Origin of the sequence: Algibacter pectinivorans, from assembly GCF_900112595.1 — a bacterium.
Lineage (GTDB): Bacteria > Bacteroidota > Bacteroidia > Flavobacteriales > Flavobacteriaceae > Algibacter_B > Algibacter_B pectinivorans.
The window spans coordinates 1-57,671 of sequence record NZ_FOMI01000009.1 but is presented as its reverse complement, the minus strand read 5'-3'; the positions used below and the strand labels follow the sequence as shown (position 1 = coordinate 57,671).

The window sequence follows — 57,671 nt, the reverse complement described above, 5'->3', positions numbered from 1 at the left end:
AAGATAATGAAGAGTTTAAATTGGGCGATGTTGTTATTAAAGTATTACACACACCTGGGCATACCTTAGAGTCTTCTACATTTTTACTGTTTGATGAAAACGGAAAAGAACACGCTATTTTTTCGGGAGACACCTTGTTTTTAGGTGATGTTGGCAGACCCGATTTAGCGATTAAGTCCGATTTAACAAAAGAAGACTTAGCTGCCATGTTATACGATTCGCTAAGAGAAAAAATAATGACACTTCCAAACGATGTTATTGTTTACCCTGCACATGGCGCGGGTTCTGCTTGTGGCAAAAATTTAAGCAAAGAAACCGTAGGTGTTTTAGGCGAGCAAAAGAAAACTAATTATGCTTTAAGAGCAAACATGACCAAAGCCGAATTTGTAAAAGAAGTGCTAGATGGTATTGCACCACCACCACAGTATTTTGCAAAAAACGCTATGATGAACAAATCTGGTTACGATTCTTTTGAAAACGTATTAAAAAAAGGCGATACACCTTTAGCCCCACAACAGTTTGAAAACATAGCAAACCATGAAAACGCTTTAGTTTTAGATGTTAGAACAGAAAAAGAATTTATTGAAGCCCATATTCCTAATTCCATTTTTATTGGTATTAATGGTGGGTTTGCACCATGGGTTGGCGCTTTAATTACCGATTTAAAACAACCAATACTACTAATAACTCCTAAGGGACGAGAAGAAGAAACCGTAACACGATTATCGCGTGTTGGTTACGATAATACTTTAGGCTATTTAGAAGGCGGTATTGAAGCTTGGAAAAAAACAGGAAAAGATGTAGAATCTATAAAATCTATTTCTGTCGATGAATTTTCTAAGGACTACGACAGCAAATCTAGTAATGTATTAGATGTTAGAAAAGATGGCGAATATAAATCTGAACATCTCGTAGGCGATAAGGTGCAGCATTTTGCTTTAGACTATATTAATGATAACATGAACGCTATAGATAAAGATAAAACGTATTACGTGCATTGTGCTGGTGGTTATCGCTCTGTTATTGCAGCGTCTATTTTAAAAGCTCGTGGATTTGATAACTTAATTGATATTGCTGGTGGTTTTGGTGCTATAAAAAATAGCGACTTACCTGTTACAAATTATGTTTGTCCTAGCACACTATAAACTAAAAAAGCGATAACACCATGGAAATAAGCTTAGAAGTACAAAATTTAAAATGTGGCGGTTGTGCCAACACCATTATAAAAAAAATATCTAGTATAGACGATGTAGTTAATGCACAAGTAAATACTAGTAGTAATACGGTATCGTTTAACTACAATCAGGAAAATACTATTGAAATAGTGAAAAACACTTTAAACGAAATAGGCTATCCAGTAGTTGGCGATAAAAATGATTTTACTACTAAAGCGAAGTCTTTAGTGAGTTGCGCTATTGGAAGAATACAATAAAACTATAAGGTTGCCAACTAAATATTAGCTGAATAACTCTCACAATTCAATTACATTTTTAGGCGGCCTTTTTATACAATCTCTGCACTTAAACCTGCTTCTAGAAGCATAGAGCAGCGGGGTTTTAAATCTTTTAAAGCTCCCGTTTTTACTGTGCACTTTCCTTTGTAATGCACAAGTATTGCGCATTGCTCTGCTTGTTCTGCAGTATGCTCGCAGGCGTAAATAAGGGTTTCAATTACATGATCGAAAGTGTTTACATCATCATTAAACAATACTATCTCATTTTGAGTTAATACGGCTTCTTCTAGTAATAATTCTTCTGATGCTTTTTCTTTAATACTCATAATTTAATAATCTTTGGGGATTAATAATCCTACTAATTTATAAATTTTAACGATACCCAATTGTTTCTTTCCAGTTTTTCTTCAAATTTTAACAGATGTTTTTCACATTCGTTTTGAATCATTGGGATATCATCTGCGTAAAATCCACTTAGAAACAGCAAACCATTTTTATTTAAACAAGACACATAAGTCTCCATGTCTTGCATTAAAATATTACGATTTATATTGGCTATTATTATGTCGTATTTATTTTTTAAAACTGACGCGTCGCCTTCAATTACTGTAATATTTTTACAAGTATTTCGCTCAACATTTTCCAAACTGTTTAGGTAACACCAATTATCGTAGTCGATAGCATCAATAGGTTTGGCACCTTTCATTTCTGCTAAAATTGCTAAAACACCGGTTCCACATCCCATATCTAAAACCGATTTATCTTTAAAATCATTCTTCAAGATATGCTGGATCATCATATGCGTAGTTTCATGATGCCCTGTACCAAAACTCATTTTGGGTTCGATAATAATGTCGTATTGCGTATCGAACTTCTCATGAAAAGGTGCACGAACTGCACAAACGTTGTCTACTACAATAGGGTTAAAGTTTTTCTCCCACTCTTCATTCCAGTTGGTTTGTTCTATTTCTTCAAAAGTGAACGTAATTTCAAACTCATCAGAATTTAATATTTGAATATCATCAAGATTATTTTCATTCCATTCTTCCTTTTGGATGTATGCTGTAACACCTTCCTCGGTTTCTACAAAACTTTCAAAACCTGCATAACCAAGTTCTGCAATTAGTATTTCGACCGCTGGTTGTATGGGTTTTACTTTAAAATAGTAACCTATGTAGATTGTATTGGACATTTGCAAATTAAATTAAGTTGCAAATTTAAGGTTTATTGCTTTATAAATTGCACTAGTCATCTCTATGAACCACCAAATATCTTTTTCCATTTAAAAGCGTGTGTTTTTTATCAATAATAGAAAAGTAAAATGCATTTACAACAACTGCTTCTGGATAGCTATTTTAATAATACCAACGCTATTTTTTGCCCCTAGCTTGCTCATAATATTCATGCGGTGGGCTTCTACAGTTTTTGGACTAATAAATAGTTTTTCTGATATTTCTTGCGTGGTTAATTCTTCAGAAATAGCCTTTAAAATTTCGGTTTCTCTTCTTGTAAGTTTAGGCTGAAACGCAGTATTTTCTGTTCTTCCTAAAGACTGATTTAAAATTTTTTTCTTTATGGATTCCTGAAGAAATTTTTCGCCTTTAGTAACGGTAGAAATGGCTTCTAGCAATTCGGCTTTATGTGCATTTTTAAGAAGATACCCAAATGCTCCATTATCTAAAATACGTTTTACAAACGATACGTCTTCATGATTAGTTAAGGCAATAATTCGAACCTTTGGAAAGGTTTTTGTTATGGTTTTTGTAAGTTCTATACCATTAATATCTGGTAGATTAATATCTAAAAACAAAATATCTGGCTCATTAACCTTAAAGGCTTTTAAGGTGTCTTTTGCATTTTCATGAATGGAGATAACATTAATATGCTTTTCATCCTTTAAAAGGGATTCAATGCCTTTAAGCACTACATAATGATCGTCTGTTATTGAAACCTTAATCATGATTGAATTTTGCGATATCTATTAGAATATTTACGGATGTTCCGCTTTCCGAAGATACAAAATCAATTTCTCCATTTAAAAACGCCACCCTACTTTTTATATTGGAAATACCAAGCCCATTAGATACTAGGTTTAACGTATTAAACCCCACACCATCATCGTCTACAGCTAGTTGAATAACATTATTTCTAAAACTTAACTGCACGTTAATCTCTTTTGCTTTAGCGTGTTTTATACTATTAGTAAGCAATTCTTGTGTAATTCTAAAAATATTGACTTCTGTTAATTTAGATAAACTCAAGTTATCCCCTAAATAATCAAATGTTATTTTTGGTTCGTGGATATAATTCATATTGGAACAATAATCTGCAATGGCCGTTTTTAAATCAAAATTTTCGAGTACTGGTGGTACTAGATTATGTGAAATAGCCCGCACCTGCTCACAAGATTTATCAATCATTACAACAGCCTCCTCAATGGTTTTATTATTAAGCTCTAACAAGGTATTTAATTTATGCTTAATAGCCGAAAGTTCACCGTTTACGCCATCATGCAACTCCTTAGCAATCCTTAGGCGCTCTTTTTCTTCGCCTTCTATTAAGGACTCTAATGAATTTATTTGCGCTTCGTTTTTAATGACTAATAACTCTTGATCTTTTCGTTTTTGCCGTTGTTTGTAAATAAGCCAACTTGCCAAAGAGAGAATTAAAAATAAGAGTGCTAAACCTATAGCTATTTTATTTTGCATTTGCTTTTTATTTATAATGCTTTCCTGTTCGGCTAACAACAATCGTTGTTCATAAATTTCGTTGTCTTTCTTTTTGGATTTAAATTGCGCTTCCAACACATTTATTTGTTTTATGAAGCGTTCATTTTTTAACGAATCTGAAAACTTAGAACTTAATTCTTTATAGTTGTAAGCATCTTTGTAATCACCTTGACTTTTACTTATATATGCCAACTCTAAATAAACACGTTCTTGAATTTCTCTAATATTATTTTTCTTAGCAAACTCTAAGGCTTTTTCCAAATAACTTTTAGACGCTTTATAGCGTTTTAAGTTAGAATAGGCTTCTCCTAATTTAAAGAGCACTTCTGTACGATAATACTCGTCGTTTATACCGTTATTAATGTGAAGTGCTTGTTCAAAAAACGGAATGGCTTTTTTATAATCTTGAGTTAATAGATGATATTCTCCGTAATTTCTTGACACAAAAAAACTTAAACGGTTGTTTGATACAATCTTAGAAATACTATCGGCCTTATTAAAAAACGCTAAAGCATTGGGTAACATCTTTAATTTAGTTTCCGCTAAACCCAAATCGCCATAAATCATTCCTTTTTGAACCTTATTATCTTTAGGGTTATTTTTTAACGCTAATTCTAAATACTCAATTTCTTTATCATGCCGATTAATGGCACTAAAAAGAGCAGCTAAGTTTTGATATGATTGCGAAACACTAGAACTATCTGCTATGGTTTTAAATATTTGAATGCCCTTAATGTAATTATCTACCACGTTATCATATCTACCAAAAAATTGATAGGTATTCCCTAAATTTATATAGGTTGCTGCAATACCTTTTTCATAGTTTATTTTTTTAGCAAAGGGCAATGCTATTTTATTATAATATATGGCAGAGTCATACAATGCCAAATCACTAAACACAATGGCAGTATAACTATAGGCCCTAAAACTCCCTAAATTAAAATGTATAGATTCACTTATTTTCGCCGCTTTTTTATACGTTGAAATAGCTTTATGCGGGCTTTTAGCCTCTAGCTTATACCCTAAATTTAGTAATGAAACCACTTCTAAACTATCTTTAGAATAAGCGTTCTCTTTATCTTGAGCGTTTAAAACGCTGGATAAAAGACATGCTAGCATTAAAAGAAATAATTGGAAGTTCATTTCAATTTTGTTAATTATCTAAAGATACAAAAACACATTACTGTTTTATAATACGCTTAATTAAACGTGTGTTAGCTGCTTCAATAACCACTATATATACAGAAGGTTGCAAACCTGAAATATCGATAGTTTTCATATTATCATGTAACCTAACCGATTTAATTACCCTGCCATTCAAATCTAAAACAGAAAGGTTTTGTAAATTCATTTGCCCTGAATGTTCTATATGAAACACATTGGTTGTTGGGTTTGGATACAGCTTTAAATTTTTAATACTTACTGTATTTACATCCAACGCTACTTGTTGCGCAGACATATTAAAACTTAAAATACCAGACTGAGAAGATAGATTACCAACTTTTAATAAATACTCATTTCCTTGAGTTAAATTAGTAAAAAAACCACTATTAGTAAAGCATTGTAACTCTGTGGTTCCACAAGCATCGAATAAAGCATAATACCCCAACACATTTTCAGATAAGTGACTAATCTCAATATCATTAGTACTTGGCATGGTAAAACTATACCAAACATCTTGTACGGTAAGCGATTCGCTTGGAGGTTCGCAAGCCGTAATTACGCTATTGGTAGCTGCCCCATTATTGGTTGAAGTTGTGATGTAACCCTCTGTAGGAACTACTATGTTTTGAGGAGAATAGCATTCGTCATTAAAAATATTTTCAAGGGCTTGTAGTCTAAAATTTCGCGAATTGGAATCGTTCAATTTTTGTGAAACCCGTAACTTATAAGTTGTATTAAATATTAAATTTGAAAAGGTTCCGTTACCTTGAAAGCACCCTATTTCATTACCAGAACAAGCATCGTATAAAGTCGACTTTAAATGAAATGTAGTGCCAGAAACTTGTAAATTGCCGGTTACTGGCATTACAAAATCGAACCATAAATCTAAATTAATGTCTGATTCTGTATCGCATGAGCTATTAAGACTTTCGGTTGCTGTTCTAGCATCTACCGTGTATTGCGTAAAATCGTTTGTGGTTATAGAAAGCGTTTCACTAGTACCACATTCATCATTTTCTGCCTTGGCAAACGCCTGAAATCTAGGTTGTATGTTTTTTGGAGAAATGGAAGCAATCCTTACTACATAATTAGTGTTTTCAACTAACCCAGAGATTATTTGCAAACCCGACTGACAAGAAATTTCGGTGCCATCACAACTATCATAAAGTGTTACTGTATCAAGTCCAGACAATTGTTCTATTTTTAAATTTCCTGTTACAGGCATTGTAAAATTATACCACAAATCGAAATTTGTATCACTTGCTATTTCACAGGTGGAGTCTAAACTTTCTTTAGCTGCTCTTAAATCTGTTTGGTAGGTATTAGAATTTAGTGTCTCGACGGTTATAGTTTCAGTATTTTCACAATCATTATTTAAAGCAAATGCATAAGCTTGCAACCTAAAATTCATAATTCCCACTTCAGTAGACCGCTCTGCAACTCTTAAAATATACGTTGAATTTTGACTTAAATTTTCAAATAATCCAATACCAGAAAAACATTGTAACTCATTGCCTGTACAACCATCATAAAGTGTAAAGGTTTGTTTATTATCGGAAAAAGTCACTTCAACATTACCATTAACAGGCATAATAAATTCGTACCACACATCTAAATATAGATTACTAGCAGAATCGCAACTAGCCTCGACACTTTTAGACGCATAACTAGAATCGGGATTAGGTTGTGTAAAATTAGATGTACTCATGGCAATTGTTTCTCGATTTGCACAATCATCATTAGCTGCAGCAGTTAAGGCTTGAAGCGAAAAAGCTCCACCATTATCAAATTGATAAGAAGCCCTTAAAAGATAAGTATTTCCGTTTGTTAAACTATTAAAAGAAGAATCGTCTTTACTACACTCAATTTCCGCGCCGCCACAGGTATCATAAATAGTAAAATAATTTACTGCCGAGGTATTACTAATACGTAAAATACCATCTATAGGCATGGTGAATGTATACCATAAGTCTTTATTATTTACAGACGCTGTGTTACATGAAGCATCAAGACTTTCGGTTGCTTCGGTAAAGTTTGGTGAAATTACTAGTGCTGAAGCAGTGGGTATCGTAATAGGTTCTGCATTAACACATTCGTTATTTGCAGGAACCTGGGCAAATAACGAAGAAGAACATATTAATAAAAGTAATTTTAAAGTTTTCATGAGGATTGGTTTTAATTAATAAATAGCTAACTGCAAGCTAACTATAACTAAAACCAAAAACTTAAGGGCATTCTCTAGTTTTTAAAAACTAGGGAATACCCTTAGATCATACTTTTATTATTTTAAATTTACTAGAATGCGTTTACAATAGCGAAAAAGTCGTCTGCATTAAGTGCAGCACCACCAATTAAACCACCATCTACATCTGGCTTAGAGAAAATCTCTTCGGCATTTGCTGGTTTTACACTACCTCCATAAAGGATTGAAACCTCATCGGCAACATCGCTTCCATATTTATCGGCTAATGTTTTTCTAATAAACGCATGCATATCTTGCGCTTGCTCTGGACTTGCAGTTTCGCCTGTTCCAATGGCCCAAACAGGCTCATAAGCTAATACAATGTTTTGAAAATCTGCTGCTCCTAAATGGAATAATGCATTTTTAATTTGAAGTCCTACTACAGTTTCTTCGTTTCCTGCTTTTCTATCGGCTAATTCTTCTCCAAAACAGAAAATTACACGCATACCTTTTGCTAAAGCTGCATCTACTTTTTTGGCAAGAAGCTCGTCGGTTTCGTTAAAGTACTCACGACGCTCGCTGTGGCCTAGTATAACGGTTTCTATACCGATACTTTTTAACATAGCTGCGCTAACTTCGCCAGTGTAAGCACCACTTTCTGCAAAGTGCATATTTTGTGCTATAACTTCTATATTTACACCTTTAAGTGAATTATATGCTTGCCATAAGTTAGTTGCTGTTGGTGCTACCATTACTTCGGCATCGGTTGTTTTTGTTTGCTTTTTTAATGCCGCTATTAACGCTTCGGTTTGCGCTAAATCATTATTCATTTTCCAGTTACCGGCTACAATTTGTTTTCTCATAATGTTTTAATATTCTAGGTTTTATACTAAACAAGCTAAAATTAATATTTGCTAATAGAACAAAAATAACTATTTTTTTAATGCATCTATCAACTTATTGTCGTTAGCTTCAATAACATTAAATACAACGATTTCGCTGGCTTTATTAATTAGCATATATCTAGGAATCCAGCTAATATTTACAAAATCTGCAAAATCGCAATCTTTAGCATTTGGTAAATAATAATGATTGCCTGTTACATTATATTTTTTTATGCCTCTTTTCCATGCATCTTGCCCTCTATCTAGTGATAAAAACACATAGGCTACATCTGGAAACTGTTTTTGTAATGCTTTTACTTTGGGCATACCTTTTATACAATCGCTACACCAAGATGCCCAAATATCTATCACAATATTTTTGCCTTTATGCATTTCTAAAATGCTTTTAAAGGTTGTTTCAGTACCTTCTAGATTTATAAAAGAATCGTTTAAAGCCTCCTCTGAGAATTGCGTTGGTTCTTGCGAGTTACAGCTTAATAGGCTTACTAATAAAGTAAGCGTGTATATTATTTTTTTCATGTTGTGCTTTTAAAGCGGTTTTAGCCTGAGTAGGACATTATTCTAATTTAACTTTTGGATCTAACCACACGTAAATTATGTCGACAAAAATATTAATAATTACAAACATAACGGCTATAATTAACACCGAGCCCATAATTACCGGTAAGTCCAGAGTATTTAATGCATTTACGATCTCTTTACCCAAACCGTTCCAACCAAAAATATACTCTACAAACACAGCTCCTGCCAACATAGAAGCAAACCATCCTGAAATTGCTGTAACTACAGGATTTAAAGCATTTTTAACGGCGTGTCTTTTTATAATTTGAAATTCGCTTAGCCCTTTTGCTCTAGCGGTTCTTATATAATCTTGATTAAAAACTTCTAACAACGAATTTCGCATAAGTTGAATAACCACTGCTAAAGGACGAACACCTAATACAATTGCTGGTAATATTAAATTTTTCCATTTTATATGCATGGCTTCGCCAAAATCGTCTAGTTCGTAAAGGCTGCCCGTCATTTCTAAATTAGTATAATCGTGCAGTAAATAGCCAAAGAACCACGCAAATAAAATCGCGCTAAAAAATGATGGAATACTCATACCAAACGTACTGAATATTTGAATGGTTTTATCGAGCCAACCGTCCTTATACAATGCAGAAACAATTCCTAATAAAACACCTAAAATAATGGCGATTATAATGGCTGATACTGCTAACACAAAGGTATTTGGTAGTGTTTCTGATAACACCTGACTAACGCGCTTTCCTTGTTTTGCAAAGGATTCTCTTAAGTATGGTGCCTTTAAAACCGTTGTAGTGTTTCCTAATGCAAATAATTGTGTTGCGCTATACTTGCCATCGCTTAAAAATGTGTAATCTTCGGAATTATTAGAATGAAACGATATAGGCGATAAATCGTTTAAATAATAAAAATACTGGGTGCTTATTGGCTTATCGAAACCATACTTTTTCTTGACGATAGTTAATTGCTCGCTGTCATCATTTTGTCCCATCATCATTTGAGCAGGATCTCCAGGAAGCACACTAAATAAAAAGAAAATAACAGTAACCACCCCAAGTAGTGTGAGGAGCGCGTAAAAGATTTTATTTAATAAGTAGTTTATCAGTTGTTGTTTTTTAAGTTGACACGAATTTCACTAATGTTCACGGAATAGCTTTGTTGTAAATTATTTTTCTTTTAATTTCAATTGCACTATTCCTGTATAAACACTATCCTTTCCTAGATTGAATGCTTTAACCTGTGTAGAGTCCTTAATAACATTTATGCTTTCAATTTTTTCTGAATCTATAGCCTCTACTTCTTCTTTTGTTGAAGGTACATCATTTATAAAATAAGCAATTACATCTTCTTGCTTTTTAGGTTCCACTGGCTTCTCTACTTTAGGCAACTTTAAATCTTCAATATCATTCCAATGTACTTTTTGCTTAACTAGACCTTTGTCTAACTCTAAAACTCCAGGGTTTGAACGCACTACTGTTTTTAAAGCTTTTTCATCGCATAAATACCAAGTAAAATCTATGTTGTAGGCTTCGTTTATACGTTGTTTAGCATCTTCACCAGAAGCTGTTAAACCTATAATTTGATAATTATTTCGTCTGGCTTCATCTTGTAATGCTTTTAATTTTAAAGCGCCTCCTTGCTCGATACTTTCTAAACTATAAGACACAACAATTATCAAGTGCTCTTGTTCCAAAAAGTGCGTTGTTAAATCGTCGGTATCGGTTTCAATAGAAAAATCGACTACGGGTGGCGTGTAACCCTCTTGTATAACTTTGGTTTCAACACCTACAAAATCGCCTTCTACCGATGGGTAAGAGCCATTGGTTTTAATAACTTTTTCTTCGCCGTTAACTTTAAATTTCCAACTGTATTCTTGAATGGGTTTTGGTGCATCTTCGGGTACAAGCATACCTTCTTGAATATTTTTACCTATAGCATAAGCTCTAAAATCTATTGCTGGTAAATGCATTAATACATGGTAACCAAACCACAAACTTAATATAAACCCTAACAATGCTATTACAGTGGTTACAAGGTTTCCGAAAATTGGTTTAATATGTTTAACACCTATAAAAAGGATTACAATTAGCACTAAAAGTGCAACATCCTTCCAGAAGGTTTCCCAAGGTTTTAATTTTATGAAGTCGCCAAAACAGCCGCAATCCTTTACTTTTTCGAAATAAGCCGCGTAAAATGTTAAGAAGGTGAAAAACACAATCATTAATAACAAACTCCAAACGGTAAATTTAGGTTTGTAACCAATAAGCAGAAATACACCCAATACCACTTCAAAAACCACAACAAACACCGAAATTATAAGCGCATAAGGTTCTAAAAATGGAATATTTAAAACATCTGGACTAAAATATTCTTGCAATTTATATGAGAATCCAAGAGGGTCGTTAAGTTTTATAAATCCTGAAAAAATGAATAATACACCTACTAGGATTCTTGATATGTTTACTAATGTTTTCATATAAAATTAAATTCCAAATTACAATTACTAAATTCCAAAATCTAAGCCTTTATAAATAACAAAAACTAAGTTCCAAAACAAACTCTTTTGTATAAATTATTATAACTTATTAATTATTGCCGAGAGGATTTTTCTTATTTCATTTGCCTCTATTATTAATACTTTAATTTTTTCTTCTTCTTTTTCGTTTAACTCTTTCAATAATTTTAACCAATACTCACTCTCCTTGGCTTCTTTTCTTGAAATTTTCATTCTAAATTTCAAATCTTTATCGCCTAGTTTTTCATTACCTTCAATATAATTAGCACCAACCGATCCAGAAGATCTAACCAATTGCTTACCATCTTCAACATTGGAGATTGTCTTTTTTAAATCTCGTACTAAAAAGCGGCAATCTCTAGCGAAATCATAAGTACGCTCTTCTAAACTGTAAGGCTTTTTGCTTGTTGAAACCATTGGAATTTGGAATTTTAGATTTGGAATTTATTTTCGCTTTAATTTTTATCTAATAAAATTAATGCGAAAATTGAGTAATTAATCATATCCTGATAATTAGCATCAATACCTTCACTCACTAAAGTTTTTCCTTTATTATCTTCAATTTGTTTAACACGCAATAATTTTTGTAAAATTAAATCGGTTAAACTGCTAACACGCATTTCTCGCCAAGCCTCGCCATAATCATGATTTTTATTTTCCATAAGCTGTTTTGTAATGGCTGCTTTTTCGGTGTAAAGTGCTGTAGCTTCTTCGGTAGACATATCAGGTTGCTCAACAACACCTTTATCCAATTGAATTAATGCCATAATACAATAATTGATTATGCCAATAAACTCACTTTCTTGTCCTTCATCAACTTTCTGAACTTCATTTTGCTGTAGGCCTCTAATACGTTGTGCCTTAATAAAAATTTGATCTGTTAACGATGGCAACCTTAATATTCTCCAAGCGCTTCCGTAATCACTCATTTTTTTAATAAATAAACTTTTACAGGTATCTATTACGGCATCATATTGTTTTGAAGTATCTTGCATATATGGTGAACTAATTTCAATTTTGCGTAAATTTCGCTTAAATTGTTTAAAGTTCAAAAGTTTAAGGTTTAAAGTTTTGAAGACTACCTTTGATGTTTCAAATTTAAAGTTTTAGGTTTGGAATTTGATACTCGAATTTTAAGATTATGACAATTAATTGCAAAGGCAAACTTATTGATTTATCGTCACCAAAAGTGATGGGCATTTTAAACGTTACACCAGATTCGTTTTACGATGGTGGCGCGCATAAAAACGAAGCTGAAATTTTAAAACACGTTGAGCAAATGCTTAACGAAGGTGCTACGTTTATTGATGTTGGCGCGTATAGTTCGCGCCCTAATGCCGACCATGTTAGTGAAGCCGATGAGTTAAAGCGTGTTATCCCAATTATAAATCTAATTTTAAAGGCGTTTCCAGAAACCTTACTATCCATAGATACTTTTAGAAGTCAAGTAGCAAAAGCCTGTATTGATGCTGGTGCTTGCATGATAAATGATATTTCGGCTGGAAAGTTAGACGACCATATGTTGCAAACTATTGCGAAACTGCGTGTACCGTATATTATGATGCACATGCGAGGCACTCCCCAAACCATGCAACAACAGACAAATTATACTAATTTGGTTAAAGATGTGCTCTTTTATTTTTCTGAAAGAATAGCTAAAGCAAAAGATCTTGGTATTGCAGATGTTATTATAGACCCTGGTTTTGGTTTTGCTAAAACTTTAGAGCAAAATTTTGAATTGCTGAATCAATTAGAGCTTTTTAAAATAACTGAAAAACCTTTACTTGTAGGTATTTCTAGAAAATCTATGATTTATAAAACCCTTGAAACCTCAGCCAATGAAGCTTTAAACGGCACCTCTGTTTTAAATACAGTTTCGTTGCAAAAAGGCGCTTCTATTTTGAGAGTGCATGATGTTAAAGAAGCTATGGAATGCATAAAATTAACTAGATTATTAGATTGTTAGATTGTTAGAATATGAAGAACCTAATATACGTATTGCTTTTAACTGTTTTCTTTTCCTGCGGAAATGATAAAGTTGTGTTACTACCAGAGATTAATCATTCTGAAATTACAGAAATCTTAGATGTTTCCCCTGGTTACTTATTTTACGATGAAACTAAAACGGATAGTGTAGAACTAAACCGAAAAAACCTAATAAGCACTACAAATTGGTTGATTAATGTTGATAAACGCTTAACGCTTAAACAAGTTTTTCCGCATATAAAATACCTTCAAGATAAAAAGGCCAATTCTAGTCATAAAAAGGAAGGCGTTAAAAACTATTTTACCTGCAATGATATTAGTAATAAAAATTTAGGATTTATTGATTTTACAAATGTCGCCTATGTTACCGACGCTAAAGGATATATTAAAGACTTAAAAACCGCCCACGCTAATATTGTTATCCTTAACCAAAAGAACATAAGAATAATAACCTCCAACAACAATGTTTTACAAACAACAAAAGCAACATTAGTGGAGACTATTAAGGACCTTTTTCAATTAGAAGAAACCCTTTTGTATTTAGAATTTTATGACAGTCTTAGTTTTCAAGATTATATCACAATAAAGGCTTTAATGACTAAATTGAATCTCGAAAATATTGAAATATCAAATCACGAAATTATTTTTAATTAACCCTTTTTTACTAAATTTACCAAAACCCCTTTCCATTGGATATTTTTAAAGACCTTTTAAAATTTACCCTTGTCGATATTATAGATGTTATTCTAGTAGCACTGCTACTTTACTATGTTTACCGACTCATTAAAGGCACCGTTGCCATTAATATTTTTATTGGAATTATTATAATTTACGGCGCTTGGATGCTAACCGATTTTCTAAACATGGAGCTTCTTACCGGCATATTTGGTGGCTTTATGAAAGTAGGTATTATTGCCTTAATTGTGGTTTTTCAGCCAGAAATACGGAAGTTTTTGCTTATGGTAGGATCTACAAATTTAGGAACTCGTGGTAAATTTTTTCAGCAAATAAATTTTTTAAAAACGGAAACCACTAACGAAACCGATATTGATGCTGTAGTTTCGGCATGTAACAAAATGTCTATGTCTAAAACAGGAGCGTTAATTGTTTTTGAGCGTAATAACAACTTAGATTTCTTATCGCAATCTGGCGACGAAATGAATATAAAAGTTACACAGCCCATTATTGAAAGTATCTTTTTTAAAAACAGCCCTTTACATGATGGAGCTATTGTGGTTAGCAATAATATTGTAAAAGCTACGCGTGTTATTCTTCCTGTAAATAACGAAAAAAACATTCCGCAGCGTTTTGGTTTACGCCATAGAGCAGCTATTGGTGTTACCGAAAAAACCGATGCCTTAGCCTTAGTTGTTAGTGAAGAAACAGGGCATATTTCTTATTTTAAAGATGGTGAATTTGTTGTTTTTGAGGACACTACAGAGTTAACCACTATAATTAAAACCGATTTAGCGTAGTTATAATGGTTTAGATAATAATATTAAAGAATAATTATTTACTAGTTAAAAGTATTCTATTTAAGCAACTTCCTCTTTTAAAAACTGAACCTCGTATAAATTTCTGTAATAGCCGTTATCTTTTTTAAGTAGCTCGTTATGGGTACCTTGTTCTACAATCTCACCAGCATCCATTACTATAATTTTATCTGCTTTTTTAATAGTTGCTAAACGGTGTGCAATTACAATAGATGTTCTGCCTTTTGTAATTTTATCGGTAGCATTTTGAATAAGTTGTTCTGAATACGAATCTACAGACGATGTAGCCTCATCCAACACCAAAATACTTGGGTTGGTAACATAAGCACGTAAAAAGGAAATTAATTGACGCTGCCCCGAAGATAACATAACACCACGTTCCTTAACGTTGTAATTATAACCATTTGGTAAACTCATAATAAAATCATGAATCCCAATATCTTTTGCAGCTTGGTACACTTGTGCTTCGGTAATTTCTGGATGGTCTAAAGTAATATTATTCATAATGGTATCTGCAAACAAAAACACATCTTGCAAAACCACAGCAATTTGATTTCTTAAAGCGGCTAAAGTCACACTTTTAATATCAATTCCATCAACGCTAATAACGCCATCGCCAATTTCATAAAAACGATTTAGTAAATTAATAATAGTGGATTTCCCTGCTCCCGTAGCACCAACTATGGCAACCGTTTGGCCTGCCTTCACATCAAAAGAAATACCTTTAAGCACTTCTTCCTCTTCAACATAGCTAAAATGCACACCTTCAAATTTTATATTCCCTTTAAACGATTCTGGAACTTGTGTACCATGATCATCAATTTGCGATGTTGTATCGATTACTTTAAACACACGAGTAGCAGCTACCATGCCCATTTGTAGCGTGTTAAACTTATCTGCTATTTGGCGCAACGGCCTAAACAGTAAAGGCATAAACATAACAAAGGCAACCAAATCTCCTTGGGTAATAGTACTATCGTCCACAATCATGCGTAAACCACCATACCAAGCAACCAAACCAATGGTAATGGATGCACATAAATCTGGTAACGGAAAAAATATAGAGTTATACCAAACCGTTTTAAGCCAACCTTTTTTATGCCGTTCATTAATTTCTTTAAAGTTTGTGTACTCAACATCTTCACGGGTAAACAATTGTAAAATTTTCATTCCTGTTAAGCGCTCTTGTACAAAACTATTTAAGTTAGACACTTCGGTTCGCACTTCCTCGAAGGCCTTTTTCATATACTTCTGAAAAATTCTTGTGGCATAAACCAACAATGGCATCATTATAAAAACAATTAAGCTAAGCTTAAAGTTTATATATATCATAACTCCAAAAACCACGACCATAGTCAATAAATCTTTAAAAATCATGAATAGACCTTGTCCAAAAATATCGGCAATACGTTCCATATCGGTTACCGCACGCGTAATGAGTAAACCTACCGAAGAGTTGTCGTAATATTTCATTTTAAAACGCAGTAAATGGTCAAAAAGTTTAACACGCACATCCTTTACCAAATTTTGCCCCAACCAAGCCGCATAGTAAATAAATAGCAACTGAAAAACCGTTTGCACAATCAATACCACAAGCATTAAAATAATATAAATCAAAAAGTCTTTTTCCACTCTGTTTCCAATACTATCATCTATGGCGTATTTAGTAATATATGGCGTTGCCGAACTAAAAATAGCCAATAAAACCACCAATACATTAAGTCCAAAAAATACCGCCTTGTAAGGCTTTATATATTCAAAAAGACGCTTAAAAAGCTTAAAATCAAATATATTTTCTTTCGTTTTACTCATTTATAATTTTATGTCTTTTGGGTACTCAATATCTGTTAAATACAAACCATGTGCTGGCACCGAAAACCCTGCTTCACTCCTATTTTTAGAAGCTATAATGGTATGTAAACTTTCAACCTCAACTTTACCAAGTCCAATATTAATCATGGTTCCTACAATGGCACGCACCATGTTTCTTAAAAACCTATTGGCTTTTATTACAAAATGCAATTCGCCATTTTTAACCAACCATTCAGCTTGCATAATGTCGCAATTATACGTTTTAACATCGGTATGCGTCTTAGAAAAACATTGAAAATCTTTATACTCAAATAAAATTTTCGCAGCGGCATTCATTTTATCCACATCCAAAGCATGTTTTACATAAAAACAATGGTCTACATTAAACACATTCTTCTCTATTGCCACGCGGTACACATACGCTCTACTCAAGGCATGAAAACGAGCATGAACATCGGCTTTTACCTTAAAAATATCGCGAATGGCAATATCGGTAGGTAAAAAAGAATTTAACTTATAAATTAACTTAGGCGTATCAAAAACAACATCGGTATCAAAATGTGCAAATAGCTGTGTTGCATGCACACCAGCATCCGTTCGTCCTGCACCCATAATGGAAATAGGCACGCCCAACAAGGTGCTTAAAGCCTTCTCAACAACCTCTTGTACTGTTATTGCATTAGGTTGAATTTGCCAACCATGGTACGCCTTACCATTATAAGAAAGTTCTACAAAATACCGCAACACTTTTGTTTTTATCAAGACACAAAGATAACTAGATTTACGCTTCCTATAAAGCGTGGCTTCTTAATTAAATATTAAAAGATTACTAGTGCTACTTCCCGTAATAGAACAAAGTTGTTTTGTATAGAGAAATTGGGCGCCTGCCTGCCGGCAGGCAGGTTACCACGAGGGTCGGGCTTTCACTACTCACTCCTTCCTTCGTCAGGGAGTTCAAACATGCCGTTCAATCCCTAACGCACATAACTGCTAAGGACATTATTTAAAAAGTTATTTAGGCTAATTTGAGAAACTAATAGAACTGAGCGCCTTAAAAAATTACAACCCAAGCATAATAAATCGCTAAACACGATAAGAAAAATATGCCAGCATAAGTTAAAAGTTGCAATCCTTTTTTAGGTTTGTCACCTTCCGGAATATCGCTACTCATTACATTTTTTAAATTCATATACCCCACAATAGGCGCCAACACAAAAGATGTTGCGGTGGCAATGGCTAGAATTAAGCCCATATTAGCACCCAAAGTATAAAGTACAACAATACTCATTAAAGCTATTGCAACAATGCCTATTACATAATACTTTTTACCTTTAAATTTATCGTGCTCGCCAACAAGCAAACCAATTATATCCACACTCACTCTCGAAATAGCATCATGCTGTGTTAAACATGTACTATACATTGTTGCAAAAGCAGAAACAGCTATAAAAACATAAGCCCAATTACCAATATGCGTTGTAAACAAATTAATTACCTGATCTGCAAAGGTTACAGCATTACTACTTAATTCTGTTCCAGAACCATAAAGCGTCATACAACCAATAACTAAAAAGAAAATAGCCAATATGGTGGTTAAAATATATCCAAAATTGAATTCGCGTAAGGCATCTTTAAGTAATGGTTTACTTCCATCTATATTATATTTCTCTGCACTCCAAAGGCTTAACCAACTACTAGCCTCCACTGCAGTAGGCATCCAACCAATAAGCGTAATTAAAAACAATATACCTAACTCGTTAAAGATGGCTGGTGGATTAAAATCTACTATAGGAGTTACTGGACCTACTTTTATAACAAGCACTGTTGTGGCCAACAATGCGAAAAATAAAATGGGTATTAAAAATTTTAAAGTAGTCTCTAAAAGCTTATATTTTCCTATAATTAATATTATACTATTTACAATAAATAAGCCCACAGCAATTGTAGTAAACGAGATATTTTGAATACCAAAAAGGTTTATAAAAAGACCCGCAGTAATAGAACATAATGCCGCAGGCCCCGCAATACTTGTTACAATTGTTATAATAGCATACAACCATAAATACCCTCTGCCTCTATTATTATAGCCTTCAATAATACTTTTCCCAGTAATATTGGTATACCGAATACCAAACTCAAAAAACGGATATTTTAATATGTTGGCTAATACTATTGGGATAATCATAATCCAACCATATTGAGCTCCAGCTTTTGTAGATAACACGAGATGCGAAGTACCAATAGCCATACTTGCAAATAGTAGTCCGGGACCAAGATTTTTAATTAGCATTTTAAATTTTGACATGGTGGTGGTTAGTTTAGTTATTTTTTAACTAATAGTTAGATTTTAATTTTTGAGTATCTTCCATTTTACAAAAATAAATTGAGCATAAACGAACTTTGGACATAATAAATAACATTAAAAATTTAGTAAACAGCAAGAAAAAAACAAATTAACAGATAATATCCTACACTTATATTATAAATAACATTAACTAGTAGTTTGCAACAATTAATTATAACTTTACCATTATAAACTACAGTTACGAATTAATGACCAAAATACTCCTCCTATCGGACACGCATAGTTATATTGACAACGATATTTTAAAGTATGTTAAGCAGGCTGATGAAGTTTGGCACGCCGGAGATATTGGCGACTTAAAAGTTACCGACGCCATAAAGGCTTTAAAACCATTACGCGGTGTTTATGGTAATATTGATGGTGCTGAAGTACGCGTAGAATTCCCAGAACACAACCGTTTTATGTGCGAGGGTGTCGATGTTTGGATCACGCACATTGGTGGCTATCCACCTAAGTACAACCTTAGAGTTAGTGACGCTATAAAACAAAACCCACCAAGACTTTTTATTTGCGGACATTCGCATATTTTAAAAGTAATGCCCGATAAAAAACTAAACCTAATCCATATGAATCCTGGTGCCGTAGGCAAACACGGTTTTCATAAAGTTAGAACCATGCTTCGTTTTACAATTGACGGCAAAAAAATTGAGAACCTAGAGGTTATCGAATTTCCTGTGAGACACCCAAAAGAGGTTTAATACTTTTATGTGATGCTTTGATGAATTTTATCTAAGCCACAGTTTTGCATAAACTTGTTACTAAAAACTTGCATTGCTGGTATGGACATGAGTTGGTTTCTAGCATTAATCCAGGAATCGACTGCTGTGTTACCGTACATATTTCTAATAAGGTTTTCGTTTAAATTAAAGTTGATTTTCCCCCAGTGCAACGTGTACGAAATATTTTGTTGCTCCATTTTGTTCCAAACGGCTGTATAAAAATTTCTGGCTACTTGTCCGTCTATACCATCCATTTCTAAAACACAGGTATTATCAAATTTTGTAAATCCTAAGGTGGCTTTAGTGCCTTTTACATAACGCAAAGACAAACCACCAGGAAAAGGCGTATGTTTATTAACCTCCATGATTAGCTCCACTACTTTGGCCGAATCTTTAATATCTATTCCCATAGCAGCACTAGCCACTTTACCTAAAAACTTGGTATAATTAAAAATTTCCTTAATGGTACCGGTTACCACATCTTGTGGTGCAAATGCTCTTTTGTACATAACATTTACCAAAGGCGGAACTGCTAAATCTGATACGGGCGATAAATCGTCTAACAGCTTTGAAATAATACCCAATAAATCTTCGCCAAAAGAAAACTCGTTTGGTCGTTTTAAAAATTGATGCCCATCGTGATAAGGCCGTTTAAACATGTATTTTAAAAAGGCCCCTTTTTCGGTATTGTTAGGTGCAAACTTGTGTAAATTAAACAACACCTCGAAATGATAAAGATCTGTACTACCATCGGTAGCAGCAATGTTAAGATCGGTTACATCTAGCACTTCCATAGCTTTTTTTAATGGATTGCTATAAGCGATATTACCTATTCTGTGCTCTTCTAACAAAAACTGCGGTTCGGTTTCTATCATGACCCCATGTATAAAACCAAAGCTTCCAAAACTTACTAATGCAGCGTTAAATTGGTTGTCGTTTGCAATAAAATCTGCCCCTAACCAATCGACCATATCCTGCGAAGCTACAGGATACGATTTACGCTCCAACCAAATATGTTTGTCTTCGCTAGTTATAATATGCAACCCTACAACGGCATCTTGAATGGCTCCAACACGAATTCCTGCGCCATGAGTTCCGGTGGACAAAGCTCCAGCAATGGTTTGCCCATTACTGGCACCCGATGCTTTTATGGAGCGTTGCGGCCGCTTTTGCGACAGCCTATTGTTTAACTCGTAAATAGCTACACCACATTGCACAAAATAAAGATCGTCTGGTGTTTGTGCGTACTGCGGACTGACTTGCTTTTGTTTGGGTTGAAATGAAAAGTTTAAAGAAACCGTATCGACCAAACCACCTCTTGTAACCCCGACCTTAGAAAACGACCAACCTTTGCCCAAAGCCCGAAGTTTAAGGTTATTGTTTATGGCATGATTAATTAGCCATTGAAAATTTTTGGTAGTTGCAGAGTATCGCGCTCTAGCCGAAGCTCCTGGTGGGTTATAAAGTGAAAAGGACGCATTATCTTCTAGCTGATGCGTAAAGTTTTCATGTTTGTTAGTCCACGAGCCAATAGGCAGTCTGTCTATTCCTTCTGGTATCATTTTTTGAGGTTTTAAAGGTTAAAAGTCCTGTTCTCCATCACTTGGTTTTGCACAACCATATTTTACTTTACGATGATTAACAATACCAAGGGTAACAAGGCTTAATGCAAAATCGGTTAGTGAGGTTTTTACTTCTACCCATGCTATGGCTTCGGAGCGACAAGGGCATTCTACACCTTCGGTATCTGGGTGTAAATCGACACGTTTAACGCTGCCTAAACCCCACAAATAACTCCAATTGGATTTTTCGTGACATTCTAGATTTACAACATTGGCATCATGAGGAGTGGCTTCAACACGGGTGCTTACACAGGATTGAGCGCTAAACCAGATGCTTAGTACTAAAATAATAAGTTGTTTTGATTTCATAATAACACTATTTTAATGGTATTGATTTTATTTTACTTTGCCGTAAAATGTATCGTAATCATTAGTTTATTGCCTTTAGAACTAAAATTCTGAAAGCAACATAAATACTGCTATGTAATTAAATAAGGAAGACACAAATTTGTTATAAATCTGTTTTATAAAGTAACAACTAATTTTCTTAAAATCAAAACATTATAACAGTAAAACCAGTATTTTAAGACCTAAATATTTGCAAATACAGGTTAAATTAGGCTAAAACTTACTTTGGCTGCTGTTTGCACTAGGGATTGAAAAGGAAAGCCCACAGCCCGACGAAGGAGGTGCGAGGACTTGTATTGGAAAGCCCGACCCTTGGGGAGTGCCCAAATTTTAAAAAAACCATGCGTATTCGTTTGATTAGTTGTAATTTTGCCTTTTTAAAAAACAGAAAAGATTATTATTTATGAGTCAAGTAAAAGAAAATGATACGGTAAAAGTACATTACACAGGAAAATTGAGCAACGGACAGGTTTTTGATAGCTCGTTGGAGCGCGAGCCGTTAGAGGTTACTTTAGGTCAAGGCATGTTAATTCCTGGTTTTGAAAAAGGTATTATTTCGATGGAATTAAACGAAAAGAAAACTATTAATATTCCTGTTGCTGAGGCTTATGGCGAGGTGCGTAAAGAGTTATTTTACGATGTAAAAAAGGAACAATTACCACAGGATATGGCTCCTGAGGTTGGAATGGGATTAGCATCGAAAGATGAAAATGGTAGAGAGGTACAGTTTCGTGTTGCCGAAGTAAAAGAAGACTATATTATTGTTGATGCTAACCACCCGTTGGCTGGACATGATTTAACTTTTGATCTAGAACTTATTGAGATAAAGTAAAACAAAGGGCAGCCCCACCTAAATCATCCCCAATTGGGGAGGACTTGCTTACTCTTACGGCATATTATTACTACAAAGCGCATTATGTATTTAAACCAATTTTGTGTGGTAAGTAGATAGATAAATAAAGAAAAGGGTATATAAACTATTATAAAAGTCTGGATGTTATCCAGACTTTTTTGTTGCCTATAGCCACTACCAATAAGGTATTAAAAAACATTTAGAAAAAATTGAAAATTGAGTGTTTCCCTTTTTATGTTGGGATTAAGGGAGGCTTTAAAAACAAAAAAACCCAAAGCTTTCGCTTTGGGTTTTCGCACTAATACTACTAAGATGTTAGGTTTATCGTAATCGATCTACAGATTTTACAAGTTCTTCATCCTTCTTGATGGCCTTATTGGCTAATGCCAATAACACGATAGAAACAATAGGGAGAAGCATCCCAATACCTTTCTCAGAAACCGCCGTCTCTCCAGATACATTTAGTGATTGATACACGAAAAATCCTAGTAAAATAAAGTTTAATATGATGTTAAGTCGACCCAATACAAATTGAGACTTCCTATTTTTAAACATAAAAATGGTTACTAACGATAGTATTGCCGAAGCTAAAAATAGCCCTAAATACAGTAATTCGTCTTTTGCAAACACACTTACACCACTATCTGTAATCCATAAATGGAATACAAATATAAGACCTCCAGATACTGCCGAAGCCAATAATAGGTATATAGTTTGAATGCGTTGTAACATACTTTTTTTAATAACTAGACCGCAAAAATAATAGAATTAATGATAAAAAATAAAATAAAGTTGTATTATTGCAGTAATAATTCACAACAACCGCACTTACAAGCGGTTAATTCTTCAAGATTATAAAAATCATATTTCAGAATTACTCACGTTAGTATTCAATAAAATATCCAATTAAACATAAATGTTTGAAATTTCACAACTAAAAGAGAAAAAACTCACTGATTTACAGGAGATTGCAAAAAAATTGAACGTTCCGAAATACCGTTCATTAAAAAAACTAGATTTAGTTTACCAAATTCTCGATCAACAAGCTGCCGATCCTAAAGCAGTTAAAGCTGTAGTTCCAGAAATAACACCAGAAACTAAAGCTGAACCAGTTGCAGAAAAGCCTGCAAGAAAACCAAGACAGCGTGTACAAAAACCTGTTAAAGCTGCCGAAAAAGCACCAACAACAGATAACGCTGCAGATAGTAAACCTGAAGCTGTTGCTGCTCCTAAAGCCGAAGTTAAAAAGGCAGAAGCACCACAAGCTAAAGAAGAAAAAAAGCCAGTACATAAGCCTAACCCAAGGCCAAAAAACGATACTAAAAAACCTAATCCTAGGCCACAAAATAACCAAAACAAAAATCAGCATAAGAACCAAAAAAATGGTAATGTTGATAAAGGCAATAAAGATAGCAGAAACCGCTACCGTGAGCCAGATTACGAGTTTGATGCCATTATAGAAAGCGAAGGTGTTTTAGACATTATGCAGGATGGATACGGGTTTTTACGCTCGTCTGATTATAACTATTTATCATCGCCAGATGATATTTATGTATCGCAATCGCAAATCCGTTTATTTGGTTTAAAAGTTGGAGATACTGTTTTTGGAAATGTAAGACCTCCTAAAGAAGGTGAAAAGTATTTTCCATTAATTAAAGTAAGTAAAATTAACGGCCAAAACCCAAATGTGGTTAGAGACCGTGTCTCTTTCGAGCATTTAACGCCGTTATTTCCTCAAGAAAAATTTAACATAGCAGAGCGCCAAAGTACCATTTCTACGCGTATTATGGATTTATTTGCCCCTATTGGAAAAGGGCAACGTGGTATGATTGTATCGCAACCAAAAACGGGTAAAACCATGTTACTTAAGGATGTTGCTAACGCCATTGCAGCAAACCACCCAGAGGTTTATCAAATGATTTTGCTTATTGATGAGCGTCCGGAAGAGGTAACAGATATGCAACGTAATGTACGTGGTGAAGTTATTGCTTCTACCTTCGATAAGGAAGCACACGAGCACGTAAAAATTGCCAACATAGTACTTGAAAAAGCAAAACGTTTGGTAGAATGTGGACACGATGTAGTTATCCTACTAGATTCCATTACACGTTTAGCAAGAGCATATAACTCGGTGCAACCGGCATCTGGTAAAATATTAAGTGGTGGTGTAGATGCCAATGCATTACACAAACCAAAACGTTTCTTTGGTGCTGCACGTAATATAGAAAACGGAGGTTCTCTAACAATTATAGCAACGGCACTTACCGAAACAGGTTCTAAAATGGATGAAGTAATTTTCGAAGAATTTAAAGGAACCGGTAACATGGAGCTTCAATTAGATAGAAAAATATCTAACCGTCGTATTTTCCCTGCTATCGATCTTACCTCGTCCAGTACACGTCGTGATGATATTTTATTAGACGATGTTACCGTACAACGTATGTGGGTAATGCGCAAATACCTTGCCGATATGAATCCTGTAGAGGCTATGGAATTTATTAACGAGCGTTTCAAACAAACTAAAAATAACGAAGAGTTTTTAATTTCTATGAACGGATAAAAAACCGCTTATTTTCAAAATAACTAAAAGCTTTGATATTTATATTAAGGCTTTTTTTGTGTATTAATTCGAGTGTATAAATAATTGTATCGATATTAGGGCGTTACCACGCTCATACCTACAAGGTTTTCAAAACCTTGCAGGATCACTTAGGTCGGGCTTTCCACTATACCTGCCTGCCGGCAGGCAGCTCTTTTTTTGCCATTTATTGCAGCAAAAAAAGGATGCCGTTTCAATCCCTAACGCGGGCAAATCTGCTAAATACGGTTTTAAATAACTAATATCAGGCTTGTTTTTAAATGGTAACGTCTAGATTTTTTTTGATTCTCTTGGTTACCCTCCCTCAATCCCTCCTTTTTAGGAGAGAAACTGTTGCGTGTTACTTGCGCTCTTAAAAATCGAGTTACGGACTAAAAGTCTACCCTTGGTTATAAAGCAAAAAAAATCCCGCCAATATAGGCAGGATTCATTTTTATGTATATAGCTTACTAATTATCTAGTAGCTATTTAAAAGATCTCTATATTCTTTTAAATCGGCAATATTACCTTTATTGTTAAGGTTTTTCATAAGTGCAATTACATACTTAAGGCTTTCAACAGGTGCAAGTTCATCGTTAGCTACTACCTCAGCTCCTTCCTCAATAGGCTCATCATCTGGCATAGGTATCATAAAAGACTCTGTAGCTTCAATATGCTCGTAAGTCAACCTTAGCACCTTAACTACCAAAGGAATTTGCTCCTCTAAAGCATAGGTTCTCAATTCCTTAATATCGTCAATTAGTGTATCTGTATTAATTCCTGTCTTATCTAAATTTTTAAGAATCTTGTCGATTAATTTTATTGCTTTTTTATTTTCCAAAAGAGGGTGTATTTTTTTAAACTTATTATAAATGCAAATTTAAATTTTTATTGAATCATAAGTCGTTAATTGCAAATATTTTTTTTCATTTTATTTTACTTTTAACAGCTCTTCTTCTGTAAAACCTAAACCATCAATAGGTTTTTGTTCTCTTAAAGACCTTATTTTATCAATAGATATGTTTTTTGTCTTGCCAGGAAAAGCATTGCGTAAATATTCAATAATACTTTGTATATCTTCATCGGTAAACTCAGGGTTATTTGCTAAACCTGGCATAGCAATATTTAAATCGTATAAATCGCCATTTACATGTATTGGTCCAGATAAACCATGTAAAATAACAAGTGCTAAACGTTCAGACGATTCTGTAACGTACTCAGAGTTTTGCAATGGTGGCGCCAAACTTTCAATACCTTCACCCTCTACCCCATGACAGGTAGCACATAAATTTCTAAATATATTATAGCCAGCAATTCTATTATCTGCTTGTGGCTTTTTTGCAGTAAAAATTATATTTCTTTTGTTTTTGGCCTTATTACTAATGGTGTTGTTTAATACTTGTGCTATTGTACTTTGTTCTGGAGTTTCTAAAGTTTCACCTAAAAAGACTTTATAACTTTCCTCATGGCCTCGTAAACTCGATATTAAAGCTTCTTGATAGGTTAACTGGTCTTTATACTTTAAAGATAACTCTTGCACTAAAGGAAATAATTGATCCTTTGAAAATGCCATCCAATCTCCCAAAGCACTTAAAACATACAAATCTATAGTAGGATTATTTTTTAAAGCTAAATGGTTTACAATTTTAGCTATCGACATAGCTCGATCTTGACTCGCAAACTGCTCCATTAAAAGAATGGCATGACTTATAACATTGGCACTTTGCTCTATATATAAAACCTGTTCTAAAACCTCATAACTAAGCGCATTAATACCATCTAGTGTGTATAACGCGTGTAATTTACTCTCAGCACTACTAGTCTCATTGTTCAATATCTTTTTAAGTAAGGATATTGACTTTGGCTCCTTTTTTTGTATCAACACTTGCTGTGCTCTATCGCGTATCCAGCCATTTTTATGTTTTAGTAAGGCAACCAATTTAGATACACTTTGTTCCTCTACATTAATAAATGCCTCTTGTTTACTGCTGGTATGAGTTACCTTTAAAATTCGGCCCATACCAATAATGGTATCTAACTGTTTTTTGGCATATAACTTTTGCAAATACGGCGTTAAAAACGCTTTATCTTGTATAATACCACGATGCATATCTACAACATACATATTGCCGTCTGGTCCATTAAACAAATTAACGGGTCTGAATCCTTCATCGGTTGATGCAATAAACTCTTTATTAGGAATAGCCTGTTCTGCCGATACCTTGTCTGCCTCAACATTTAAAACATTACGCTTAACTATATTAGCTTCTGGCGCACATATAAAAGCATTTTCTAAATAGTCCGCTGGAAATTTATCGCCACGATATATTAAAGGCCCGCATGCCGAGGTAACATTTATTAATAAACTATCGGCATCTAAAACTCCCTTTTGATAGCCTCTATTTACAGCTGTTGGGTGCAATGGATAAACCCTTTGATTAGGAGTTAGTATTTTATTTAAAAGACTTTTAGGCTTATAAAATTGGTTTTTAACAACGGTATTCGGCAATACATAATCGCCTAATAACTGTCTAGAATTGGTGTTATAATACAGTCTACCAAAATTATCTTTAGTAATACCCCATTGCCCTCTAAATGTCGTTGGGGCTTTAATCCATTGATTATTTTTTAGTCGATACCGGAAATTAGATTTTGCATTATAAATCCAATTATCCAAATGCATCATAAGTCCGTTTGGTTGATGCTCCACATTACCGCCATCCGAATACAACGAATCTACTAGCACTTTATTAACGGGTTTATCATTTTCAATATCTACAAACCAAAGATTTGGTGGTTCGGCATATAAAAGTCCGCCATAAACATGCGCAATAGCTCTAGGCAGCACCAAACTATCCATAAATATTTTAGAATGATCTGCAACACCATCTTGATCTAAATCCTCTAAAATGGTTATCGTTCCATTTGGCATATGGTCGCCAGAACCTGCAAGATTTTGCATATACCCTTTCATTTCAACAACCCACATACGACCTGTATTATCAAAATCCATGGTAACAGGCGCTTCAATGAAAGGTTCGGAAGCCGCTACTTGTAACGTAAATCCTTTTTCAATATGGTATGTATCAAGAGCTATTTTAGGTTCTTCGTAATTTTTGGAAGTACAGGCCGTAATAGACAATAGTAAAGTAAATAAAAAAAGATATTCTAAATTAAAGGCTTTACTTGTTTTATTAAAATAGGTTAAAAAGTTGGAGTTGTTTTCCATGAACTAATACACGTCTTAGTTTGTAAAGTTTATACTTGCGTTTTCACAAAGATTGCATTATAAAATTCAATGCACAAAAAAAAGCCTCTCATTTCTGAGAAGCTTTAAGTATTTTTTAACTTTAAATCTAATTAAAGTGCAGCAACGTGTTTTGCTAAACCAGACTTAAGGTTAGCCGCTTTGTTAGCGTGAATAACGTTTTTCTTAGCTAATCTATCTAACATAGAAACAACTGAAGGAAACATAGTTTCTGCTTCTTTCTTATCAGTTAACTCACGTAATTTCTTGATAGCATTACGAGTTGTTTTGTGCTGATACTTGTTAGTTAAACGCTTAGCTTCGTTACTTCTAATTCTTTTTAATGCTGACTTGTGATTTGCCATTTTGTTTTTTTCTTAATTTTTTAGTTGTAGCCCGTAGGGGAATCGAACCCCTCTTACATGGATGAAAACCATGCGTCCTAGCCGATAGACGAACGGGCCATTTTATTTTGAGTGCGCAAATATAAAACTATATTTTAAACTTGCAAAAAATATTTTCAAATAACTTGCAACGTTTCCATTGCGGATGCAAAAATACAACTATTTTTAAATGTTGCAAGAACTAAATAAAATATTTTTAAAAAATTTTATTTAGTTCCTTTTTTCAACATCAATTAATAGGCTTTTGCGAACAATACTCTACGTTTCGAAGGATTACCAGAAAACACACAAATTCCGGCTTCTTCCTTCCCTTCTAAAGGAATACAACGTATTGTTGCCTTAGTTAGCTCTTTTATTTTGTCTTCTGTCTCAGCTGTACCATCCCAATGCGCAGAAATAAATCCTGTTTTTGTTTCTAACACTGTTTTAAACTCTTCAAAAGTATTTACTTCTGTAATATGCTCATTTCTAAAATCTAAAGCTTTCTTGTATAAATCGTTTTGAATGTCTTTTAAAAGCGCATCAATTTTATCATTTAAACTATCTAGAGCTACAACTTCTTTGGTTAAGGTATCTCTACGCGCTATTTCAACCGTTCCATTTGCTAAATCTCTGGCACCTATAGCAAGCCTTAATGGCACACCTTGCAATTCGTGTTGTGCAAATTTAGCTCCTGGTCTGTGGGTGGTTCTATTATCAAATTTAACCGAGATGTTTTTTCCACGTAAATCACTAATTATACTATTGGCAACTTCTGTTATCGCTTCTAAATCTTCATCACTCTTATAAATAGGAATAATAACCACTTGGTTTGGCGCTAAACTAGGAGGCAACACTAAACCATGATCATCGCTATGCGTCATAATTAAAGCTCCCATTAATCGTGTAGACACCCCCCAAGAGGTTGCCCAAACGTAATCTTGCTTACCTTCTTTATTTGCGTACTTAACATCGAATGCCTTGGCGAAATTTTGACCCAAAAAGTGAGATGTTCCAGCTTGTAAAGCTTTACCATCTTGCATTAATGCTTCAATACAGTAGGTTTCGTCTGCTCCTGCAAAACGTTCACTTTCTGTTTTTAATCCTTGAATAACAGGAATAGCCATAAAATTCTCCACAAATGTGGCATATACGTTATTCATTAATTCAGCTTCAGCTACAGCTTCCTGCTTTGTTTCATGCGCCGTATGCCCTTCTTGCCATAAAAACTCGGCAGTTCGTAAAAATAAACGTGTACGCATTTCCCAACGCACCACATTAGCCCATTGGTTTATTAATAATGGTAAATCTCTATACGATTGTACCCAACCTCTAAATGTATTCCAAATAATAGCTTCACTAGTTGGCCTTACAATGAGTTCTTCTTCCAACTTTGCTTCTGGATCTACTCTTAATTTTCCTGGTTTATCCGGATCATTTTGCAATCTATAATGTGTTACAATGGCACACTCTTTAGCAAACCCTTCTGCATTTTTTTCTTCGGCTTCAAACAAACTTTTAGGTACAAAAAGAGGAAAATAGGCGTTTTGGTGCCCTGTTTCTTTAAACATTTTATCTAATTCTGCTTGCATTTTCTCCCATATTGCATAACCATAGGGCTTTATTACCATACATCCTCGCACTGCCGAATTCTCCGCTAGGTCTGCTTTGACAACCAATTCGTTATACCATTTTGAATAATCTTCCGATCTACTAGTAAGTTTTTTGCTCATATCTTTGTTTTGGCACAAATATTGTGACTATGTTAAAAAGAAAAATAGTTCAGCAAAACTAACTATTTTTGTGATGTTCAACAATAAAATTAAAGAGATATGCAATTTAACAACTACATAAAAGGAAAAGCGCCATTTTTAACCCTAATTGGGCTAGCGTTTGGGCTTGTTTCTTGCGGTTCTTATCAATACGTTGGTGTGGACAGTGATGGCATTTATGGTGGTGCTCCACAAACTCAACAAACTGAACAAGTTGTTGAAACAACAAATGACAACTCAGGTAATTACTACCAAAACTATTTTAGAACAAAATCTATTGAGTCTGAAAACATAGGATACGAAGATGAAATTTTCACAGATATTGATTCTTATGAAAGTGAAAACTATGACGAATCAGATCCTTTAGCTAATGATTATGTAGGTTATGCTGGTTGGGGCCAAAATCCTAGCGAAGTTACTATAAACTATATTAACAACGGCTGGAACGATTGGGGTTGGAACGGTGGTTTTGGCTTTGGATGGAATCGTTGGAACCGTTGGGGCTATAGTGGCTTTTACGGTGGCGGATGGAACAACTGGGGCTATGGTGGTATTTACAATCCATTCTATTGCCCGCCATATTACGGTGGCTTTTATGGTGGTTTTGCTTACAACTATGGTTGGGGCTATAATCGCGGATTTTATAACCGTGGCTACAACAGAGGTTACTACAGCAACAACTATTATAACAACAGACGCTCAATAGCTTATAGCAATAGCAGAAGAAATAGCTATGCTAGCAACAATAATAGCGGTTTAAGTAGACGTAGCTCGGTAAGCACACAAAATAGAGCAACCTCTTCACGATATAATACATCGGCAAGAAATAGCGCCAGTACAGGTGTAACTAGAAGCTCGACAGCATCAACAGTTAGAAGAACTTACAATCCTAATGGAACCCGAGTTTCTACAGGAACAACAAGACGTTCTACCGCAACAAGAACGCCTTCTACAAACTCTACAGCAAGATCATCTTCTGCAGTATCACGAAGAAGCTCAAGTACAGTTTACAGACAGCCTACAACCACGCGTAGCTCATCGTCTAGTACAGCGAGAAGATCTAGTTCTTCACCATCAAGAACAAGCACGTATTCACCAAGTAGCAGATCGTCTAGATCAAGTACTGCATCTAGATCATCTAGTAGTAGCAGAAGCTCTGGCAGTAGTTCATCAAGATCTTCTAGCAGCGGAAGAAGACGTTAATCTTATTTATTTAAAGATAAAAAATCACACATGAAAAAGTTAAATTTATTAGGCATAGCCTTATTGTCTATGTCAACAATTTACGCACAAGATATTAGCGATGCGGTAAGGTTTTCGCAAAATGAAATTCAAGGAACCGCTCGTTACAGAGCCTTAAGTGGCGCTTTTGGAGCCTTAGGTGGCGACATGAGTGCAGTTAGTGCAAACCCTGCAGGTTCTGCTGTTTTTGCTAGAAGCCATGCGTCCTTTTCTGGGTCGAATGTTGCCGTTAATAATAATACTAATTATTTTAATGCTTCTAGCTCCTCAGAAACCTCTAACTTCGACATTAATCAAGGTGGTGCAGTATTTGTATTTGCAAACCGTAATACAGGTTCTGCCTGGAAAAAATTTACTTTCGGTATTGCTTACGAAAGAACCAATAATTATAATAATGTATGGGGTTTTCAAAATGGAGTAAACACGAACAGTTTTGTGATTGTTGATGATGATGATAATGAGTTAGCTCCTGTAAATTCAATAGCCAATTATTTCTTTCAACATTCAGAACATCCAACAATTCCTGTGGAAGTCGGAGATATTTTATTAAACGGCAGATCGGAAAGACAAGCTTACGAAAGTGTTTTGAATCAATTTGGTACAGTTCATCAACAGGTTTTTCTCGGTTTTCAATCTGGAATACTAGGTGAGGATCCTCGAAGTAATGACTTTGGAACAGACATAAACACGTTATATATTTCGGAAGCCGCAGGTGGAAATTTCACACACGACTACGATTATTTTGAAACTGGATATAATGGTAAAATCAGTTTTAATTTTGCAGCTCAGCATAAAGACAATTTATTTTTAGGACTTAACTTAAATTCACACTTTATAGATTATCAACATTCTAAAAGCTTGTCTGAAACCAATTCCAATGGTGGAGCCATTACTTCTATTGATTTTGATAATACAATATCAACAACTGGTAATGGATTTTCATTTCAGTTAGGAGGTATAATGAAATTGAGCCAAGAATTTAGAATAGGATTAACTTATGATTCTCCAATCTGGTATTCAATTGACGATGAAACTACGCAATACTTAGACACAAACGTACTACTTGATGAGAATGCCATTCAATTAGGCTTACAATCCATCAACGTTTTCCCTAGATACAGATTAAAAACACCTGCAAAAATTACAGGAAGTTTAGCTTATGTTTTTGGAACTCAAGGTTTAATTAGTTTCGATTATTCAAATAAAAATTATGGTAAAACAAAATTTACTCCCGATGCCGATTACATGGACCTAAATGCAGGGATAAGTGATGTTTTAACCTCAGCTTCAACCTATCGTTTTGGTGCCGAATACAAGGTAAAACAACTAAGCTTTAGAGGTGGTTACCGTTTTGAAGAAAGCCCTTATGAAGATGGTATTACAGTTGGCGATTTAACCGGATTTTCATTAGGTTTAGGATACAATTTTGGAAACACAAAACTGGATTTAACCTATGATAAATGGGATCGTGAGGACGAAACTCCACTTTACAATTTAGGCTTAATTGATACCGCAAATGTAAATAGAGGCAACTCTAACATAACACTAACATTAGGTTTCAATATTTAATAAGCATTCACGATATTTTAAAAAGCTTGAACTAAGGTTCAGGCTTTTTTTATGAGAATTTCACAAGAAAAATAAAAGACAAAAACAGTATCTTAAATATTTGCAAACATAAAGGCTAACAAAAAGTGAAATGCTTATCTTTGCAAATTAAATTTTGACTTATAAATCATGGCTTTTGATAGTAATATAGAAGATTTTGACGCATTAGGAAACGATCACATTGGTACTTCTGAAAACACACCAATGCGCAGCGATGCTTTTAAATTAAACAACGAAGAAAAGATAGACATCATTAAAGATGATGTGCGTCATATCATGGAAACCCTAGGATTAGATTTAACAGACGATAGTTTAAAAGGAACGCCTAACCGCGTTGCAAAAATGTTTGTTAATGAGATTTTTGGAGGATTAAATCCGGATAAAAAACCTAGCGCTTCTACTTTCGATAATAAATATAAATATGGCGAAATGCTTGTTGAAAAAAACATTACGGTGTATTCTACTTGCGAACATCACTTATTACCAATTGTAGGTCGTGCTCATATTGCTTACATATCCAATGGCACTGTAGTTGGCTTATCTAAAATGAATCGTATTGTAGATTATTTTGCAAAACGCCCACAAGTTCAAGAGCGTTTAACTATTCAAGTAGTTAGAGAGCTTCAAAACGTTTTAGGCACTAAAGATGTGGCTTGTGTTATTGATGCAAAACACCTTTGTGTAAATTCTAGAGGAATTCGCGATATTGAAAGTAGTACGGTAACTTCAGAATTTGGAGGAAAATTTCAAGATATGGAAACCCGTCGTGAATTTCTAGATTATATTAAATTAGACACGAAATTCTGATTTGTTTGATGTTTTGTCGTGAAGACGTTAAGTTGATAAGAAATAATCAGCTTCATTACTAAACAACAAACCACTAAATTGAATCGACTAAACAGCTAACGACTTAACAAATAATAGTGATGCCGCTTTACAAAGAACAACAGATTAAATTATACAACTCACTTACTGGTAAAAAAGAAATATTTAAACCCATTAACGAAGGTCATATTGGTATGTATGTTTGCGGTCCTACCGTTTATAGCAACGTACACCTAGGAAATGTAAGAACCTTTATGTCATTTGATATGGTTTTTAGATACCTAAAACACCTAGATTATAAAGTAAGATACGTTAGAAATATTACTGATGCTGGCCATTTAGAAAATGATGCTGATGCAGGTGAAGACAAAATCACTAAAAAAGCGCGTTTAGAACAAATTGAACCTATGGAAGTAGTACAGCGTTACACTGTAGATTTTCATAATGTTTTAAGAACTTTTAATTTTTTACCGCCAAGTATAGAGCCTACTGCAACCGGACATATTATTGAGCAAATTGAGTTAATAAGTAAAATTATTGATAACGGATTTGCCTATGAAGTTAATGGTTCTGTATATTTTGATGTGCACAAGTTTAATGAAACTAACGATTACGGAAAATTAAGCAAGCGTAAGCTAGACGATTTAATTCACAATACAAGAACACTCGACGGACAAGGCGATAAAAAGAATCCGCAAGATTTTGCCCTTTGGAAAAAAGCCGAACCTCAGCACATCATGCGTTGGCCTTCGCCTTGGAGTGATGGTTTTCCTGGTTGGCACTTAGAGTGTACTGCTATGAGCACTAAATACCTAGGCGATCAATTTGATATTCATGGTGGTGGAATGGATTTAAAATTCCCGCATCACGAGTGTGAAATTGCACAAAACGAAGCAGCCCTTGGCGTTAGCCCTGTTAACTATTGGATGCATGCCAATATGCTAGAGTTAAACGGACAACGCATGTCTAAATCTACAGGAAACACCGTTAATCCAGATGAATTATTATCTGGAAACAACGCGTTTTTTAGTAAAGCATATAGCCCAAGTGTTATTCGCTTTTTTGTTGCACAATCCTCTTACCGTAGTGTTTTAGATTTAACCGACGATGGTTTATTAGCCAGCGAAAAAGGCTTTTATAGATTAATGGATGCCGTAAACCTATTAGATGGTTTAAAAGCATCTGCAACATCTTCAATAGATATTCCGGCATGGAAACAGAAATGTTATGATGCGATGAACGATGATTTTAACTCACCAATTTTAATCGCGCATTTATTTGAAGCTGCTAAATACATAAACCAAATAAAAGAAGGTCAAGCAACATTATCTACTGAAGATTTAAACCTATTAAAAGAAACGATTAATAGTTTTGTTTTTGATGTTCTAGGTCTTGAAAATGCTACAAAAAGCGATTCTGGAACCGATAAACTTTCAGGTGCTGTTGACGTTTTAATACGATTAAGACAAGATGCTAGAGCTAATAAAGATTTTGCAATGTCTGATAAAATTCGTGATGAATTAGCAGAAGTTGGTATTCAGCTTAAAGACGGAAAAGATGGTACGACGTTTAGTGTAAACTAAACGGTATTGTTGTTCCTGAAGGAATTAACAAATATTCAATAACGTTTAAAAAGACTCTTTCCTTAAAGAGAATTACAAAAACATATTTTGAAAAAACTACTTATAGCACCGTTTTTGTTTATTATAAAAGTATACCAAACTTTTATATCGCCATTAACACCTGCTACGTGTAGATACAATCCAACATGTTCGCATTACACTAAAGAAGCCTTGCAAAAGCATGGTTTATTTAAAGGCGGTTGGTTAGCTATAAAGCGTATTTTTAGCTGTCATCCTTGGGGTGGCTCTGGTTACGACCCTGTACCTAATAAGGATAACAATTAAAAAGACAATGACAAAATTAAAAGCACAAACCGATGCCAAAATTGAAGCAGGAAGAAAAGCAAAACCTGAGTTCATGAAAGGCGTTGATGATATTATTAGTAAAGCAAAAGCTTTCCAACAAGGAAGCGATGCTATTAAAATTGGGCAAAAAGCTCCAAATTTTGAACTCCCTAACCAGGAAGGAAAACCTGTGTTATTAAAAGATTTATTACAGCAAGGCCCTGTTGTTGTTACGTTTTATCGTGGCGACTGGTGTCCTTATTGTAACTTACAACTTAGAGCTTTACAAGCAAAACTAAGCGAAATCCACGCATTAGGTGCAACCTTAGTTGCTATAAGTCCGCAAGTACCCGACGGATCGTTGACAAAAAGTGAAATTAGTGAAATGGAATTTATTGTATTGTCCGATCAAGATGCCAAAGTAGCACAACAATACGGAGTTGCTTGGGAGGTACCAGAGTTTTTAATGGAACATATGCGAGCAGACAGAAACCTGGATTTAGACCAAATAAATAATGGTAACGGCAGTATATTACCTATTCCAGCTACATTTGTATTAAATTCTGAAGGTGTTGTTACCTGGAATTATGTTAATGTTGATTACAGAACACGCTCTGAACCAGATGAGATTATTGAAGCATTAAAAAATATATCTTAAGAGTTGCCAATAACTCTTTTTATTTAGATTTAAGAATAAAAAAAGCTCAATAAATAAGATTACAACTTAATTTATTGAGCTTTTTTACTATCGTTTAATTCGATTTATAAACGACTTAACAATTCTGCTTTTTTATTTTCGAATTCTTCAACCGATAAAATAGATTTATCCTTTAAGGCTGCTAACTTTTCTATCTTAACAAAAATATCTTCTTCAAAAGCTGTATTATTTACTTTCGTTTGAAGAGGTTCCATAGCTGGCTCTACAAATGCAGGTTGTTGTTGAATATTTATAGCGTTATCCACGTGCTGTTGTTCTTGCACAGGCTTAGGTACCTCTTGCCCTCCTGAAACAATTGGTAAGGTATTTAAGTCTACGTTACCATATTGACTTGTAAAGGATACAGAATAATTTCCACCCTGTTGTTGGCCCACACCTCCTATTTGGTTATCTAAGGTATCAAAAACTGTTACTTTTCCATTTTGTTGTATAGCTAAGCGTCTTATATTATTAAAAATAGCGTAGCTTGTATTGTTTTGACTTCCGGTAGAATTAGGAAAGCCTAAATCGCCCCACCAATTGCCACTTACACCATTTTGAAAACCATTTTGATTATGGCTTTTAGGTTTTGGTAATGGTTTGTATTGAATAGCACCTTGGTGAATTAAATTTGATAATTCGATACAAAGGCCATCTACAGTAGCTTTTAGTTGATAATTAAACATATCGCCTACCATGGTCATTCCGCCCTGCATCCATTGACCACCTCCGCCTAATTCCGGAATATTAAATTGTGCCATGGAGCCATTACTAGCCATAAGGTTATAAGTTAAATCTGTAACCGCATTAACACTTATACCATATCTATTAGCTACATCCGTCATGTTTTGAAAACTAACATCTGTGAATATTGCATTCATAATTTTATCTTTTATTAAATTAAAAAAAAATAGTAATCTACTAATTTTGCGCAAAGGTAGTCTTTAACAAAACTAAAACACTTAATTTAAGTCGTTGATTTTGTGAAATTTAATAAAAGATATTAACCAAAAAACGGCGTCCTTATTTTTTAGGAATTTGTTTTAAAATTTCTAAAACAAACTTCCAATATTTTTGAACGGATGATATTTGAGCTCGTTCGTCTGGTGAGTGTGCGCCTTTAATGTTTGGACCAAAACTAATCATATCCATTTCTGGATAATTTTGCCCAAGAATACCGCACTCTAAACCTGCATGACATGCTGCAACATGAGGTTTCTCGCCATTTAAATCTTCATAGATTTTTTCCATAACTTTTAAAATTGGCGAATCCATATTTGGTGCCCATCCTGGATAATCGCCAGAACATTCCACTTCGCAACCCGTAAGCTCGAAAGTAGAACGTAATGTATTAGCTAAATCGACTTTAGAACTCTCTACCGAAGATCGCGTTAAACAGCCAATTTTAATGTGTCCATCTTTTACAATTACACGTGCTACGTTGTTTGAGGTTTCTACCAAATCTGGAATATCGGGACTCATTCTATACACGCCATTATGGGCGGCATACAAGGCCCTTGTTAACCCTTCTTGCACACCTAAATCCATGATTTTAGCCGGCGTATCTGTTTTAGAAATAGTAATTTCTAAATCAGGTTCCATGGTTTTTAACTCCTTTTTTATGGTTGTAGATAGTAAGGCTATTTCTAATAAAAAAGCATCTTCGTGTATAGCATCAATAGCAACTATGGCATTACTTTCTCTAGGAATTGCGTTACGTAAACTACCGCCATCAATTTCTGAAATTCGTAGCCCAAAGTTTTCAAAACCATCAAAAAGCACACGGTTCATTATTTTATTGGCGTTTCCTAAACCTTCGTGAATTTGCATTCCCGAATGTCCGCCTTGTAATCCTTTTACAGAAACTTTATAGCCTATTTTAAATTCTGGTGTTTCTTCTTCTTCGTAAGTTCTTGTTGCAGTTACATCTATGCCTCCTGCGCATCCTACTCCTATTTCATCATCTTCTTCGGTATCTAGGTTTAATAAAATACCACCAGTTAGTAAACCACCTTTTAATCCCATGGCACCCGTCATTCCTGTTTCTTCATCGATAGTAAATAAGGCTTCAATTGCTGGATGCGGAATATCTGTACTTTCTAAAATTGCCATAATTGTGGCAACCCCTAAACCATTGTCGGCGCCAAGTGTTGTGCCTTTGGCTTTTACCCAATCGCCCTCAACAAACATCTCGATACCTTGGGTATCAAAATCGAAAACAGTATCGCCATTTTTTTGGTGCACCATATCTAAATGCGATTGCATAACCACGGTAACTCGATCTTCCATTCCTGAGGTTGCTGGCTTTTTTATAATAACGTTTCCTACCTTATCTTCAATAGTTTCTAGACCTAGGTTTTTACCAAAATCTTTCATGAAAGCAATAACGCGTTCTTCTTTTTTTGAAGGCCGTGGTACGGCGTTTAAATCGGCAAATTTATTCCAAATGGCTTGTGGTTTTAGTGCTCTTATTTCTTGGCTCATGTTTTATATATAAAATTGGTATAAATATACTCCAAAAAACACATTCCTTATAACCCCAAAAATTAAAATTGAGTTAAAACTATAATTTATTAAGCTTATAAATTTTATGATACATTTGAACGTCTTTTGAAGACTTAATAGCCAGTTTCACTTTAATATTACGCCAATGTGTACGCGATGTGTTTTTTGATATAAATAGAATTTCGGCGACTTGCACTCCGGTTTTACCATCGGCAATTAACTCGAATACTTGTTTTTCGCGTTTTGTTAAAGATAGCAATTTGGGTAAGTTTTGCTTAGAAAATTGTTGTAAACCTACATCGTCCATAAACAACATTAATGCCTCATCGACAGCGTTTTTACTATTTTCTATTTTAAATACTAAATCTCCTTTTTCGTCTACTTTTTGAAATACAACTTTAGGCTTTAATACTTTACTTCTCTCCTCTTTTTCTTGAAACAGCCAACTTCTGGCCTCTTTTTCGGTTAAAAAATGTTTTATAGAAATGTAGTTTTCAGATTCATTAAAAGAATCTACAATGGTAACATGAGAAAAAACATCTTTACCAACTACAAATGCGCATTTTTCGTTTCCATCTTTAAAGCATTTTCTATTTACATGTTCTTCTATCCAACCGTAAGCCTCCTTATCTATAATTAAAGAAAACTCTTTTTGTAGCCATAAAGCATACTTTGGTTGATGCTTTTTATAAACGGACACAAAATTTAGCATTTCGATTTTAAACTGATCTAAACCAATAGCCTTATTAGACCATTTTTGAACATATAGGTCCTGCTCTTCTTCGAAGAAAATATTTAAAAAATCACTTTTATAAAGTAACATGACTATTAATAAGGCTGTATGAGAGATTAAAATTTACGACTGCAAGATACAATAATATTTAAGGATTGATAATTAAGCTTATACGCGTATAGTTTTACTTAATTATAATTAAAACTTTAATTTTCGAATATAAGGGATAATGTTTTAAGGCTTTTAACCAAATACGCCCTAAATTGGCAGCTACTCCTGATTGAAGTGGCATCCTTTCTGCGACATTATTTTAAAACACCATACCTTCGCATATATTGAATATACTTGAAGATATCCTGAAACATATTAGAGACTGCTTCGCAGAAAGATATAACGTAAAGCAGGAAGAAACCTTAATAGACAAACCACTGCGCTAGGGTACAAATTTTTATTATTTTTGGAAGATGCTGAAACAGAAAAAAACACTAATTGCATTGTCGTTGATTCCGCAAGTTTTATTGGTAAAACTCGCGGGTAACTATCCTGATGTTGTAGAGCGGTATTATAGCGCTGGTTTGTATCCTGTAATTTCTAAAATATTTAGGTTTACTTTGGGTTGGTTGCCGTTTTCGTTTGGCGATTTGCTATATACTTTTGCTGGCATTTATATGCTGCGATGGTTTTACAAAAACCGAAAACGTTTACGACAGGACACCAAAAATTATTTGATTGATGTTTTTGCTGCCGTAGCCTTTGTATATATGGCATTCCATTTATTTTGGGGTTTAAATTACTACCGATTGCCCTTGCATAAAAGTTTGAATTTAGAGCATGATTACACCACCGAACAATTGGCAAAGGTTACAAAATCGCTTATTGAAAAGGCGAATGCTTTGCATTTTAAAATTACTAAAAACGACACTTTAAAAGCTGAAATAAAGCTAAGTAAATCTGCCATTTTTGAGATGGTGCCTGCCGGTTATGCTAATTTAAAAAAGCAGTTTCCAGAATTAAATTACAGCCCTACAAGTTTAAAAAAATCGATTTATAGCTACCCGCTAACGTATATGGGTTTTAGCGGCTATCTAAATCCGTTAACCAACGAGGCGCAAGTGGATGGCTTGATTCCGGTGTTTAAATTTTCGACTACTTCGGCGCATGAAGTTGCACATCAATTAGGTTTTGCTGCCGAAAACGAGGCTAATTTTATTGCTTTTATGGCTACCACAAACCATGACAATATTTATTTTAAATATTCGGGCTACACCTTTGCGCTGCGCTTTTGCCTAAATGAGATTTACAGACGTGATGAGGCACTTTATGAAGACATTATTTGTAGTGTAAATACAGGGATTTTAAAAAATTATAAAGAAGTTAGAGATTTTTGGGAAGCCCATAAAAACCCTGTAGAGCCTTATTTTAAAAGTTTTTATGGTAATTTTTTGAAGGCTAACAGACAAAGCAAAGGCATGCAAAGCTATAATTATGTGGTGGCCCTAATTGTTAACTACCTTGAAAACACGCCGGAATAGGCTGTTTTTAAATAATTTGGCAGTATAATTTATAGTTAATGTTTTGACTTGAAAATACTTAGTCTATTTTTTCGTTTCCATTTTAAAAAAGTGTATTTTTAGTTACTCTTAAAGATTTTAAGTTATGAAAACAGTATTAATTGTTTTTGCTCTTTTTTTGTGTAACCAAACATTTGCACAGCAAATTAATAACGATGAGACTTAACTTCCGCCATTAATTTTGCTAAAATACCCTAATATTAAAAAAGCCTTTACCCAAAACACAAGTTTGAATAAAGACTCCTTTTCTTTATTTGACATAAATAATGCGCTAACCACCAACTTTACTAAAGTCGATGGGCGACATATAAACAGAAATTTTGCTTTTTCGACCTCAGAAAAAATTTATTTAAGTAAAGAGTTACTGAAAATTGCACATAAATTTCCTGGTGATGGCAATAATTTAGCCATTGGACCAAAAGGTTTATTGGTGCCTTAATTTACTATTTGTGCACCAGCTGGTGCTTCAAAATCGGCATCGTCAAGAGGCTCTGTGTCTACTTTAATGTTTATAAACTTAGTTTCTCCTTTTGCTGTAGTTGGCTTATTGTTTTCGTAATTATACCCCACCATAGTTTCTGGCAATAATAATCCATTTACCTCTTGCCACTTGTTGTAGCGTCTAAAATGAAGTTCGCTTCCTTTTTCTTTAGAAAAATAGGTTACCGTATAGCCTAACCATTCCATCTTATAAGTTTCTGGGTTGTAATACAGCACGTATTCATCGTCTGAAGATTCGCCAACACCGTTTTCGTAAGAAATTTTAATTCCTGGGTAAACCACATCATCAACCACTAATGGTTCTGCATCTTCATAATTTATACCATCATCGGCCAAAATAAACGGCATCGCATAAAAATAAAACATTAGGTTATAGTAAAACTTAGGTTTGCCCTTATAAGGTTTATCACTCTTATTTAGCAACCACACATCTTCGCCATTGTAACCAATAACATGATCTGGGGTATCAATTAAAGCCTTTCTGTTTTTTAAATTCGTGGTGGTTACTTCCATACCATCTGGCTTTTCCATAGTAAACGCTAAAGTTTTCATGGCATTCCATTTATCTAAACCTCCATGAGCTTCAAAAACTTTGGTAATATTTTCTGGGTATATACTTGTGGTAACATCAAGAGTTTCTTCGGTGTAATCTACAACAGGTGTTGCGGTTTTGTTTTTACAAGCGAATATTGACACTGTAAGTGCTAAGAGGATGATTTTTTTCATTTTGTTTTTTAGATTTTAAGCTTTGACGAAGTTAAGGGAATATCATTACAATAAAAACGATTACTTTTGTCTTACTATTATGAAAGAAATAACAAGCGCACAAAACTCACTAATTCGACAACTTGTTCAATTAAAAGACAAGTCGCGCGAACGTAAAAAAACAGGCACGTTTTTAATAGAAGGTATTCGTGAAGTTACATTAGCCATTAAAGGTGGTTATGAAGTAGAAACTGTTTTGTTTTATCCTGATTTATTTCCTGCTGAATCACTTGATGGTCTTATTCCCGAAACAGTAAACCCCATTGCTGTATCGAAGGACGTTTATGAAAAATTAGCTTATAGATCGACCACCGAAGGTTTGCTAGCTGTTGCAAAAGCCAAAGAAAACAAGCTATCTAATTTAAGGTTTAAAAACGATAATCCTTTAATATTAGTTGCCGAAGCACCCGAAAAACCTGGTAATATTGGCGCTATTTTAAGAACGGCAGATGCAGCGCATGTAGATGCTGTAATTATTGCCAACCCAAAAACCGATTTATACAACCCAAACATTATACGTTCTAGCGTTGGCTGCGTATTTACTAACCAAATAGCTACTGGAACAACCACCGAGATTATTACCTTTTTAAAAACGAATAAGATTAATATTTATAGTGCTATTTTACAAGAATCGGTGGCCTACCACACCCAAGATTACACGAAACCCACCGCAATAGTTGTGGGTACCGAGGCTACGGGTTTAAGTGACGAATGGCGCAATCATGCTACTAAAAACATTATAATACCAATGCAAGGTGAGATAGATTCTATGAATGTTTCGGTTGCCGCTGGAATTTTAATTTTTGAAGCTAAAAGACAAAGAAAGTTTTCATAATTCTTATATAACAAAGCTTATAACAAAAAGAACCGCAACCAAAAAGCTACAATTTCTTATAAGTAACAATAAATTTCTCTCATTATTTTAAAACAAGATTTTTAATTATTTTTACAGGTAATTAATCCCTTAAAACTATTACATATGAAAGGAAAATTACTCGTTATTTTTTTAACTTTTACGTTTTTTAGCTATGCCCAAAACCCTAATTTAGTTACCAATGGAGGTTTTGAAGATTACCCAAACCCTAATAGTACGCCAAACAGATGGTCTTCTTCTAGTGACTTTGGTACTTTTAACCAAAACACCACAGATTTCGTAGAAGGCACAAGCAGTGTGGAGTTTACTGCTGGATTTAGTGATTTAATGCTATTTACATTAGCCGATATTCCTCTTGAAGCTGGTAAAACCTACACCGTATCGTATAGCTACAAATATTTAGGAACCGAATTTGATGCCAATGATAATATAGAATTTAGTTTCTATTCGTCAACAAATCCTTTTCTTCATGGCATAAATATTCAGGATAACAATTGGAACACCGTTACAACACAATATACACCAACCGAAACGAAAACTGATTTTGAAGCCACTATACGCGTTATACCGGCAGAATTTAGCTCTGAGTATAAAGTGTTAATTGACGATGTTCAAGTTTATGAAGGTCTCCCTTTATCAACACAAGCCATTAACCTAGAAAATGCCATAAGCGTTTATACCTCCCAAAACAAACAGCTTAACATAAAAAAATCAGCCGATTTGGTAATTACAAATGTTTCGGCGTATTCTATTTTAGGTCAACAGCAAAAACTAACGCCTAATACTAAGGATTTAAGTTCATATAACTTAAACACGTTTTCTACCGGAGTTTATATTTTAAAAATAACTACCAATAAAGGAGGAATCACAAAAAAGCTCTTAGTTAAATAATTAAAATTTTTAAAACTTAGAATAATATTTATGGATGCCAAAAACCTATTTTACATCATTTTAATAATTATTATTCTAAGTTTTATTATCGATAAAATTTTAGATGCCTTAAACGCAAAGCACTATAACGATTCGCTTCCCGAGGAGTTGCAAGATGTTTATGATGACGTAGCATATAAAAAATCGCAAAACTATAAAGCAACCAAATATAAATTTGGCTTATTAACATCTACCTTTTCGTTTATTTTAACGCTTGGCTTTTTATGGTTTAGTGGTTTTGAGGTTGTCGATAATATTGCAAGAACCTATAGCGAAAACTCCATTATAGTTGCGCTTATTTTCTTTGGTGTTATTATGATTGGCAGCGATATTTTAACCACGCCCTTTTCGTATTACAGCACTTTTGTAATTGAAGAAAAATTTGGATTTAATAAAACAACCGTAAAAACCTTTTTTCTCGACAAAATAAAAGGATGGCTCATGATGGCTATTATAGGAGGCGGTATTTTAGCCTTAATAATTTGGTTTTATGAGGCTACCGGACAGCATTTTTGGTTGTACGCTTGGGCATTAGTATCTGTTTTTACGTTGTTTATGAATATGTTTTACTCTAAACTTATTGTGCCCCTTTTTAATAAACAAACCCCTTTAGAAGAAGGAACATTGCGGGATAAAATTTCGGCATATGCTAAAACAGTTGGTTTTAAGCTAGATAAAATCTTTGTAATTGATGGCTCCAAACGAAGTACAAAAGCTAATGCCTATTTTTCTGGTTTTGGAAGTGAAAAACGCGTAACTCTTTACGACACATTAATACATGATTTGGATGATGAAGAAATTGTAGCTGTATTGGCTCACGAAGTTGGACACTATAAAAGAAAACATATTATTTTTAACCTATTTGCATCCATTCTATTAACAGGATTTACACTTTTTATATTATCCTTATTTATTTCAAATCTTATATTATCGCAAGCTTTAGGTGTTACAACGCCTAGTTTTCACATTGGTTTAATTGCTTTTGGATTACTATACGCGCCTATTTCTGAAATTACAGGATTAATAATGAATCTGTTTTCTAGAAAATTTGAATACCAAGCCGATGATTATGCTAAAAACACCTATAAAGGCGAACCACTAATTACCTCGCTTAAAAAACTATCTAAAAATAGTTTGAGTAATTTAACACCACATCCGGCTTATGTATTTATGCATTATTCGCATCCTACACTGTTGGAACGGATTATGAATTTGAGGAAGTAAACTGTCGAATTAAAAATAGTAACAATCACTTAACTAATCAATAAGAAAACCGCTTAAATGGAAGCTGCAAAAAACAACTTAAATACCTTCAGGATTTTATACCTTGTAAAGGGCATTCTAACATTATGTTTTTCAATTGTATTTATTATTTACGGTTGTTTGGGGTTCCTAATTGGCGCGATGGCTGAAAATAGCGATACTAACACAGAACTCCCTTTTAATTTTGGCTGGATTTTCGCTATAATTGGAGGTATTGGTCTATTATTTTGTATCACCATTGGTGTATTAACTTTATTGGCTTCAAAATATATTAAAAACCTAAAAAACTATAATTTTATATTTGTAATAGCCGTAGTAAATTGTCTTACTGGCATTCTAGGTATCGTTTTAGGTATTTTTACTCTAATAGAACTTTCGAAACCTGAAATTAAAACCCTTTTTAATAAAGCGTAAATGAAAATAACTGCCACCAACATAGCAAAACCAACAACCATTATCTGGAATGGGAAAGAAGTAGTTACTGGCATCTATAAAACACCTACCAATCAACCTATTTTTCTTGGAACTACAGACGTTGAAGGCGACGAGGTAACAGATAGAAAACATCATGGTGGCGAGTTTAAGGCCTGCTATTTATTTTCTGAAGATCATTATGAGTATTGGAAAAACTTGTATCCTAATTTAGATTGGAATTATGGTATGCTAGGTGAAAATCTAACCGTTTCTGGTTTAAATGAAAAGGAAATCCATATTGGAGATATTTATAAATTAGGTGGAGCGCTTATTCAAATTACACAACCTAGAGAACCTTGTTTTAAATTGGGTGTTAAATTTGGCAATCAAAACATCCTGAAACAATTTATTAATCATGGTTTTCCGGGTACATATATTCGTGTTTTAGAATCAGGCTCTGTTAAAGCAGGCGATACTTTTGAATTAATTGATAAGGCTAAAAACAGTTTAACTACACATCAGTTCTTTAATTTATTATACAGCAAAGAAAAAAACAAGGCGCATATTGAATGTATACTAACCAATGATGCCCTACCAAAACAAAAAAGAGATAAACTGAAACAGTTTTTAAAGTAGCTTTGGTTTGGTTTGGTTTGTTATATCTTTGCAACAAACTATTACAGATGTCTTTTAAAGATTTAAAAATTAGCAAACCTATTTTACGTGCCGTTGCAGAAGCTGGTTACGATAACCCAACTTTAGTGCAAGAAAAAACCATTCCTCTTGTTTTGGAGCATAAGGATGTTATTGTTTCTGCACAAACCGGAACAGGAAAAACGGCTGCTTTTGCACTGCCTATTTTACAATCTTTATTAGACCAGCAAGATGCTCCTAAAAAAGGTAAAACCATTAAAGCTTTAATTGTTAGTCCTACGCGAGAATTAGCCATTCAAATTGAAGATAACTTTAAAACTTATAGCGCATATACCAATTTAAGAACCACGGTAATTTTTGGTGGCGCATCAATAGAACCCCAAAAAGAAGTTTTAAAAAAAGGTGTAGATATTTTAATTGCCACTCCAGGTCGTTTACTCGATTTACATAAACAAGACAGTATTAATTTAGATTACGTTGAAACTTTAGTTCTAGATGAAGCCGATTTAATGCTAGACATGGGCTTTATTGACGATGTTAGAAAAATAGAACGTTTATGTACTCGAGAAAAACAAATCCTATTGTTTTCGGCAACTATTCCGCATAAAGTAGAACAATTAGCGAATTCTATTTTAAACAATCCGGAGCGCGTAGAGGTTGCTCAAAATTCTTCAACATCAAAAAATGTGGCTCAGTTATTATACTTTGTGCCTAAACCTAAAAAAATCGAACTGTGTTTACATTTATTACGAAACACAATTAAAGGAAATATCATCATTTTTAGACGCACAAAATATGGTGTAGATAAACTTGAAAAAACGCTTATAAAAAACAATTATAAAGCCGATAGTATTCATGGTGATAAAAGTCAAACTGCAAGACAAGATGCCTTAACCCAATTTAAAAAAGGCGAGGTTAACATATTAATTGCAACCGATGTGGCTGCACGTGGTATTGATATAAACGAATTAGATGCGGTTATAAATTTCGATTTACCAAATGTTCCAGAAACCTATGTACACCGCATTGGTAGAACTGCTAGAGCAGGAAACACAGGTATAGCACATTCATTTTGTTCGGCAGATGAGAAAAACTACATAAAAGCCATACAACAACTAATTAGCCTACAATTAGATGTTATTGAAGACCATCCGTACCCATTAGATCCTAAAGCAAAACCAATTGTACATACCTCCAATAAAACAGGCAGTAAACACAGAAAAGGACGTAAAAGTGAAGCCTCCAAAAAGAAAAAGAAACGCTGGTATTAATAGTATTATACACTAAAACTATTCCACCGGAAAATCAAAATACGTTTTAGGAAATGGCTCCCATCGTAAAGTAAAGTGCCACCATTCTTTAGAGTAATTTCTAAAATTATATTTCAACATAACCGTTTGTAATAATTGTCGGTTAGTTTTTTGAGTGTCTGTAAGTTCTGGATAGGCCACCCAAGATTCTTCCCCAAAAAAATCAAATGGACTTCCCATATCTAAAGGTATTCCCGTATTTCCATCAATTATTGTTAAATCGACCGTACTTCCTCTACTATGCCCAGATCTAGAAGATATATATCCAGATTTAAATAAATTACGTTTTTTAACCTCTGGATAAAATTGAGGTTTCATTACGGTATCATTTAAGTCTCTAGCCCAACTTATAAAATGATTAACCGCCTCTTGAGGTCTGTAACCATCATAAATCATTAAACATAAATTTTGTTCTTGCAATGCTTCCTGTACCTTTTTTAAAGCCTTTGCCGTTTGTTCCGTTAGTATAAGATTGTTCGATTGGTAACTATTAATTGGTTTACCCACAAAATTATTAGAGGTAAAATAGCGTAACTCGACATCTAAATCAGGAATTACATCCTTAACATACACAAAACCTTCAGGTAGTTGCGAAAACACATTTTGAAAAATAAGGCAGAATAAAAAAACTAAGGTATACTTCATTTTAATTTTGAATTATGCTAATTTAGAAAATAAAAGAATATGCTTTTTAAAAGTGATATAAATTTAAATCTGAAAGATGCCGAAATAACCTATTACCCGGAGTTTTTCAATAATAGTGAAGCCACTAATTTTTTAAAAACCTTTTAAATGGTGTTAAGTGGCAACAAGATTCAATAACAATTTACGGAAAAACACATTTACAACCTCGTTTAACCTGTTTTTACGCCAGTAACACAAACACTTACAAATACAGTAATATAACTATGCAACCACATCCTTTTAATGATGATTTATTACTCATTAAGAGTAAAATTGAATCACATTTAAAAGTAAAATTTACAAGTTGTTTAGCTAATTTATACAGAGATGGCAATGATAGTAACGGTTGGCATGCCGATAATGAAAAGGACTTAGGTAAAAACCCTATTATAGCTTCGGTGTCTTTTGGTGCCGAACGCGTTTTTAATTTAAAACACAAGGGAGATAAATCGCTTAAAGCAAAACTAAATTTACAACATGGTAGCCTACTATTAATGCAAGGTTCTACTCAAGACAATTGGCTACACCAGATACCAAAAACTAAAAAAATTACTGAAAAACGAATTAATTTAACATTTCGAATTATTGCATAAAAAAACCGAGTTCCCTCAAACTCGGTTTTCTTTCAATTTGCTTTTTTATATTATGAATCTAGATTTAGGGTTTCCAAATTTATCAACATAATGCAAATATTAATTAATTAATCCATTGAACTAAAAAGTGTGTTATTTAGTACGATTCAAATATATAATTATTAAATAAATAAAATCGATTAAAAACATTAAAAAACGACCAAATACATAAAATTTTAACATTTAAAGATTAAATAACGTGTTTTACCGATGAAAAACAACTCTAAATTTCATTTCAAGATTCATAAATAAAGGTAAATAATAAAAAAGCATCCTAAAATAGGATGCTTTTTTCTAACTAACCAACCAAAATATGAATTACAAATCTTATGTTTAAAGTAACCACTCAATAAACATTTGTTACAACTGTAATTACGATTAGTATATTACAATCGCCGTGCCAAATTTAAAAACAGAACTGTTTTATGAATTATTTAACAAAGTATTTTAATAAAACGAAACTAAAAAAGCCATTAAATTGTTTGATATTTGCCTTTGTTAACTTAATTAAAATAATAATGAGAAAATTATACATGATCGCATTAACGCTTTTATTTATATCCTGCGGGAAGAAACAAAGTGATTTAACTGTACTAGTAAACGTAAAAGGATTAAAAAAAGGTAGTTTGTACCTAAAAAAAATAAAAGACACAGTTTTAGTTACCGTTGATTCTATAGCAGTAAATGGTAATACGAAAATAGAACTAACTAGTAAATTAGAAGAACCCGAGGTATTCTATCTATATTTAAAGAAAAGCAAAAAAGAATCAGACCGAATAGCTTTTTTTGCCAACAAAGGCACAACAGAAATAAATACTACACTACAAAATTTTGCTTTTGATGCTAATATTAAAGGATCTCAACAACAAAAAATCATGGAAGATTATAAAAGTCTTATTTCTAAAATGAATAATAGAAATTTAGAGGTTATTAAGGAGCAATTTGAAGCTCAACAAGCAAATGATACTGCAAAACTTAATAAATTAAATAAAGAAGCCAAAAGTAGCCTTAAACGCAAATATTTATACACCGTTAATTTTGCTCTGAATAATAAAGATAGTGAAGTAGCACCTTACATAGCGCTAACGGAACTATATAACGCAAGAGTAGATTTGTTAGATACCATTAATCAATCCTTAACAACAAAAGTTAAATCTTCTAAATACGGTAAGGAATTAGATGCCTTTATTTTAGGTATAAAAGCGGCTGAAAAAAGTAATTAAGTGTATTAAACAGAAAAACAACAAGAATAAAAAAAGCTTTCCTAATTGGAAAGCTTTTTTTTGAGCCGATGGAGGGACTCGAACCCACGACCTGCTGATTACAAATCAGCTGCTCTAGCCAGCTGAGCTACATCGGCGATTTAACGGGTGCAAATATAAACGCAAATTTTAAATTTGCAAGCACTCCATTAAAAATTTTATCCAAGTTTATTAATTTTTTCAATTAATTCCCTTCCTTTACTTTCAAGTTCTGCATTAATTGCTTTAAAATGTGCTTTAGGATTTTCAACATCTTTTTCATTTACCTTAACTATTAGGGCATCAAAAGTTGCGATAGCCTCATCTATAATAGCTTCGCTTGATTTTGTGTCTTTATCTGTATTTGAGTATTCCCAAACGTAAACCGCTTCAATAATATCTCCTAAAACGTAATTTATATCTTTTTTTAAATTTCTAACATTTGCCATTGTATTCTCTTTTTAATATTTCAGCAAAAATAAGAATTCTCTTTTTCATGCTTCGTTAATAAATCATTTTAATTTCCAGAATATGAAACAAAATTTCTAGGCGTTTCGTAAAGCGTTATTTCTAGGCTTAAATCATCCTTTAATTCGGGCTTTATTTTATTATAAATAACCACAGCTATATTTTCGGCTGTAGGGTTTAAATCTTTAAATTCTGGAACTTCCACATTTAAGTTTTTATGATCAAAGGCATCCTCAACATTGGTTTTTATGATATCCTTTAAAACCTTCATATCTATTACATACCCAGTTTCTTTATCTATATGGCCAGTTACGCTTACAATAAGTTCGTAATTATGACCATGAAAATTGGGGTTATTACACTTCCCGAACATATCGTCATTTTTTTCGAAACTCCAATCTTTTCTGTACAATCGATGGGCTGCGTTAAAATGTGCCTTCCTACTAACAGTAACTTTCATTAAGAGGTTATATTTATATGTTCGTAAAATTTATCAAAAATAACTTTAAACCATTCCGTATAAGCTTTTGGGTTTACAGCTATATCCGCTTTAACATCCTCTAGAGCCATCCATTTCCAACTCGCTGCTTCATCTGGGTTTAGCACTGGTTCGTCGTTATAGTGGCCTAATAACACATGGTCGTACTCGTGTTCTGTTAAGCCATTATCAAATGGTGCTTTATATATAAAAGAGATAGATTCTTTTAAATTAACCACAAAGCCCATTTCCTCTTGTAAGCGTCTTTTACCAGCCTCTATATTGCTTTCGCCATTTCTTTGGTGACTACAACAGGTATTAGTCCAAAGTCCTGGAGAATGATACTTATTTAATGCTCTTTGTTGCAGCATAAGCTCATTTTTATCATTAAAAATAAAAACTGAAAACGCACGATGTAAAACGGCTTTTTCATGAGCTTCCATTTTTGGCATTAACCCTATTTGTTGATCTTGCTCATTTACAAGTATTACTTTTTCTTCCTCCATAGAAAACAAAAATACAAACAAAATTATTACTTGTTAAATCTTGATAAAAGAAAAAAGCATCTAAATAAATTTAGATGCTTTCTATAAAGGTTATTTACTGTGTTTAATTTGAAACTACAATAAACTCACTACGTCTATTATCTTGATGTTCTTTTTTGGAACATTTAACACTGTTATTACAGTGGTTTACTAATCGGGTTTCGCCATAGCCCTGTCCTGTAAGTCTGCTAGCAGATATACCTCCTTTTTCAATTATATAAGCTCTTGTCGATTTGTTTCTTCTATTAGACAACGCCCAATTATAAGCATCTTTACCTCTAGAATCGGTATGAGAGCGTACATCTATTTTTACGTTAGGATACTCCTTCATGTATTTTATAACTTTAGCCAATTCTAGTTCTGCATCAGGACGAATATAAGATTTGTCGTAGTCGAAATAAATAGGGTTTAAACCTAGTAATAGAGCTAAATCTGTACCAATTGTAGCCGCAGCAGGGTCTAGTTTTAATTCCAGTTCTAATTCTGCCTTTTGCCCTGGTTTAACAGTAAAATCTATAAAATCCTCTTTAAACTTATCCTTTTTGGCTTCTATTAAATAGGTTCTTTCTTTACAATCTAAACCAAAACTAAATTTACCTGAAGCATCACTTTTAAAAGATTGAAGTAAGTTTCTGTTAGAATCGTATACAAATACATCGGCATCCGGAATTATCATTTGTGTTCTTTTATTAACTACGGTTCCAGCTACATCTCTAGAACAAGATGGTTTCTCAAAGCTGTAAATATCATCATCGCCCTTACCTCCTTCTCTATTTGATGAAATAAAACCTTTATTTGTTTCATCATTTATAATGAAGCCAAAGTCATCTTTAGGACTGTTAATAGGTCCGCCCATGTTTTGAATCATAGAAGAATCATCGTTAATATCTTCGATAGCAATTTTAAAAACGTCTAAACCTCCTAAACCAAGATGCCCATCGGAAGAAAAATATAAGGTTCCATTGTCGCTAACAAAAGGAAAATTCTCTCTACCTTCTGTATTGATTTTAGGTCCTAAGTTTCTTGGTACTCCGTAAGTTCCATCGTCATTAATATCTACAACAAAAATATCCGATGCTCCTTGAGTACCAAACATATCAGAGGCAAAATATAACTGCTTCTCGTCTGGACTTAGCGCAGGATGAGCTACATTATATTGATCATCATTAAAAGGCATAGATACAATGTTTGTCCATACACTGTCAACCAAAGTCGCTTTATAAATTTTTAAACCATGAATATCGTTAGCATTCTTTTTAAACTTGCCTTTATGAAAATTATTTCTCGTAAAGTAAGCTGTTTTACCATCTTTTGTGAATGAAGTAGAAGATTCGTGATATTTCGTGTTTACATCTCCATTTACTTCTGAAACAGTACCGTTATCATTTAATTCAAATAGATCTAAAAACGGCTGATTATTCCATTTGTAAATCTTCTCGTCTTGATCCCTAGAAGAAGCGAAAATTAAATGGCCATTATATGTTGATGTTCCAAAATCTGAATATGCTGTATTAATATCCAAATTAACTAATTCGTAATCATCTGATATTTCATTAATCGCCTTAACATATTCCGGCTTTTTCAAAAATTGTAAAACTCTTGAATCTTCCGATCGAATGGCGCCAAAACTTTTTAATACTCTATCCGATTCCTTATACTTTTCAACAGCCCTTAAAGCTTGTGCATATCTATAATAATTTTCCGGATCTGTTGGTAAATTATAGGCCATTAGTTTATCATACCAAACTACGGCATCTTCCATTTCGTTATTAAAATAAAATGAATTGGCTAGCTTTTCTATAACTTCTGGTGAAACATCATCTTGGTTTGCTAATTTTAAAAGTTGATTTCTAGAATCTACATAAGCAAGATGCTCATATTTTTTTATAGCCTTTCTTGCAGATTTTACTTTTTGAGCAAAAGCACAATTAAAAACCAAAGCACTTAATATAGAAAGTATGTATATCTGTTTTTTCATGTCTGTAGTTTTTTTTTAGAAGAATCTTGGTGATAAAATTTTAGCTATTTCTTGCAATTCAAATCTTAGCATAATTTCATGCGACCCACTATTATAATTATTTAATCCGGTGGTTGTTGCATCGTAAGAGTACCCTAAAAATATTTCTGGGCTTACTTGAAAACCTATTAAACCACTAACAGCATCATCCCAACGGTAAGCTAACCCTAAAGTAAATTTCTCGTTAAACAAGGCATTTACTGATAGATCTGCTATAATTGGTGCTCCAGATACACCTTTAACTAAAAAGGCTGGCTTTAACTTTGTATTATCGCTCACATTAAATACATATCCACCAATTAAAAAATAGTGTAAACGCTCTGTTGCTATAGATTCTTCAAAATCATCATAGTGTTCTGTACTAATAATATTAGGAACCGATACACCTAAATACCCTTTTTCTGAGTGCAAATATAAACCTGCTCCAATAGTTGGTGATATCAGGTTTACATTTTCTTGAAATAAAGGATCTGTATCTTGATAACGCCCTTTACTCCAATCTGTATCAAGGATATGTATACCTCCTTTTACCCCGAAAGACAGCTTTAAATCTTTATCATTTACCGGTAAGGAATACGACAGATTAGCATCTATACTAGTTTCTTCTGCAGGTCCTATTTGGTCGCTAACAATGTTTAAACCTATACCAATTTTTTCGTTTCTTAATGGAGAATGAATTCCAAAAGTTACGGTTTTTGGAGCTCCATCTAGACCTACCCATTGTGTTCTGTATAAAGCTGTAGCACTTAACACGCGTCTTTGTCCCGCATAAGCAGGGTTTACGCTCATGGTGTTATACATATAGTGGGTAAACTGAGGGTCCTGCTGTGCTTGTATATCTAAACTTAATAGTGCAGTAAACACTACTAAAATTAAACCTTTTATTAATGACGATTTTTTTATCATTTTTTCAATCTTTTTTTAGTCGTTTACTTAATATTATCTGTTTATATATAACCATCCTACTAGCGGCTCTGTGCCGTCTCCCTTGTCTAATACGTAATAATAGGTACCTACTGGTAATTCTTCAGAAGCATTAACCGTAGCTCTTCCATTGGATGTTCCATCCCATGCATCGCTACTAGAATATCCCTTCTTCTCATAAACTATATTACCCCAACGGTTATACACTTCTAATTTATTATTTGGATAATTATCAATGCACTTAATAACTAAAGTATCTCCTTCTCCATCACCATTAGGTGAAAACTCATTAAATACAGTTAAACAATCTAATTCTGTATCTGTTGAATCGTCCTCTGAGTTTCCATCTGAATCATTACCATCATCACTATCATCTGTTACAATACCTGATGATTTTGTTGAAGCAGAAACAAATACACTGTTACTAACTCCTCCTGAATCTATGGCATCCTGATTGATAGTGAAACTAGCAATATACGTTGCGGACTCACCAGCAAGTAATGTACCTTCTTCACTTCCTTGATCTGCACTTTCAAATGTTGGCTCTTCGGTTAATGAAATGGCTTCTTCTCTAAAGTTAAGGAAAGTATCTACTAGTGTAATATCTGTTAACAATATATCTCCTGTATTTTGAACCACAATAGTATATATTATTTCTCCTCCTAATGACCTATTTAAAACATTAGCCGTTTTGGTTACTTCCACTAAAGCTAAACAACCTGTTGTAATTGGATCGCAAGTGTCGTTTGGATCACTAGTTTTACCTTCAGGACTTAATGGTGTACTTGGGTCATCAATTCCTGTAGTTTCCTCACAGTCTGTTAAACCATCATTATCGGTATCCGTCGCATTTGGACATAATGAATATTCTATTGTTACTGTTGCTTCATTAGAAACATTACCATGGTTGTCCTCTACGGTATATGAAATAGCAGCAGGGTTACCTGTAAATCCTGGCTCGGGAGTAAAGCTTAAGTTTCCTCCTTCGTCTAATGTCCATGTTCCTTCACCAGCCACTACTAAGGTATCATTATCACCGTCGCCTGTTGTATCAGTTGCTCCTGGTGTTGTAATGCTAACCGTAGTAACGCTTATTGATCCATCCTCATCTGAATCTGCCCCATTCCCGTTATCTTCAGTTACATTAATGATAACCGTTGATCCAGGTGTGTTAGCTAAATCTTCATCATTCTCTGCTATAGGTGCAATGTTATTAACCTCTAAATAAGTAACAGTTACTGTGGCTTCATTAGACACATTACCTTCATTATCTTCTACAGTATACGTAATAGGTGTTGGGCTTCCTGTAAATCCTGACTCTGGAGTAAAGGTTAAGTTTCCTCCCTCATCAAGTGTCCAAGTTCCTTCTCCTGCTACGACTAAGGTATCATTATCACCATCGACTGTAGTATCAGTCGCTCCTGATGTTGTGATGGTAACTGTTGATGGATCTAATATACCATCTGAGTCACTATCCTCACCGTTTCCGTTATCTGCAATTACGTTTAGCGTAACTGCTGTATCTGGTGCGTTATCCTCGCTAACATCATCTTGAGCTATTGGATTATCTTGAACCGTTACAGTTATGGTAGCTTCATTTGTTGGGTTACCATCATCGTCATTTACTGTATAAGTGACTATTGAAGTTCCTGTGAAACCTGGTTCTGGTACAAATGTTATTGTTCCATCTCCATTATCTGTATAAGTTCCTTCTCCTGGCACCGTAAACGTTGATTGTTGACCTGGTGTTGCAGGGTCTAAATCTACAGTGGTATCATCAATAGTTCCGTTTGGATCGCTATCATTATCAGTCAGGTCAATGCTTACATCTGTATCTACACTTGTAATAGCATCATCATTTTCTGCCATTGGTGTACAACCTCCTGCATCTGTAAATGGCGTACAAGGGTCGTTAGGATCGCTTATTGTTCCTGCCGGATCTAGAGGCGTGTTAGGGTTATCAAGACCTGTTGACTCCTCACAATCTGTTAAACCATCGCCATCTGAATCCGTTAATGGACTTGTTGCGATTGGATCACATGAATTGTTAGGATCACTTGTTATTCCTGCTGGATCTAGTGGGGTACTTGGATCGTCTATTCCTGTTGTTTCCTCACAATCCGTTAAGCCATCGCCATCACTATCTGTTCCATTTGGACATTCTGTTACAGTTACCGTTATAGTAGCTACTGTTGAGATGTTACCATCGTTATCCTCTACCGTATAGTC

At 34.0% G+C, this 57,671-nt stretch carries 56 protein-coding genes and 2 tRNA genes (1 of these 58 running past the window's edge); 24 read left to right on the top strand and 34 right to left on the bottom strand.

Annotated elements, in window-relative coordinates:
* Positions 1-1,145, top strand: partial view of an MBL fold metallo-hydrolase gene (locus BMY96_RS12980; protein WP_092852867.1) — the 3' portion only. Its footprint begins 268 nt before the window's first position; 1,145 of the gene's 1,413 nt are visible here — the last part of the coding sequence; the start codon falls outside the window, past its left edge; its stop codon occupies positions 1,143-1,145.
* 20 nt (positions 1,146-1,165) lie between these two features.
* Positions 1,166-1,432, top strand: coding sequence for a heavy-metal-associated domain-containing protein (locus BMY96_RS12975; protein WP_092852865.1), 267 nt, complete (start codon positions 1,166-1,168; stop codon positions 1,430-1,432).
* A 71-nt stretch (positions 1,433-1,503) separates the two neighbouring features.
* On the opposite strand, the gene BMY96_RS12970 is transcribed toward BMY96_RS12975, so the two are convergent.
* The 11 genes from BMY96_RS12970 to BMY96_RS12920 form a co-directional block, all read right to left on the bottom strand.
* On the bottom strand, positions 1,504-1,779 hold the full coding sequence (locus tag BMY96_RS12970; protein ID WP_092852863.1) for an ATP-dependent Clp protease adaptor ClpS: 276 nt from the start codon (positions 1,777-1,779) through the stop codon (positions 1,504-1,506).
* Positions 1,780-1,811: 32 nt separating this feature from the next.
* Positions 1,812-2,645 (bottom strand): 50S ribosomal protein L11 methyltransferase, encoded by an 834-nt coding sequence (gene prmA / locus BMY96_RS12965; RefSeq protein ID WP_092852861.1) that lies wholly within the window; start codon positions 2,643-2,645, stop codon positions 1,812-1,814.
* Between the two features lie 135 nt (positions 2,646-2,780).
* Positions 2,781-3,413, bottom strand: coding sequence for a response regulator (locus BMY96_RS12960; RefSeq protein WP_092852859.1), 633 nt, complete (start codon positions 3,411-3,413; stop codon positions 2,781-2,783).
* Positions 3,406-5,325 (bottom strand): tetratricopeptide repeat-containing sensor histidine kinase, encoded by a 1,920-nt coding sequence (locus BMY96_RS12955; protein WP_092852857.1) that lies wholly within the window; start codon positions 5,323-5,325, stop codon positions 3,406-3,408. Before BMY96_RS12955 ends, BMY96_RS12960 begins: the two co-directional genes overlap by 8 nt.
* Positions 5,326-5,362: 37 nt before the next feature.
* Positions 5,363-7,510, bottom strand: coding sequence for a T9SS type A sorting domain-containing protein (locus BMY96_RS12950; protein WP_092852855.1), 2,148 nt, complete (start codon positions 7,508-7,510; stop codon positions 5,363-5,365).
* Positions 7,511-7,641: 131 nt separating this feature from the next.
* Entirely contained in the window at positions 7,642-8,391 is a 750-nt protein-coding gene (gene tpiA / locus BMY96_RS12945) for a triose-phosphate isomerase (RefSeq protein ID WP_092852853.1), read from the bottom strand.
* Positions 8,392-8,460: 69 nt separating this feature from the next.
* Positions 8,461-8,952: a TlpA family protein disulfide reductase gene (locus tag BMY96_RS12940; RefSeq protein ID WP_092852851.1), complete on the bottom strand. Its 492-nt coding sequence runs from the start codon at positions 8,950-8,952 to the stop codon at positions 8,461-8,463.
* 37 nt (positions 8,953-8,989) lie between these two features.
* On the bottom strand, positions 8,990-10,066 hold the full coding sequence (locus tag BMY96_RS12935) for an ABC transporter permease (RefSeq protein WP_092852849.1): 1,077 nt from the start codon (positions 10,064-10,066) through the stop codon (positions 8,990-8,992).
* Between the two features lie 60 nt (positions 10,067-10,126).
* Entirely contained in the window at positions 10,127-11,437 is a 1,311-nt protein-coding gene (locus BMY96_RS12930) for a BT_3928 family protein (protein WP_092852847.1), read from the bottom strand.
* 99 nt (positions 11,438-11,536) lie between these two features.
* Positions 11,537-11,893 (bottom strand): four helix bundle protein, encoded by a 357-nt coding sequence (locus BMY96_RS12925; protein WP_092852845.1) that lies wholly within the window; start codon positions 11,891-11,893, stop codon positions 11,537-11,539.
* 38 nt (positions 11,894-11,931) lie between these two features.
* Positions 11,932-12,471, bottom strand: coding sequence for a DUF1599 domain-containing protein (locus BMY96_RS12920; RefSeq protein ID WP_092852843.1), 540 nt, complete (start codon positions 12,469-12,471; stop codon positions 11,932-11,934).
* A 146-nt stretch (positions 12,472-12,617) separates the two neighbouring features.
* On the opposite strand from BMY96_RS12920, the gene folP reads away from it, so the two are divergent.
* Genes folP through BMY96_RS12905 form a run of 3 tightly spaced genes read left to right on the top strand, consistent with a single transcriptional unit; the run spans position 12,618 to position 14,937 of the window.
* On the top strand, positions 12,618-13,442 hold the full coding sequence (gene folP / locus BMY96_RS12915; protein ID WP_092852841.1) for a dihydropteroate synthase: 825 nt from the start codon (positions 12,618-12,620) through the stop codon (positions 13,440-13,442).
* Between the two features lie 11 nt (positions 13,443-13,453).
* A complete protein-coding gene (locus BMY96_RS12910) occupies positions 13,454-14,116 on the top strand; it encodes a hypothetical protein (protein ID WP_092852838.1) in 663 nt (220 codons plus the stop codon).
* 35 nt (positions 14,117-14,151) lie between these two features.
* Positions 14,152-14,937, top strand: coding sequence for a diadenylate cyclase (locus tag BMY96_RS12905; protein WP_092852836.1), 786 nt, complete (start codon positions 14,152-14,154; stop codon positions 14,935-14,937).
* A 60-nt stretch (positions 14,938-14,997) separates the two neighbouring features.
* Here the strand turns inward: BMY96_RS12905 and BMY96_RS12900 are convergent, their stop codons facing one another.
* The 3 genes from BMY96_RS12900 to BMY96_RS12890 all read right to left on the bottom strand — a co-directional run bounded on the left by BMY96_RS12900 (position 14,998) and on the right by BMY96_RS12890 (position 19,072).
* Positions 14,998-16,767, bottom strand: a complete 1,770-nt coding sequence (locus BMY96_RS12900; protein ID WP_092852834.1) for an ABC transporter ATP-binding protein — start codon at positions 16,765-16,767, stop codon at positions 14,998-15,000.
* Positions 16,768-17,511: a tRNA pseudouridine(38-40) synthase TruA gene (gene truA, locus BMY96_RS12895; RefSeq protein WP_092853089.1), complete on the bottom strand. Its 744-nt coding sequence runs from the start codon at positions 17,509-17,511 to the stop codon at positions 16,768-16,770.
* Between the two features lie 307 nt (positions 17,512-17,818).
* Complete coding sequence (locus tag BMY96_RS12890) at positions 17,819-19,072, bottom strand: NRAMP family divalent metal transporter (protein WP_092852832.1); 1,254 nt, start codon at positions 19,070-19,072, stop codon at positions 17,819-17,821.
* A gap of 248 nt (positions 19,073-19,320) precedes the next feature.
* Here BMY96_RS12890 and BMY96_RS12885 point away from each other — a divergent pair, with 248 nt between their 5' ends.
* Entirely contained in the window at positions 19,321-19,830 is a 510-nt protein-coding gene (locus BMY96_RS12885) for a metallophosphoesterase family protein (protein ID WP_092852830.1), read from the top strand.
* A 5-nt stretch (positions 19,831-19,835) separates the two neighbouring features.
* Here BMY96_RS12885 and BMY96_RS12880 read toward each other — a convergent pair whose 3' ends face one another.
* Positions 19,836-21,413 carry an FAD-binding protein gene (locus BMY96_RS12880; protein ID WP_092852828.1) on the bottom strand — a complete coding sequence of 526 codons (1,578 nt, stop codon included), beginning with the start codon at positions 21,411-21,413 and terminating at the stop codon, positions 19,836-19,838.
* An 18-nt stretch (positions 21,414-21,431) separates the two neighbouring features.
* The gene (locus BMY96_RS12875) at positions 21,432-21,782 is read right to left on the bottom strand and encodes a hypothetical protein (protein WP_092852826.1); all 351 of its coding nucleotides are present in this window, start codon (positions 21,780-21,782) and stop codon (positions 21,432-21,434) included.
* Between the two features lie 442 nt (positions 21,783-22,224).
* Here BMY96_RS12875 and BMY96_RS12870 point away from each other — a divergent pair, with 442 nt between their 5' ends.
* Positions 22,225-22,653 carry an FKBP-type peptidyl-prolyl cis-trans isomerase gene (locus BMY96_RS12870; protein WP_092852824.1) on the top strand — a complete coding sequence of 143 codons (429 nt, stop codon included), beginning with the start codon at positions 22,225-22,227 and terminating at the stop codon, positions 22,651-22,653.
* Positions 22,654-22,995: 342 nt separating this feature from the next.
* On the opposite strand, the gene BMY96_RS12865 is transcribed toward BMY96_RS12870, so the two are convergent.
* The gene (locus BMY96_RS12865) at positions 22,996-23,406 is read right to left on the bottom strand and encodes a DUF4293 domain-containing protein (protein ID WP_092852822.1); all 411 of its coding nucleotides are present in this window, start codon (positions 23,404-23,406) and stop codon (positions 22,996-22,998) included.
* Positions 23,407-23,590: 184 nt separating this feature from the next.
* Here BMY96_RS12865 and rho point away from each other — a divergent pair, with 184 nt between their 5' ends.
* Positions 23,591-25,234 (top strand): transcription termination factor Rho, encoded by a 1,644-nt coding sequence (rho, locus tag BMY96_RS12860; protein WP_092852820.1) that lies wholly within the window; start codon positions 23,591-23,593, stop codon positions 25,232-25,234.
* Positions 25,235-25,730: 496 nt separating this feature from the next.
* Here the strand turns inward: rho and BMY96_RS12855 are convergent, their stop codons facing one another.
* The 5 genes from BMY96_RS12855 to proS all read right to left on the bottom strand — a co-directional run bounded on the left by BMY96_RS12855 (position 25,731) and on the right by proS (position 30,615).
* The gene (locus tag BMY96_RS12855; protein ID WP_092852818.1) at positions 25,731-26,093 is read right to left on the bottom strand and encodes a hypothetical protein; all 363 of its coding nucleotides are present in this window, start codon (positions 26,091-26,093) and stop codon (positions 25,731-25,733) included.
* A gap of 90 nt (positions 26,094-26,183) precedes the next feature.
* Positions 26,184-28,481 carry a DUF7133 domain-containing protein gene (locus BMY96_RS12850; RefSeq protein ID WP_092852816.1) on the bottom strand — a complete coding sequence of 766 codons (2,298 nt, stop codon included), beginning with the start codon at positions 28,479-28,481 and terminating at the stop codon, positions 26,184-26,186.
* A gap of 131 nt (positions 28,482-28,612) precedes the next feature.
* Positions 28,613-28,864: a 30S ribosomal protein S20 gene (gene rpsT / locus BMY96_RS12845; RefSeq protein ID WP_092852814.1), complete on the bottom strand. Its 252-nt coding sequence runs from the start codon at positions 28,862-28,864 to the stop codon at positions 28,613-28,615.
* Positions 28,865-28,891: 27 nt separating this feature from the next.
* Positions 28,892-28,963 (bottom strand) — tRNA-Glu (locus tag BMY96_RS12840).
* Between the two features lie 173 nt (positions 28,964-29,136).
* A complete protein-coding gene (proS, locus tag BMY96_RS12835; protein ID WP_092852812.1) occupies positions 29,137-30,615 on the bottom strand; it encodes a proline--tRNA ligase in 1,479 nt (492 codons plus the stop codon).
* Between the two features lie 99 nt (positions 30,616-30,714).
* On the opposite strand from proS, the gene BMY96_RS12830 reads away from it, so the two are divergent.
* The 6 genes from BMY96_RS12830 to BMY96_RS12805 all read left to right on the top strand — a co-directional run bounded on the left by BMY96_RS12830 (position 30,715) and on the right by BMY96_RS12805 (position 36,894).
* Positions 30,715-31,857, top strand: a complete 1,143-nt coding sequence (locus BMY96_RS12830; protein WP_092852810.1) for a hypothetical protein — start codon at positions 30,715-30,717, stop codon at positions 31,855-31,857.
* A gap of 30 nt (positions 31,858-31,887) precedes the next feature.
* Complete coding sequence (locus BMY96_RS12825; protein ID WP_175473575.1) at positions 31,888-33,465, top strand: OmpP1/FadL family transporter; 1,578 nt, start codon at positions 31,888-31,890, stop codon at positions 33,463-33,465.
* Between the two features lie 168 nt (positions 33,466-33,633).
* The gene (gene folE / locus BMY96_RS12820) at positions 33,634-34,311 is read left to right on the top strand and encodes a GTP cyclohydrolase I FolE (protein ID WP_092852808.1); all 678 of its coding nucleotides are present in this window, start codon (positions 33,634-33,636) and stop codon (positions 34,309-34,311) included.
* Positions 34,312-34,430: 119 nt separating this feature from the next.
* Positions 34,431-35,912: a cysteine--tRNA ligase gene (gene cysS / locus BMY96_RS12815; protein ID WP_092852806.1), complete on the top strand. Its 1,482-nt coding sequence runs from the start codon at positions 34,431-34,433 to the stop codon at positions 35,910-35,912.
* A gap of 84 nt (positions 35,913-35,996) precedes the next feature.
* The gene (yidD, locus tag BMY96_RS12810; RefSeq protein ID WP_092852804.1) at positions 35,997-36,236 is read left to right on the top strand and encodes a membrane protein insertion efficiency factor YidD; all 240 of its coding nucleotides are present in this window, start codon (positions 35,997-35,999) and stop codon (positions 36,234-36,236) included.
* A 7-nt stretch (positions 36,237-36,243) separates the two neighbouring features.
* The gene (locus BMY96_RS12805) at positions 36,244-36,894 is read left to right on the top strand and encodes a peroxiredoxin-like family protein (protein WP_092852802.1); all 651 of its coding nucleotides are present in this window, start codon (positions 36,244-36,246) and stop codon (positions 36,892-36,894) included.
* Positions 36,895-36,998: 104 nt separating this feature from the next.
* Here BMY96_RS12805 and BMY96_RS12800 read toward each other — a convergent pair whose 3' ends face one another.
* The 3 genes from BMY96_RS12800 to BMY96_RS12790 all read right to left on the bottom strand — a co-directional run bounded on the left by BMY96_RS12800 (position 36,999) and on the right by BMY96_RS12790 (position 40,261).
* A complete protein-coding gene (locus BMY96_RS12800) occupies positions 36,999-37,814 on the bottom strand; it encodes an SHOCT domain-containing protein (protein WP_092852800.1) in 816 nt (271 codons plus the stop codon).
* A gap of 142 nt (positions 37,815-37,956) precedes the next feature.
* On the bottom strand, positions 37,957-39,417 hold the full coding sequence (locus tag BMY96_RS12795; protein ID WP_092852798.1) for an aminoacyl-histidine dipeptidase: 1,461 nt from the start codon (positions 39,415-39,417) through the stop codon (positions 37,957-37,959).
* 79 nt (positions 39,418-39,496) lie between these two features.
* Positions 39,497-40,261 carry a helix-turn-helix domain-containing protein gene (locus BMY96_RS12790; RefSeq protein WP_092852796.1) on the bottom strand — a complete coding sequence of 255 codons (765 nt, stop codon included), beginning with the start codon at positions 40,259-40,261 and terminating at the stop codon, positions 39,497-39,499.
* A gap of 374 nt (positions 40,262-40,635) precedes the next feature.
* On the opposite strand from BMY96_RS12790, the gene BMY96_RS12785 reads away from it, so the two are divergent.
* Together BMY96_RS12785 and BMY96_RS12780 are read left to right on the top strand one after the other, a co-directional pair.
* The gene (locus BMY96_RS12785) at positions 40,636-41,703 is read left to right on the top strand and encodes a DUF3810 domain-containing protein (protein ID WP_092852794.1); all 1,068 of its coding nucleotides are present in this window, start codon (positions 40,636-40,638) and stop codon (positions 41,701-41,703) included.
* 268 nt (positions 41,704-41,971) lie between these two features.
* A complete protein-coding gene (locus BMY96_RS12780) occupies positions 41,972-42,181 on the top strand; it encodes a hypothetical protein (protein WP_139205258.1) in 210 nt (69 codons plus the stop codon).
* On the opposite strand, the gene BMY96_RS12775 is transcribed toward BMY96_RS12780, so the two are convergent.
* The gene (locus BMY96_RS12775) at positions 42,178-42,969 is read right to left on the bottom strand and encodes a DUF6503 family protein (protein ID WP_092852790.1); all 792 of its coding nucleotides are present in this window, start codon (positions 42,967-42,969) and stop codon (positions 42,178-42,180) included. The two genes, BMY96_RS12780 and BMY96_RS12775, sit on opposite strands and share 4 nt — an antisense overlap.
* 79 nt (positions 42,970-43,048) lie before the next feature.
* On the opposite strand from BMY96_RS12775, the gene BMY96_RS12770 reads away from it, so the two are divergent.
* The 6 genes from BMY96_RS12770 (at position 43,049) to BMY96_RS12745 (ending at position 48,414) form a co-directional block, all read left to right on the top strand.
* Positions 43,049-43,843 carry a TrmH family RNA methyltransferase gene (locus BMY96_RS12770; RefSeq protein WP_092852788.1) on the top strand — a complete coding sequence of 265 codons (795 nt, stop codon included), beginning with the start codon at positions 43,049-43,051 and terminating at the stop codon, positions 43,841-43,843.
* Between the two features lie 144 nt (positions 43,844-43,987).
* Positions 43,988-44,773 carry a T9SS type A sorting domain-containing protein gene (locus BMY96_RS12765; protein WP_092852786.1) on the top strand — a complete coding sequence of 262 codons (786 nt, stop codon included), beginning with the start codon at positions 43,988-43,990 and terminating at the stop codon, positions 44,771-44,773.
* 30 nt (positions 44,774-44,803) lie between these two features.
* Positions 44,804-46,036 (top strand): M48 family metallopeptidase, encoded by a 1,233-nt coding sequence (locus BMY96_RS12760; protein ID WP_092852784.1) that lies wholly within the window; start codon positions 44,804-44,806, stop codon positions 46,034-46,036.
* Positions 46,037-46,216: 180 nt separating this feature from the next.
* Positions 46,217-46,489, top strand: coding sequence for a hypothetical protein (locus BMY96_RS12755; protein ID WP_245750647.1), 273 nt, complete (start codon positions 46,217-46,219; stop codon positions 46,487-46,489).
* A complete protein-coding gene (locus BMY96_RS12750) occupies positions 46,490-47,125 on the top strand; it encodes an MOSC domain-containing protein (RefSeq protein WP_092852780.1) in 636 nt (211 codons plus the stop codon).
* Between the two features lie 47 nt (positions 47,126-47,172).
* Positions 47,173-48,414, top strand: coding sequence for a DEAD/DEAH box helicase (locus BMY96_RS12745; protein WP_092852778.1), 1,242 nt, complete (start codon positions 47,173-47,175; stop codon positions 48,412-48,414).
* Between the two features lie 18 nt (positions 48,415-48,432).
* On the opposite strand, the gene BMY96_RS12740 is transcribed toward BMY96_RS12745, so the two are convergent.
* The gene (locus BMY96_RS12740) at positions 48,433-49,098 is read right to left on the bottom strand and encodes a M15 family metallopeptidase (RefSeq protein WP_092852776.1); all 666 of its coding nucleotides are present in this window, start codon (positions 49,096-49,098) and stop codon (positions 48,433-48,435) included.
* Positions 49,099-49,271: 173 nt separating this feature from the next.
* Between BMY96_RS12740 and BMY96_RS12735 the strand changes: the two genes are divergently transcribed.
* Together BMY96_RS12735 and BMY96_RS12730 are read left to right on the top strand one after the other, a co-directional pair.
* The gene (locus BMY96_RS12735) at positions 49,272-49,730 is read left to right on the top strand and encodes an alpha-ketoglutarate-dependent dioxygenase AlkB family protein (protein ID WP_349267213.1); all 459 of its coding nucleotides are present in this window, start codon (positions 49,272-49,274) and stop codon (positions 49,728-49,730) included.
* A 557-nt stretch (positions 49,731-50,287) separates the two neighbouring features.
* Complete coding sequence (locus BMY96_RS12730) at positions 50,288-50,992, top strand: DUF4369 domain-containing protein (RefSeq protein ID WP_092853085.1); 705 nt, start codon at positions 50,288-50,290, stop codon at positions 50,990-50,992.
* Between the two features lie 63 nt (positions 50,993-51,055).
* Here BMY96_RS12730 and BMY96_RS12725 read toward each other — a convergent pair.
* The 7 genes from BMY96_RS12725 to BMY96_RS12695 all read right to left on the bottom strand — a co-directional run.
* Positions 51,056-51,129, bottom strand: a tRNA-Thr gene (locus BMY96_RS12725).
* A 60-nt stretch (positions 51,130-51,189) separates the two neighbouring features.
* Positions 51,190-51,459: a hypothetical protein gene (locus BMY96_RS12720; protein WP_092852774.1), complete on the bottom strand. Its 270-nt coding sequence runs from the start codon at positions 51,457-51,459 to the stop codon at positions 51,190-51,192.
* Positions 51,460-51,527: 68 nt separating this feature from the next.
* Positions 51,528-51,938, bottom strand: coding sequence for a 6-pyruvoyl trahydropterin synthase family protein (locus tag BMY96_RS12715; RefSeq protein WP_092852772.1), 411 nt, complete (start codon positions 51,936-51,938; stop codon positions 51,528-51,530).
* Positions 51,938-52,462: an isopentenyl-diphosphate Delta-isomerase gene (gene idi / locus BMY96_RS12710; protein ID WP_092852770.1), complete on the bottom strand. Its 525-nt coding sequence runs from the start codon at positions 52,460-52,462 to the stop codon at positions 51,938-51,940. The genes BMY96_RS12715 and idi overlap by 1 nt, the downstream gene beginning before the upstream one ends.
* 103 nt (positions 52,463-52,565) lie before the next feature.
* A complete protein-coding gene (locus BMY96_RS12705; RefSeq protein ID WP_092852768.1) occupies positions 52,566-54,479 on the bottom strand; it encodes an OmpA family protein in 1,914 nt (637 codons plus the stop codon).
* 15 nt (positions 54,480-54,494) lie between these two features.
* The gene (locus BMY96_RS12700; protein WP_092852766.1) at positions 54,495-55,424 is read right to left on the bottom strand and encodes a PorP/SprF family type IX secretion system membrane protein; all 930 of its coding nucleotides are present in this window, start codon (positions 55,422-55,424) and stop codon (positions 54,495-54,497) included.
* 33 nt (positions 55,425-55,457) lie between these two features.
* Positions 55,458-57,671 (bottom strand): T9SS type B sorting domain-containing protein (locus tag BMY96_RS12695; RefSeq protein WP_139205257.1); only part of this gene is annotated, 2,214 nt, incomplete at its 5' end.

What these genes read in the sequence shown, in the direction of transcription:
- BMY96_RS12960 (WP_092852859.1), bottom strand. Translation starts at nt 3,413, where the DNA reads ATGATTAAGGTTTCAATAACAGACGATCATTATGTAGTGCTTAAAGGC.
- BMY96_RS12920 (WP_092852843.1), bottom strand. Translation starts at nt 12,471, where the DNA reads ATGCAAGATACTTCAAAACAATATGATGCCGTAATAGATACCTGTAAA.
- BMY96_RS12950 (WP_092852855.1), bottom strand. Translation starts at nt 7,510, where the DNA reads ATGAAAACTTTAAAATTACTTTTATTAATATGTTCTTCTTCGTTATTT.
- proS (WP_092852812.1), bottom strand. Translation starts at nt 30,615, where the DNA reads ATGAGCAAAAAACTTACTAGTAGATCGGAAGATTATTCAAAATGGTAT.
- rho (WP_092852820.1), top strand. Translation starts at nt 23,591, where the DNA reads ATGTTTGAAATTTCACAACTAAAAGAGAAAAAACTCACTGATTTACAG.
- BMY96_RS12875 (WP_092852826.1), bottom strand. Translation starts at nt 21,782, where the DNA reads ATGAAATCAAAACAACTTATTATTTTAGTACTAAGCATCTGGTTTAGC.
- BMY96_RS12715 (WP_092852772.1), bottom strand. Translation starts at nt 51,938, where the DNA reads ATGAAAGTTACTGTTAGTAGGAAGGCACATTTTAACGCAGCCCATCGA.
- BMY96_RS12850 (WP_092852816.1), bottom strand. Translation starts at nt 28,481, where the DNA reads ATGGAAAACAACTCCAACTTTTTAACCTATTTTAATAAAACAAGTAAA.
- BMY96_RS12740 (WP_092852776.1), bottom strand. Translation starts at nt 49,098, where the DNA reads ATGAAGTATACCTTAGTTTTTTTATTCTGCCTTATTTTTCAAAATGTG.
- BMY96_RS12975 (WP_092852865.1), top strand. Translation starts at nt 1,166, where the DNA reads ATGGAAATAAGCTTAGAAGTACAAAATTTAAAATGTGGCGGTTGTGCC.
- rpsT (WP_092852814.1), bottom strand. Translation starts at nt 28,864, where the DNA reads ATGGCAAATCACAAGTCAGCATTAAAAAGAATTAGAAGTAACGAAGCT.
- BMY96_RS12930 (WP_092852847.1), bottom strand. Translation starts at nt 11,437, where the DNA reads ATGAAAACATTAGTAAACATATCAAGAATCCTAGTAGGTGTATTATTC.
- BMY96_RS12785 (WP_092852794.1), top strand. Translation starts at nt 40,636, where the DNA reads ATGCTGAAACAGAAAAAAACACTAATTGCATTGTCGTTGATTCCGCAA.
- BMY96_RS12910 (WP_092852838.1), top strand. Translation starts at nt 13,454, where the DNA reads ATGAAGAACCTAATATACGTATTGCTTTTAACTGTTTTCTTTTCCTGC.
- BMY96_RS12825 (WP_175473575.1), top strand. Translation starts at nt 31,888, where the DNA reads ATGAAAAAGTTAAATTTATTAGGCATAGCCTTATTGTCTATGTCAACA.
- BMY96_RS12720 (WP_092852774.1), bottom strand. Translation starts at nt 51,459, where the DNA reads ATGGCAAATGTTAGAAATTTAAAAAAAGATATAAATTACGTTTTAGGA.
- BMY96_RS12800 (WP_092852800.1), bottom strand. Translation starts at nt 37,814, where the DNA reads ATGAATGCAATATTCACAGATGTTAGTTTTCAAAACATGACGGATGTA.
- BMY96_RS12955 (WP_092852857.1), bottom strand. Translation starts at nt 5,325, where the DNA reads ATGAACTTCCAATTATTTCTTTTAATGCTAGCATGTCTTTTATCCAGC.
- BMY96_RS12925 (WP_092852845.1), bottom strand. Translation starts at nt 11,893, where the DNA reads ATGGTTTCAACAAGCAAAAAGCCTTACAGTTTAGAAGAGCGTACTTAT.
- BMY96_RS12750 (WP_092852780.1), top strand. Translation starts at nt 46,490, where the DNA reads ATGAAAATAACTGCCACCAACATAGCAAAACCAACAACCATTATCTGG.
- BMY96_RS12770 (WP_092852788.1), top strand. Translation starts at nt 43,049, where the DNA reads ATGAAAGAAATAACAAGCGCACAAAACTCACTAATTCGACAACTTGTT.
- BMY96_RS12870 (WP_092852824.1), top strand. Translation starts at nt 22,225, where the DNA reads ATGAGTCAAGTAAAAGAAAATGATACGGTAAAAGTACATTACACAGGA.
- BMY96_RS12865 (WP_092852822.1), bottom strand. Translation starts at nt 23,406, where the DNA reads ATGTTACAACGCATTCAAACTATATACCTATTATTGGCTTCGGCAGTA.
- BMY96_RS12765 (WP_092852786.1), top strand. Translation starts at nt 43,988, where the DNA reads ATGAAAGGAAAATTACTCGTTATTTTTTTAACTTTTACGTTTTTTAGC.
- prmA (WP_092852861.1), bottom strand. Translation starts at nt 2,645, where the DNA reads ATGTCCAATACAATCTACATAGGTTACTATTTTAAAGTAAAACCCATA.
- BMY96_RS12880 (WP_092852828.1), bottom strand. Translation starts at nt 21,413, where the DNA reads ATGATACCAGAAGGAATAGACAGACTGCCTATTGGCTCGTGGACTAAC.
- BMY96_RS12745 (WP_092852778.1), top strand. Translation starts at nt 47,173, where the DNA reads ATGTCTTTTAAAGATTTAAAAATTAGCAAACCTATTTTACGTGCCGTT.
- folP (WP_092852841.1), top strand. Translation starts at nt 12,618, where the DNA reads ATGACAATTAATTGCAAAGGCAAACTTATTGATTTATCGTCACCAAAA.
- BMY96_RS12790 (WP_092852796.1), bottom strand. Translation starts at nt 40,261, where the DNA reads ATGTTACTTTATAAAAGTGATTTTTTAAATATTTTCTTCGAAGAAGAG.
- BMY96_RS12795 (WP_092852798.1), bottom strand. Translation starts at nt 39,417, where the DNA reads ATGAGCCAAGAAATAAGAGCACTAAAACCACAAGCCATTTGGAATAAA.
- BMY96_RS12705 (WP_092852768.1), bottom strand. Translation starts at nt 54,479, where the DNA reads ATGAAAAAACAGATATACATACTTTCTATATTAAGTGCTTTGGTTTTT.
- BMY96_RS12890 (WP_092852832.1), bottom strand. Translation starts at nt 19,072, where the DNA reads ATGTCAAAATTTAAAATGCTAATTAAAAATCTTGGTCCCGGACTACTA.
- BMY96_RS12775 (WP_092852790.1), bottom strand. Translation starts at nt 42,969, where the DNA reads ATGAAAAAAATCATCCTCTTAGCACTTACAGTGTCAATATTCGCTTGT.
- cysS (WP_092852806.1), top strand. Translation starts at nt 34,431, where the DNA reads ATGCCGCTTTACAAAGAACAACAGATTAAATTATACAACTCACTTACT.
- BMY96_RS12900 (WP_092852834.1), bottom strand. Translation starts at nt 16,767, where the DNA reads ATGAGTAAAACGAAAGAAAATATATTTGATTTTAAGCTTTTTAAGCGT.
- folE (WP_092852808.1), top strand. Translation starts at nt 33,634, where the DNA reads ATGGCTTTTGATAGTAATATAGAAGATTTTGACGCATTAGGAAACGAT.
- BMY96_RS12700 (WP_092852766.1), bottom strand. Translation starts at nt 55,424, where the DNA reads ATGATAAAAAAATCGTCATTAATAAAAGGTTTAATTTTAGTAGTGTTT.
- BMY96_RS12970 (WP_092852863.1), bottom strand. Translation starts at nt 1,779, where the DNA reads ATGAGTATTAAAGAAAAAGCATCAGAAGAATTATTACTAGAAGAAGCC.
- BMY96_RS12885 (WP_092852830.1), top strand. Translation starts at nt 19,321, where the DNA reads ATGACCAAAATACTCCTCCTATCGGACACGCATAGTTATATTGACAAC.
- tpiA (WP_092852853.1), bottom strand. Translation starts at nt 8,391, where the DNA reads ATGAGAAAACAAATTGTAGCCGGTAACTGGAAAATGAATAATGATTTA.
- BMY96_RS12805 (WP_092852802.1), top strand. Translation starts at nt 36,244, where the DNA reads ATGACAAAATTAAAAGCACAAACCGATGCCAAAATTGAAGCAGGAAGA.
- BMY96_RS12730 (WP_092853085.1), top strand. Translation starts at nt 50,288, where the DNA reads ATGAGAAAATTATACATGATCGCATTAACGCTTTTATTTATATCCTGC.
- BMY96_RS12755 (WP_245750647.1), top strand. Translation starts at nt 46,217, where the DNA reads ATGGCTGAAAATAGCGATACTAACACAGAACTCCCTTTTAATTTTGGC.
- idi (WP_092852770.1), bottom strand. Translation starts at nt 52,462, where the DNA reads ATGGAGGAAGAAAAAGTAATACTTGTAAATGAGCAAGATCAACAAATA.
- BMY96_RS12760 (WP_092852784.1), top strand. Translation starts at nt 44,804, where the DNA reads ATGGATGCCAAAAACCTATTTTACATCATTTTAATAATTATTATTCTA.
- BMY96_RS12830 (WP_092852810.1), top strand. Translation starts at nt 30,715, where the DNA reads ATGCAATTTAACAACTACATAAAAGGAAAAGCGCCATTTTTAACCCTA.
- BMY96_RS12940 (WP_092852851.1), bottom strand. Translation starts at nt 8,952, where the DNA reads ATGAAAAAAATAATATACACGCTTACTTTATTAGTAAGCCTATTAAGC.